Annotated in this window: 55 protein-coding genes, 1 pseudogene and 1 riboswitch (1 of these 57 only partly in view); of the genes and pseudogenes, 25 read left to right on the top strand and 31 right to left on the bottom strand. The window is 66.1% G+C overall.

Annotation, left to right across the window (positions count from 1 at the left end):
• The 4 genes from C8N44_RS18815 to C8N44_RS18800 form a co-directional block, all read right to left on the bottom strand.
• A protein-coding gene (locus tag C8N44_RS18815) for a CocE/NonD family hydrolase (RefSeq protein WP_107978313.1) crosses the window boundary here: on the bottom strand, positions 1 to 1,562 show its 5' portion. Its footprint begins 454 nt before the window's first position; 1,562 of the gene's 2,016 nt are visible here — the first part of the coding sequence; it begins with the start codon at positions 1,560 to 1,562; its stop codon lies beyond the left edge, outside the window.
• A 66-nt stretch (positions 1,563 to 1,628) separates the two neighbouring features.
• Complete coding sequence (locus tag C8N44_RS18810) at positions 1,629 to 2,927, bottom strand: ATP-grasp domain-containing protein (RefSeq protein ID WP_107978312.1); 1,299 nt, start codon at positions 2,925 to 2,927, stop codon at positions 1,629 to 1,631.
• 57 nt (positions 2,928 to 2,984) lie between these two features.
• Entirely contained in the window at positions 2,985 to 5,627 is a 2,643-nt protein-coding gene (gene cphA / locus C8N44_RS18805) for a cyanophycin synthetase (protein WP_107978311.1), read from the bottom strand.
• Positions 5,614 to 6,465 (bottom strand): cyanophycinase, encoded by an 852-nt coding sequence (locus C8N44_RS18800; protein ID WP_245412998.1) that lies wholly within the window; start codon positions 6,463 to 6,465, stop codon positions 5,614 to 5,616. The genes cphA and C8N44_RS18800 overlap by 14 nt, the downstream gene beginning before the upstream one ends.
• A 304-nt stretch (positions 6,466 to 6,769) precedes the next feature.
• Here C8N44_RS18800 and C8N44_RS18795 point away from each other — a divergent pair, with 304 nt between their 5' ends.
• The 3 genes and pseudogenes from C8N44_RS18795 to C8N44_RS23880 all read left to right on the top strand — a co-directional run.
• Complete coding sequence (locus C8N44_RS18795; protein ID WP_107978309.1) at positions 6,770 to 9,223, top strand: heavy metal translocating P-type ATPase; 2,454 nt, start codon at positions 6,770 to 6,772, stop codon at positions 9,221 to 9,223.
• 492 nt (positions 9,224 to 9,715) lie between these two features.
• Positions 9,716 to 10,141 (top strand): c-type cytochrome, encoded by a 426-nt coding sequence (locus tag C8N44_RS18785; protein WP_107978307.1) that lies wholly within the window; start codon positions 9,716 to 9,718, stop codon positions 10,139 to 10,141.
• A 109-nt stretch (positions 10,142 to 10,250) separates the two neighbouring features.
• Positions 10,251 to 10,487 (top strand): annotated as a pseudogene (locus tag C8N44_RS23880) (IS3 family transposase); the annotation flags it as partial.
• A gap of 515 nt (positions 10,488 to 11,002) precedes the next feature.
• Here C8N44_RS23880 and C8N44_RS18780 read toward each other — a convergent pair.
• The 19 genes from C8N44_RS18780 to C8N44_RS23670 form a co-directional block, all read right to left on the bottom strand.
• Positions 11,003 to 11,734 carry an ABC transporter permease gene (locus C8N44_RS18780; protein ID WP_107978306.1) on the bottom strand — a complete coding sequence of 244 codons (732 nt, stop codon included), beginning with the start codon at positions 11,732 to 11,734 and terminating at the stop codon, positions 11,003 to 11,005.
• Positions 11,731 to 12,456, bottom strand: coding sequence for an ABC transporter ATP-binding protein (locus C8N44_RS18775; protein WP_107978305.1), 726 nt, complete (start codon positions 12,454 to 12,456; stop codon positions 11,731 to 11,733). The genes C8N44_RS18780 and C8N44_RS18775 overlap by 4 nt, the downstream gene beginning before the upstream one ends.
• Positions 12,453 to 13,127 (bottom strand): thiaminase II, encoded by a 675-nt coding sequence (gene tenA, locus C8N44_RS18770; RefSeq protein WP_107978304.1) that lies wholly within the window; start codon positions 13,125 to 13,127, stop codon positions 12,453 to 12,455. The genes C8N44_RS18775 and tenA overlap by 4 nt, the downstream gene beginning before the upstream one ends.
• The gene (locus C8N44_RS18765) at positions 13,124 to 14,059 is read right to left on the bottom strand and encodes an ABC transporter substrate-binding protein (protein WP_107978303.1); all 936 of its coding nucleotides are present in this window, start codon (positions 14,057 to 14,059) and stop codon (positions 13,124 to 13,126) included. The genes tenA and C8N44_RS18765 overlap by 4 nt, the downstream gene beginning before the upstream one ends.
• Complete coding sequence (locus tag C8N44_RS18760) at positions 14,059 to 15,039, bottom strand: HesA/MoeB/ThiF family protein (protein ID WP_107978302.1); 981 nt, start codon at positions 15,037 to 15,039, stop codon at positions 14,059 to 14,061. The genes C8N44_RS18765 and C8N44_RS18760 overlap by 1 nt, the downstream gene beginning before the upstream one ends.
• Complete coding sequence (locus tag C8N44_RS18755) at positions 15,036 to 15,632, bottom strand: thiamine phosphate synthase (RefSeq protein WP_107978301.1); 597 nt, start codon at positions 15,630 to 15,632, stop codon at positions 15,036 to 15,038. Before C8N44_RS18755 ends, C8N44_RS18760 begins: the two co-directional genes overlap by 4 nt.
• A complete protein-coding gene (locus C8N44_RS18750) occupies positions 15,629 to 16,399 on the bottom strand; it encodes a thiazole synthase (protein ID WP_107978300.1) in 771 nt (256 codons plus the stop codon). The genes C8N44_RS18755 and C8N44_RS18750 overlap by 4 nt, the downstream gene beginning before the upstream one ends.
• Before the next feature lies 1 nt (position 16,400).
• Entirely contained in the window at positions 16,401 to 16,598 is a 198-nt protein-coding gene (thiS, locus tag C8N44_RS18745) for a sulfur carrier protein ThiS (RefSeq protein ID WP_107978299.1), read from the bottom strand.
• Positions 16,582 to 17,556 (bottom strand): FAD-dependent oxidoreductase, encoded by a 975-nt coding sequence (locus tag C8N44_RS18740; protein WP_107978298.1) that lies wholly within the window; start codon positions 17,554 to 17,556, stop codon positions 16,582 to 16,584. Before C8N44_RS18740 ends, thiS begins: the two co-directional genes overlap by 17 nt.
• Complete coding sequence (locus tag C8N44_RS18735; RefSeq protein WP_107978297.1) at positions 17,553 to 18,248, bottom strand: hydroxymethylpyrimidine/phosphomethylpyrimidine kinase family protein; 696 nt, start codon at positions 18,246 to 18,248, stop codon at positions 17,553 to 17,555. The genes C8N44_RS18740 and C8N44_RS18735 overlap by 4 nt, the downstream gene beginning before the upstream one ends.
• A gap of 59 nt (positions 18,249 to 18,307) precedes the next feature.
• A riboswitch (TPP riboswitch) is annotated at positions 18,308 to 18,408 on the bottom strand.
• A 752-nt stretch (positions 18,409 to 19,160) separates the two neighbouring features.
• Complete coding sequence (locus C8N44_RS23190) at positions 19,161 to 20,426, bottom strand: hypothetical protein (RefSeq protein WP_146178876.1); 1,266 nt, start codon at positions 20,424 to 20,426, stop codon at positions 19,161 to 19,163.
• Between the two features lie 11 nt (positions 20,427 to 20,437).
• Positions 20,438 to 20,656 carry a hypothetical protein gene (locus C8N44_RS18720; protein ID WP_076695428.1) on the bottom strand — a complete coding sequence of 73 codons (219 nt, stop codon included), beginning with the start codon at positions 20,654 to 20,656 and terminating at the stop codon, positions 20,438 to 20,440.
• Positions 20,657 to 20,710: 54 nt separating this feature from the next.
• Positions 20,711 to 21,088: a hypothetical protein gene (locus C8N44_RS18715; protein ID WP_158274092.1), complete on the bottom strand. Its 378-nt coding sequence runs from the start codon at positions 21,086 to 21,088 to the stop codon at positions 20,711 to 20,713.
• Between the two features lie 94 nt (positions 21,089 to 21,182).
• Entirely contained in the window at positions 21,183 to 23,540 is a 2,358-nt protein-coding gene (locus C8N44_RS18710; protein ID WP_188758771.1) for a heavy metal translocating P-type ATPase, read from the bottom strand.
• A gap of 51 nt (positions 23,541 to 23,591) precedes the next feature.
• Complete coding sequence (locus tag C8N44_RS18705; RefSeq protein WP_107978294.1) at positions 23,592 to 24,911, bottom strand: APC family permease; 1,320 nt, start codon at positions 24,909 to 24,911, stop codon at positions 23,592 to 23,594.
• Positions 24,908 to 25,624 (bottom strand): TVP38/TMEM64 family protein, encoded by a 717-nt coding sequence (locus C8N44_RS18700; RefSeq protein ID WP_076695422.1) that lies wholly within the window; start codon positions 25,622 to 25,624, stop codon positions 24,908 to 24,910. Before C8N44_RS18700 ends, C8N44_RS18705 begins: the two co-directional genes overlap by 4 nt.
• Entirely contained in the window at positions 25,621 to 26,055 is a 435-nt protein-coding gene (locus C8N44_RS18695) for an ion channel (RefSeq protein WP_076695420.1), read from the bottom strand. Before C8N44_RS18695 ends, C8N44_RS18700 begins: the two co-directional genes overlap by 4 nt.
• Positions 26,056 to 26,067: 12 nt before the next feature.
• Positions 26,068 to 26,454 carry a DUF302 domain-containing protein gene (locus tag C8N44_RS18690; protein WP_076695418.1) on the bottom strand — a complete coding sequence of 129 codons (387 nt, stop codon included), beginning with the start codon at positions 26,452 to 26,454 and terminating at the stop codon, positions 26,068 to 26,070.
• Between the two features lie 72 nt (positions 26,455 to 26,526).
• On the bottom strand, positions 26,527 to 27,153 hold the full coding sequence (locus C8N44_RS23670) for a penta-EF hand family protein (RefSeq protein WP_188758773.1): 627 nt from the start codon (positions 27,151 to 27,153) through the stop codon (positions 26,527 to 26,529).
• 171 nt (positions 27,154 to 27,324) lie between these two features.
• On the opposite strand from C8N44_RS23670, the gene C8N44_RS18680 reads away from it, so the two are divergent.
• From C8N44_RS18680 to C8N44_RS18635, 10 genes are all read left to right on the top strand, one after another.
• Complete coding sequence (locus C8N44_RS18680; RefSeq protein ID WP_107978293.1) at positions 27,325 to 28,047, top strand: response regulator; 723 nt, start codon at positions 27,325 to 27,327, stop codon at positions 28,045 to 28,047.
• Positions 28,044 to 29,453 carry an ATP-binding protein gene (locus C8N44_RS18675; RefSeq protein WP_107978292.1) on the top strand — a complete coding sequence of 470 codons (1,410 nt, stop codon included), beginning with the start codon at positions 28,044 to 28,046 and terminating at the stop codon, positions 29,451 to 29,453. Before C8N44_RS18680 ends, C8N44_RS18675 begins: the two co-directional genes overlap by 4 nt.
• Positions 29,450 to 29,761 (top strand): SHOCT domain-containing protein, encoded by a 312-nt coding sequence (locus C8N44_RS18670; protein ID WP_235905881.1) that lies wholly within the window; start codon positions 29,450 to 29,452, stop codon positions 29,759 to 29,761. Before C8N44_RS18675 ends, C8N44_RS18670 begins: the two co-directional genes overlap by 4 nt.
• Before the next feature lie 55 nt (positions 29,762 to 29,816).
• Positions 29,817 to 31,817, top strand: a complete 2,001-nt coding sequence (locus C8N44_RS18665) for a heme lyase CcmF/NrfE family subunit (RefSeq protein ID WP_107978291.1) — start codon at positions 29,817 to 29,819, stop codon at positions 31,815 to 31,817.
• Between the two features lie 8 nt (positions 31,818 to 31,825).
• Positions 31,826 to 32,392: a DsbE family thiol:disulfide interchange protein gene (locus C8N44_RS18660; protein WP_107978290.1), complete on the top strand. Its 567-nt coding sequence runs from the start codon at positions 31,826 to 31,828 to the stop codon at positions 32,390 to 32,392.
• Positions 32,389 to 32,862, top strand: a complete 474-nt coding sequence (locus tag C8N44_RS18655; RefSeq protein ID WP_107978289.1) for a cytochrome c-type biogenesis protein — start codon at positions 32,389 to 32,391, stop codon at positions 32,860 to 32,862. Before C8N44_RS18660 ends, C8N44_RS18655 begins: the two co-directional genes overlap by 4 nt.
• A 20-nt stretch (positions 32,863 to 32,882) precedes the next feature.
• Positions 32,883 to 34,016 (top strand): c-type cytochrome biogenesis protein CcmI, encoded by a 1,134-nt coding sequence (gene ccmI / locus C8N44_RS18650; RefSeq protein ID WP_244641123.1) that lies wholly within the window; start codon positions 32,883 to 32,885, stop codon positions 34,014 to 34,016.
• Between the two features lie 115 nt (positions 34,017 to 34,131).
• Entirely contained in the window at positions 34,132 to 35,070 is a 939-nt protein-coding gene (locus C8N44_RS18645) for a cation diffusion facilitator family transporter (RefSeq protein ID WP_107978320.1), read from the top strand.
• Between the two features lie 80 nt (positions 35,071 to 35,150).
• Entirely contained in the window at positions 35,151 to 35,819 is a 669-nt protein-coding gene (locus C8N44_RS18640) for a hypothetical protein (RefSeq protein ID WP_107978287.1), read from the top strand.
• A gap of 12 nt (positions 35,820 to 35,831) precedes the next feature.
• The gene (locus tag C8N44_RS18635; protein ID WP_107978286.1) at positions 35,832 to 36,755 is read left to right on the top strand and encodes an EamA family transporter; all 924 of its coding nucleotides are present in this window, start codon (positions 35,832 to 35,834) and stop codon (positions 36,753 to 36,755) included.
• 9 nt (positions 36,756 to 36,764) lie between these two features.
• Here the strand turns inward: C8N44_RS18635 and C8N44_RS18630 are convergent, their stop codons facing one another.
• Positions 36,765 to 38,885, bottom strand: a complete 2,121-nt coding sequence (locus tag C8N44_RS18630) for a protein-disulfide reductase DsbD family protein (RefSeq protein WP_107978285.1) — start codon at positions 38,883 to 38,885, stop codon at positions 36,765 to 36,767.
• A 338-nt stretch (positions 38,886 to 39,223) separates the two neighbouring features.
• Positions 39,224 to 39,595, bottom strand: coding sequence for a DUF2933 domain-containing protein (locus tag C8N44_RS18625; protein WP_235905882.1), 372 nt, complete (start codon positions 39,593 to 39,595; stop codon positions 39,224 to 39,226).
• A gap of 130 nt (positions 39,596 to 39,725) precedes the next feature.
• Here C8N44_RS18625 and C8N44_RS18620 point away from each other — a divergent pair, with 130 nt between their 5' ends.
• Genes C8N44_RS18620 through C8N44_RS18585 form a run of 8 tightly spaced genes read left to right on the top strand, consistent with a single transcriptional unit; the run spans position 39,726 to position 45,365 of the window.
• Positions 39,726 to 40,292: a L,D-transpeptidase gene (locus C8N44_RS18620; RefSeq protein ID WP_076695400.1), complete on the top strand. Its 567-nt coding sequence runs from the start codon at positions 39,726 to 39,728 to the stop codon at positions 40,290 to 40,292.
• Between the two features lie 29 nt (positions 40,293 to 40,321).
• Positions 40,322 to 40,780, top strand: coding sequence for a c-type cytochrome (locus C8N44_RS18615; RefSeq protein ID WP_076695398.1), 459 nt, complete (start codon positions 40,322 to 40,324; stop codon positions 40,778 to 40,780).
• Positions 40,780 to 41,124 (top strand): hypothetical protein, encoded by a 345-nt coding sequence (locus tag C8N44_RS18610; protein ID WP_107978284.1) that lies wholly within the window; start codon positions 40,780 to 40,782, stop codon positions 41,122 to 41,124. Before C8N44_RS18615 ends, C8N44_RS18610 begins: the two co-directional genes overlap by 1 nt.
• A 43-nt stretch (positions 41,125 to 41,167) precedes the next feature.
• Positions 41,168 to 41,776: a c-type cytochrome gene (locus C8N44_RS18605; RefSeq protein ID WP_107978283.1), complete on the top strand. Its 609-nt coding sequence runs from the start codon at positions 41,168 to 41,170 to the stop codon at positions 41,774 to 41,776.
• A gap of 2 nt (positions 41,777 to 41,778) precedes the next feature.
• Positions 41,779 to 42,732, top strand: a complete 954-nt coding sequence (locus C8N44_RS18600) for a c-type cytochrome (protein WP_107978282.1) — start codon at positions 41,779 to 41,781, stop codon at positions 42,730 to 42,732.
• A 44-nt stretch (positions 42,733 to 42,776) separates the two neighbouring features.
• Positions 42,777 to 44,168 carry a multicopper oxidase family protein gene (locus tag C8N44_RS18595; protein ID WP_107978281.1) on the top strand — a complete coding sequence of 464 codons (1,392 nt, stop codon included), beginning with the start codon at positions 42,777 to 42,779 and terminating at the stop codon, positions 44,166 to 44,168.
• Complete coding sequence (locus C8N44_RS18590) at positions 44,165 to 44,632, top strand: c-type cytochrome (RefSeq protein ID WP_107978319.1); 468 nt, start codon at positions 44,165 to 44,167, stop codon at positions 44,630 to 44,632. The genes C8N44_RS18595 and C8N44_RS18590 overlap by 4 nt, the downstream gene beginning before the upstream one ends.
• 1 nt (position 44,633) lies before the next feature.
• On the top strand, positions 44,634 to 45,365 hold the full coding sequence (locus tag C8N44_RS18585; protein WP_076695387.1) for a DsbA family protein: 732 nt from the start codon (positions 44,634 to 44,636) through the stop codon (positions 45,363 to 45,365).
• 40 nt (positions 45,366 to 45,405) lie between these two features.
• On the opposite strand, the gene C8N44_RS18580 is transcribed toward C8N44_RS18585, so the two are convergent.
• Positions 45,406 to 45,606 (bottom strand): heavy-metal-associated domain-containing protein, encoded by a 201-nt coding sequence (locus C8N44_RS18580; protein ID WP_076695385.1) that lies wholly within the window; start codon positions 45,604 to 45,606, stop codon positions 45,406 to 45,408.
• 162 nt (positions 45,607 to 45,768) lie between these two features.
• Between C8N44_RS18580 and C8N44_RS18575 the strand changes: the two genes are divergently transcribed.
• The 4 genes from C8N44_RS18575 to C8N44_RS18560 all read left to right on the top strand — a co-directional run bounded on the left by C8N44_RS18575 (position 45,769) and on the right by C8N44_RS18560 (position 50,272).
• Positions 45,769 to 48,276, top strand: a complete 2,508-nt coding sequence (locus tag C8N44_RS18575) for a heavy metal translocating P-type ATPase (protein ID WP_107978280.1) — start codon at positions 45,769 to 45,771, stop codon at positions 48,274 to 48,276.
• A 13-nt stretch (positions 48,277 to 48,289) separates the two neighbouring features.
• Entirely contained in the window at positions 48,290 to 48,715 is a 426-nt protein-coding gene (cueR, locus tag C8N44_RS18570; RefSeq protein ID WP_076695383.1) for a Cu(I)-responsive transcriptional regulator, read from the top strand.
• Entirely contained in the window at positions 48,712 to 49,332 is a 621-nt protein-coding gene (locus C8N44_RS18565; protein ID WP_076695381.1) for a class I SAM-dependent methyltransferase, read from the top strand. The genes cueR and C8N44_RS18565 overlap by 4 nt, the downstream gene beginning before the upstream one ends.
• 97 nt (positions 49,333 to 49,429) lie before the next feature.
• A complete protein-coding gene (locus C8N44_RS18560) occupies positions 49,430 to 50,272 on the top strand; it encodes a DUF305 domain-containing protein (RefSeq protein WP_107978279.1) in 843 nt (280 codons plus the stop codon).
• A gap of 52 nt (positions 50,273 to 50,324) precedes the next feature.
• Here the strand turns inward: C8N44_RS18560 and C8N44_RS18555 are convergent, their stop codons facing one another.
• The 5 genes from C8N44_RS18555 to C8N44_RS18535 form a co-directional block, all read right to left on the bottom strand.
• Positions 50,325 to 51,722: a hypothetical protein gene (locus C8N44_RS18555; protein ID WP_107978278.1), complete on the bottom strand. Its 1,398-nt coding sequence runs from the start codon at positions 51,720 to 51,722 to the stop codon at positions 50,325 to 50,327.
• Positions 51,719 to 53,554 (bottom strand): site-specific integrase, encoded by a 1,836-nt coding sequence (locus tag C8N44_RS18550; RefSeq protein ID WP_107978277.1) that lies wholly within the window; start codon positions 53,552 to 53,554, stop codon positions 51,719 to 51,721. Before C8N44_RS18550 ends, C8N44_RS18555 begins: the two co-directional genes overlap by 4 nt.
• A gap of 64 nt (positions 53,555 to 53,618) precedes the next feature.
• The gene (locus C8N44_RS18545) at positions 53,619 to 54,116 is read right to left on the bottom strand and encodes a hypothetical protein (RefSeq protein WP_146178874.1); all 498 of its coding nucleotides are present in this window, start codon (positions 54,114 to 54,116) and stop codon (positions 53,619 to 53,621) included.
• A gap of 79 nt (positions 54,117 to 54,195) precedes the next feature.
• Positions 54,196 to 54,990 (bottom strand): hypothetical protein, encoded by a 795-nt coding sequence (locus C8N44_RS18540; RefSeq protein WP_076695371.1) that lies wholly within the window; start codon positions 54,988 to 54,990, stop codon positions 54,196 to 54,198.
• Between the two features lie 81 nt (positions 54,991 to 55,071).
• Positions 55,072 to 55,419 (bottom strand): hypothetical protein (locus C8N44_RS18535; RefSeq protein ID WP_210204187.1); only part of this gene is annotated, 348 nt, incomplete at its 5' end.

The following is a 55,419-nucleotide window of genomic DNA, read 5'->3' as shown; positions in this document are numbered from 1 at the left end:
CCGGGAATGACGCTCAGCGTCACCGGCTCGGGCGTGGGCCAGGCGATGGGGAAGTAGCTTGTCGAGAGCGACAGCCGCAGCCGGTGCCCCGCGCGCAGCGTCTGGGCCACGTGTTTGAGCGGCACCTCCACCGTGAAGGCCTCGCCAGGCACCAGACCCTTGGGCTCGGCGTGCCCGTCTCTATGGCAGAGGTTGAAAGGTCCGTGGCTGATCCGCGTGCCTGCGCCGTCGGGCGCCACGTCGACAAGCCGGGCGACGACCTGCGCGACAGGTTGATCGACGCGGCAACGCAGCCGAAGGACCGCGTCGCCCACAAGCTGCATGTCGCTTTCCAGTGGCGCCGTCTCGAACACGAGACTTCCGGCGTCGTCGTGCCGCTGGTCGGTCGGCTGGTCACCCGGATGCGCGTAGGAGCACCACTTGCCGCCGTGCAGCCCGACCCAGAGCGGCGAACAGATCGACATCTCCGCGCCCGCGCGGCCCGCGCCGGGGGCAAGCCCGCCATCGGCGCCCAGCCCGTAAGACACGCGCTCGACATTCGGCGAAGGCCAGGACGGCTCGCCGATCCAGTGCCCCTCTCGCTTCTCGTAATGGCTTTGCGGTTCGGCATGATCCTGCAGGAAGAGCCGCAATGCGGGCTCGTCCATGAGCCCGGTGTCCTGACCCTTCAGCCAGTGATCCCACCAGCGGGTTTCCTCGGTCAGCCAGTCGATGGCCGGGCCAGGTGCGCCCAGGTGCGGATAGCGGTGCGACCAGGGACCGACGATCCCCTTTGCAGGCGAGCGCAGGTTCTCGACCAGCCGGAAGACGGAGCGGCAGTAGCCGTCCGCCCAGCCCGAAACGGCATAGACCGGCACCTCGATGTCGTCCCAGTTCTCGCAGACCGAGCCGTGACGCCAGAAATCGTCGCGCGTCTGGTGCCCCAGCCAGGTTTCCAGCCAGAGCCCGGACTCGTCGAGCCGCTGGTGCCACATCTCGCGCCATTTGTCGCCCACGTGCTTGGGGTCGGGCGGCAGGGTGTTGATCCCGAACATGACCGAAGCCCAGGACAACTGATCCCCAAGCGGCACACCGCCCATGTAGTGGATGTCGTCCGCGTAACGGTCGTCCGTCGAACAGATGGTCACCACGGCCTTGAGCGCCGGGGGCCGAAGCGCCGCGAGCTGAAGACCGTTGAAGCCGCCCCAGGAAATACCGACGATGCCGACCCCGCCGTCGCACCAGGCCTGTTCGGCGATCCAGGCGATCACGTCGCAGCCGTCGGCAAGCTCGAGCTCGGTGTACTCGTCCTTCATCAGCCCTTCGGATTCGCCGGTGCCGCGCAGGTCGACGCGGACGTAGGCATAGTCGCGCGAGGCGAGCCAAGGCGCCCGTGCAGCATCGCGCTCCAGCGTCTTGTCGTTCTTGCGGTAGGGAATGTATTCGAGGATGGCCGGCACGGGCGCAGTCTCGGCGCCCTCTGGCATCCAGATCCGGGCCGCGAGTCTCGTGCCGTCAGGCATCGGGATCTCGACGTGTTCGAGTTCAGCGACCGCGCGGGGCAGGTCGGTATCGACTTTCATGTGGGGTGTTCTCCGCAGAGGGGCAGGCGCGGCCCTGCCCCGGGAACAGGGGCAAGACCGGAAGGCTCAATCGAGTATATCGTCGAATTCGTAGTTCAACCGTTTCATGACCTGTTCGTAGTTCCACAGCAGCTTCGACCGGGTCTTCGCGCCCATCCAGATCGACGCCACGGCAAAGCTGTAGGCGTCCTGCTCGGGCAGTTGCGAGAGGGTCATGCCTTTCTGCAGGTAGGAGGAGATGCGGGTGCTCTCGACCTGCTCGGCCGCCACCTCGATCTCGGCCCGCGACGGCACGCGCGAGGCTGTCGCATCGCTGAAGAACACGCGGTAGAAGAACTCCGCGGCCACGTTGTGCGCACCCTCGCGGTGCGGCATGTCCGGCTTGCGGCCAAGGCCAAGGTCAACCGTCACCTGCTGGTGACTGACCCCATCGACCATCTCGAACAGGTCGCAGTGCGACTGCGCGATGCGGGTGTTGATCTCCAGAAGCCAGATCTGGTTGTCGACCTCGTCCCAGAAATACTCGATGTTGAAGCCGGCGTTGTCGTAGCCGATATGCTCCATCACCTTTCGCGAGATCTCCCACATCTGTTCCTGAACCTTCTGGGGCAGGGTAGAAGGGTAGAGGTAGTAGAAGAAGCTCAGAACCTGCGGATAGCGGATCGAATCCACCGTCCCGTAGCAGGTCACCTCGCCGTCGTGGACATAGCCCTCGACCGTGCATTGCCGCCCGCCGATGACCCGCTCGGCCATGCAGTAATGGCCCTCGATGGTGCGGATGTCCTCGGGCAGGTCGGCCTTTTCCAGGATCGCGTTGAACGGCTCCGAGATGCTGCCGATCTCGGCCCGCAGCTTCTCGGTCGCGTAGTCGAAGTCCTCGGGGCTGTCGATACGGAAGCCCAGGCGCGATCCCGACGACTTGATCGGCTTGACGAAGAAGGGGAACCGCAGCCCCGCGTCGCCGATCTTGGACAGCGCTTCCTCATCGAAGGGATCGAAGGCGGTGAAATTGGGCGTGTGCTCGGGCACCACCTCGTTCATCACTTGCCGCGACCAGAACTTGTGCTCGCACTTCAGGAGGCTCTCGAGCGAGGCATTCGGCGTGTCGTACTTGGCGCTCAACAGCGGGAGCATCGTCGAAACCGGGAAATCGATATAGCCGACGATGGCATCGATGGAGCCGTCGAAGGCATCGAGCTGGGCTTCCGCCTCCGCCAGCATTGCCGGAATGTCGAATTCCTGGGTCTCGTAGACCTGGGCCGGTGTCAGGAGCTGGTGAAAGGCGACATCCTCGACACCCCGCAGGCGTTTCAGCCGCTCGGCGTTGTAGTCGTTCAGCCCGACGACAAACACGTTCCGTGTCATGTTGAAATCCTCCCCTGTCGCCCACCGCGACAGATTGCTTTTTGTGTATGTATTGGCTCAGGCGCGCGACAGATCGGACTGGTGAGGGAAGCTACGCCCCTTCAGCCGCTCGGTCGTACCTTCGATGTCGTCGATCAGCAGAAGCAGGAAGTCGCCCCGCTGCGCCTCGTCGATGGCCTGCTCCACGGCGTCGGTCTCTTCCATGACGATCTTGACCTCGCAGGAGGTTCCGGCCGAGGTCGCGCCGTCGTGGATGAGTTTCGCCGTCTCGCCAGTCGCACGACCGCGCGCATCGGTCTCGAATACATAGAGCGTGTCGCACATCTTCGAAAGCTGCGCCCCGAGCGCGGCCAGATCCTCGTCCCGCCGGTTGCCGGGCGCCGAGGCGACACCAATCCGCCGTTGTGTGGCGAGCCCGCGGACAAGTGGCTCGAGCGCCTCTAGTGCCGGCACGTTGTGGCCGTAGTCGATCAGGCACTTCACGCCGTCGGCCTCGAAGTAGTTCGTGCGGCCGGGCATCTGGGTGGGCGTCGGATGGAAGGTGGTCAAGCCGGCACGCACATCGTCGATCTCGATCCCGTGCGCGATGGCGGCCGCCGCCGCGGCCATGGCGTTCTGCACGTTGAAGCGCGCATGCCCCTCGAACGAGATCGGCACGTCGTTCACGTCGCAGATTTCCACAGTGACCTTGCCGCGCAGCATGACGATCTTGCCGTGCTTGACGGTCAGCACCATGCCGAGCTCGCTGAGGTGGTCCTGCAGGGCAGGGTTCTCCGGGTCCATCGTGAAATAGATGATCTCGCCCCGGGCCCAATAGGTGCCTTGGTCCATCACCAGCGGGTCGTCCGCGTTCAGCACGCAGTAACCGCCCTCGCGCTTCACCGCGTCGACGATCACGGTCTTGCAGCGTGCAAGCTCGTCGAGCGTGTGGATGTCGCGTTCGCCGAGGTGGTCTGACGCAATGTTGAGCAGCACGCCCACGTCGCATTCATCGAAGCCCAGGCCCCGGCGCATGATGCCGCCACGGGCCGTCTCGAGAACCGCGTGTTCCACGGTGGGTTCGCGCAGCACCGCATGCGCCGCTGCCGGCCCCGAGTAGTCGCCGCGCAGGATCACGTGGTTGTCGATCTCGACCGTGCCGGTACAGCCCATGCCAACCGAATTGCCGGCCTGTCTCAGAATGTGACTGATGAGCCGGGTCGTGGTGGTCTTGCCGTTGGTGCCCGTGATCGCGGTGATCGGGATTCGCCCGTCATCGGTCGGATCGGGGAAGAGCATGTCGATGATGTGCTCGCCCACGGGACGCGGCGTGCCGTGCGTCGGCGCCATGTGCATCCGGAAGCCGGGCCCGGCGTTCACTTCGACCACACCGGCTGACTGTTCCTCGAGCGGCTTGGACAGTGTCTCGGCCAGCAGGTCGATCCCGATGACGTCAAGCCCGACCAGACGCCCGATCCGCTCCATCGCGAACTTGACCTCGGGGTGCACCTCGTCGGTCAGGTCGGTCGCCGTCCCCCCGGTCGAGATGTTGGCCGTGGACTTCAGGAAGGTCAGTTCGCCCTCGGGCAGCACCGTGTCCAGTGTATGCCCCGCCTGTTCCAGCATGCGGTGCGTCTGTTCATCCACATGGATCTGCGTCAGCAGGTTCTCATGCCCGACACCGCGGCGCGGGTCTTCGTTCTCACGGTCGATCAGCTGTTGGATCGTGCTCCGGCCGTCGCCCGTGACATGGGCCGGACGGCGTCGTGCGGCCGCGACCAGCTTGCCGTCGATGACGAGGATGCGGTGATCTTCGCCGCGGATGTAGCTCTCGACGATCACGCCGTCTCCGGCCTCGCGCAGCCGCTCCACCGCGGCGTCATAGCCCGACCGCAGATCCTCCATCGAGTTGATGTCGGTCGTCACCCCGCGACCGTGGTTGCCGGACAGCGGCTTGGTCACCACGGGCCAGCCGATCCACTCGGCGGCTTCCTGTGCCTCCTCCCAGGAATAGCAGTTCTGTCCGCGCGGCACGGTCACGCCGGCGTCGCCAAGGATCTGTTTGGTCCAGTCCTTGTCGTCCGCGATGGAGTGGCCGATGATCCCCGAGGCATCCGTGACGGTCGCCTGGAAGCGACGTTGCTTCACACCATGTCCGAGCTGCGTGTAGCTCGTGCCCTCGGTGAGATTGTAGTAGGGGATGTTGCGGGCCTTGGCCGCGCCGACGATGGCACCGGTGGAGGGGCCAAGTGCATTGGCGTCCCGCACTTCCTTGAGTTGATCGATGTGGGGCTGAAGGTCGACGTCGTTGCCGTCGTAGAGCGTCTGCACGATCTCGACGGCCGCTTCGCCTGCCGCGATCCCGGTCGCCTCGTCACGATAGCGATAGACGACGTTGTAGACACCTTTATCGTAGCTATCGACGGTCTTGCCGTATCCGACAGAGAAGCCGACCATGTTCTGAAGTTCGATCGCGACATGCTCGACCATGTGGCCGGCGTAGGTGCCGTTACGCACCCGCTGCAGGAAACCTCCTGCCTCACCGACCGAGCATCGGTGCTCGTATATGGCGGGCAGGAGCGCTTCGAGCTTTTCGGCTATTCCCGGCACCTTGTCGCTTGGCCGGTCTTCCAGGTCCTCGATATCGAGCCGCATGTAGATCGCTTGGTAGCGGCTGTAGTAATTGGGTCCGCGCAGTGCACGGTGTTCAAGTATACGCAATTCTCGGCTCCAGGCTTTCTGCCCCGAGCTCTTCAGGCCCGAGGACACGCCGGTCGCTCAGGCTATATCCATACCCATCCACCAGCGCGTGCATCTTGACGTCATGGACGGTGACGGCTTCGCCATCGTCAAGCTCAAAGACATTTGATCGGGTGATCCCCGAACTGTCTACAAGGATGACGTGACCAGGCCCAAAGGCAAGTATTTTATTCTCTTTGAAGAGAACCGCGGCGTCTTCTCCGATTCCAACGCCCAGCAATTCGGGATTCGTGGCGCCGACTTCCATCAGCCGCGAAAAGCGTCCTCGCTCCAGGAAATGGGTGTCGATTATCACCCCGTCCACGAGCCCGAATCCGGCAGCCATCTTCACTGCGCCCTTGCGCAGGCTGTCGTCCGCGCTGCCGCCGTAGATCATGGTCGAGGACTGGCAGGCCGCGCCCGCGCTGGTTCCGGCCACGACCGCACCTTCGGAATGCCGCGCGCGGATCGCCTCCAACACCGGTGAGCCCCCGAGGATGTTGGTCAGCCTCATCTGGTCGCCGCCCGAGATGAAGATCACGTCGGCGCGTCGAAGCATGGCGACGAAATCCTCGTCCGCCGCATCGGATCGCTCACGTATGCGGATGTCGAGAACCTCTGCCGCACCGAGGGTGGAGAACACGGCTTCATAGCCGTCGAACACTTCCTGCGGTATCGCGCTGGCGGTCGTGATCACTGCCACCACCGGCTCTTCGCGCTTTGACAGTCCGAGGACGCGCGAGAGGATTGCTGCTTCCTGCCGGTCCTCTGCGCCGCCGATTGCGACCAAGGGCCCGCGTCGGGGCGCTTTCACTTGCATATTCATCCGTTAACCCATGATCCGGTCATCGTGTCTACTGTGAATATGACTCTAGCGCCAGAGAATGAATTGCCTCCTACTGTCGCGGCCTCCGGCGCGCTTCCTCGGAAATCCTGTCAGTCTCGCAGGCAATTGCCTGTTATTATGGCTGGACGGATAACGCGTTCCCGCAAGCCAGGCCGACACGCCCGACCGACGATGCGCCCGCGTCCCCGGAAGAATTGCCTGCGCAAGCGCCCTTGACCTTCCAGTAACTGGAAGAATTACCTGCACGATACCGGCGCAGACATAGGAAGGACAGACCATGGAAACGGCGCAGCGACATGGGCATGACCACGGATCCGCGAAGATCACACGCGATCCCGTCTGCGGCATGACGGTCGATCCTCAGGCCGGTAAGCCGCAGTTCGAACACGAGGGTCACGTCTACCACTTCTGCTCCGAAGGCTGCCGCGAGAAGTTCCGCGCGAACCCTGCCGCCTATCTTTCCGCAAAGGACCCGGTCTGCGGCATGACCGTCGAGCGCGCGACCGCCGCGCACATGGCCAAGCACGAGGGCGCGCGCTTCTATTTCTGCTCCTCCCGCTGCCAGTCGAAGTTCGAGGCGGAACCTGATACCTACCTGGGTGATCGCCCGGCGCCCGAGCCGATGCCGGAAGGCACGCAGTACACCTGCCCGATGCATCCCGAGATCGTTCAGGACCATCCCGGGGATTGCCCTAAGTGCGGCATGGCTTTGGAGCCGATGACGCCCTCCGCCGACAGCGGTCCCAATCCGGAATACGTGGATTTCAGGCGTAGGCTCTGGATCACCGCGCCGCTGGCGCTCACGGTGTTCGTCCTCGAGATGGGCAGCCATCTGGGCATACCCTTCGGCGATTGGATGGGCCACACGGCTTTCGGCTGGTTGCAGTTCGCACTGGCCACGCCCGTGGTCTGGATCTGCCGGCCCTTCTTCAAACGGGGCTGGGCTTCCATCGTGAACCGCTCGCCCAACATGTGGACGCTTATCGCGCTTGGCACTGGCGCGGCCTACGTCTTTTCGATCGTCTCGCTTCTCGCGCCCGGCCTCTTGCCCGAGCAGATGAGCGAGGGCGGCATGCCCCCTGTCTATTTCGAGGCGACCGCCGTCATCCTCGTACTGGTGCTGATCGGGCAGGTCATGGAACTGGCTGCCCGCGAACGCACGGGCGACGCAATCCGCGCCCTTATGGATCTCGCCCCCAAGACCGCCCGGCGGGTCGAGGGAGACAGCGAATCCGACGTGCCGCTCGACGCGCTGAGAGCCGGTGACATCCTGCGGGTGCGTCCCGGCGAAAGCGTACCGGTCGACGGTGTCGTGACCGCGGGGCGCTCCTCGGTCGATGAAAGCATGATCACCGGCGAGCCGGTGCCGGTCGAGAAGGTCGAGGGCGAAGACGTCACCGGTGGCACCCTCAACAAGGCGGGCAGCTTCCTGATGGAGGCGCGCGGCGTGGGCGCCGACACGACGCTCAGCCGCATCGTCGACATGGTCGCCAAGGCACAGAGATCGCGGGCGCCGATCCAGGCCATGGCGGATCGCGTGGCCGAATACTTCGTGCCGGCGGTGGTCGCCTCCGCGCTGCTGGCCTTCGTCGCCTGGTGGATCTTCGGTCCGCAGCCCGCACTGTCCTACGCCTTCGTCGCGGCGGTCTCGGTGCTGATTATCGCCTGTCCCTGTGCCCTGGGTCTGGCCACCCCGATGTCGGTCATGGTCGCAACCGGCCGCGGTGCCGGCGCAGGCGTCCTCATCCGGGACGCCGAGGCACTGGAACGCTTCGCGAAGGTCGATACGCTGATTGTCGACAAGACAGGCACGCTTACCGAAGGGAAGCCAACGCTCACCGACGTGGAGCCCGAGGAGATGGACGAACGTGCGCTGCTGACGCTCGTCGCGGCGCTTGAGCGCGGCTCCGAGCATCCGTTGGCCGAAGCCATCGTTGCCGGCGCCGAGGAACGTGGCGCGGGACGCGAGGACGGCACCGAATTCGAGGCCGTGACCGGCAAGGGCGTCACCGGCATGGTCTCGGGCCGCCGCGTCGCATTGGGCAATGCCGCGCTGATGTCGGATCTCGGGGTCGAGGGACTGGCCCATGACCGGGCCGAGGCGCTGCAGGCCGAGGGCAAGACCGCGATGTTCGTGGCGCTGGACGGTCGGTCCGCGGGACTGATCGCCGTCGCCGACAAGATCAAGGAAACGACGCCCGAGGCAATCCGGGTCCTTCACGAACTCGGCCTGCGCATCGTCATGGCCACCGGGGATGCCGAGGCCACTGCAAAGGCCGTCGCACGCGAACTCGACATCGACGAGGTGCATGCCGGTATCTCGCCCGAGGACAAGGGGGCGCTTGTGCGTCGCCTCAAGGAGGAGGGCCTCTCGGTGGCGATGGCCGGGGACGGCGTGAACGACGCACCGGCGCTGGCCGAGGCCGACGTGGGCATCGCCATGGGGACGGGCGCCGACGTCGCCGTCGAAAGCGCCGGGCTGACGCTGGTCAAGGGTGATCTCAGGGGCATCGTCCGCGCCCGCAGGCTAGCCGAGGCAACCATGCGCAACATCCGGCAGAACCTGTTCTTCGCCTTCGTCTACAACACCGCGGGCGTGCCGGTGGCTGCGGGCGTGCTCTATCCGTTCCTGGGGGTGCTGCTCTCGCCGATCGTCGCGGCCGCCGCGATGAGCCTCTCGTCGGTTTCGGTGATCGGCAACGCGCTGCGGCTCCGGGCCAGCAGGTTGTGAGCACGACGATGCCTTTTGCCGCGCCGAGCAATTTGTTCATTGACCTCCGACCCGAGGGCAGGGCAATGATCCCGGCGTTTCCTCACAGGAAGATCATGCGCCTCTTCGTTGTCACGCTCCTGGCTTTCCTGCTCGTCGTTTCGTCGGTGCCGCAGTGGGGCATGGCCGGAGCCCCGGCGTCCGGTCACGGTTGTGCGGCCTGCCCGGAGGACATGCCGTCCCATGATATGGAGCAGGAGGGCGGGAACGTGTCCTCCTGTGCGCAAATGGGTCTCTGCGTCCTCGCCTTGCCGCCAGTGGACCAGCCTGCCGCAGGCAACCCGGCTCCCGCCGCATCGCGGACGGGTCGGCCCGGTGATACCACGGGGCGGGCGACGACCCTTCCGTTCGACCTGCCACCTCCGCGATCCTGACGGCATGGGAACGCCGGCGGACCCGCTCCGCCAGAGGAAGACCGCGCGACCGAGCGTCGCCGCGATGCAGGATATCGCAATGAAAAAGATTACCCTTGCCGGGGCCGCGGTCATCGCCGCCGCTGCCTATGTCATCACCTCCGGAACGGCCCCGGAGATCACCACGTCCACCCCGGCCGAGGGCCAGGCCATCGCCTCCGTGGCCGTGCCGGAGTCCCTCTCGTCGGATGCCGTCATGGGGAAGCGCGCCTTCGACGCCGTATGCGCCGCCTGCCACGGCGAAAATGCCGCCGGAAAGCAGGGTTTCGGTCCGCCGCTCGTCCACAGGATCTACGAACCTTCGCACCACGGCGACATGGCCTTCCAGCTTGCCGTCCAACAGGGCGTCCGCGCGCATCACTGGCAGTTCGGAAACATGCCTCCGCAAGACGGGCTGACCCGCGCAGATGTCACCGCCATCGTCGCTTACGTCCGCGAGCTTCAGCGCGCCAACGGGATCAACTGAGATGACGGGATCACGGGCGCTGGTCCACTGGCAGGGAAACGACACCAACCAACCCGCTCAGCAGGTGCAACGAGTAGCTTAAATTACGCCAGATCCTGTCCAGAGACCGGGGGTTATCTCAGACAGCCATGGCAACGCCTTGGCTGAGCCGATCACGGCTTGTTAAAGGTGGAAGGTCATTCACCGCCGTGGCCCTTGACGCCGTTTCGAGGCCGTCGAATACGCGACGCTCGAATTAGTCGACTGGTTCAATACCCGCCGCCTGCTCGAGACAATCGGGAACTGCCCTCCTGCAGAAGCCGAGGTAAACTTCTACGCAGCTCTGGATACCGAATCCGAGGCTGCGCAAATAGCCAAACCCAGCCTCCGGCAAACCCGGGGCGGTTCGCTCCGTTATGAAGCCAGCTCAGATGTCCCTGAGGCGCTGAAGTCGGACACTTCGTTCAAATGATCTAGAGTCACGATAGGCTTCATCCCCACGGCCCAGTCGGGAATTGCGGCACCCGCTGGCTCGGACATGGCTGGGGGATGGATGTTGCTACTTGGTATCAAGCCGTCTTGGAAGACCCACGGAAAGCGTCAAGACGCCGGGGAACCACGAGAGACCTTTTTAGGTCGTCGCCTGCACAGGTAGTAGTTAAGTATAAGAAGATGAACATAAAATATTCGTCACGGCTTGCCGTGGCACCCATGATGGATGCTGCCGCGGGATACTGAGGGAGCTTCGAATATTGGCCGAAACGGTCGTGGACGAAATCTGTTGCACCTTTACCCCAGATCGTCTGGGCAATGCGCAGAGTTCTCGGCAGCCACAGCACTCTCGGACAACCGCATGACACTGCGGTTGGTTCTTGCTGTACCTCAACTCTCCAGCAGCCGCCGGCAGGCGGCGTCGACGGCGGCATGGAGGATGAGCGTCAGCACGGCCAGAACGATCAGCGCGGCGAACATCAGGTCGATCTTCGCGCGGCCGTTCGCCAGCAACATGAGGTAGCCGAGCCCCCGGGAGGCGCCGACCCATTCGCCGATGATCGCGCCGATAGGGGCGTAGACGGCCGCCAGTCGCAGGCCCGAGGCAAATCCGGGCAGGGCGGCCGGCACGCGGATGTGCCACAGGATGCGGGCGGGCCGAGCGTTCATCACGCGGGACAGTTCCAGCCATTCGGGCGGGGTCCGCATCAGCGCGTCGAAGAACGCGGAGGTGACCGGGAAGTAGATGATCAATAACGCCATGGCGATCTTGGACCAAAGCCCGTATCCCAGCCACAGCGTCAGGATCGGTGCCAGGGCGAAGACCGGCACGGCCTGGCTGAAGACCAGCATCGGGCGCAGGACAAACCGCGCCAGCTGCGAGGCGGTCAGCAGGATCGCGGAGGCGAAGCCCAGTATGCCACCCAGGATCAGACCGAGCAGCACCTCGATCGTCGTGAAAAACGCATGTTCGGCCAGCAGCGCCCGGCTGGTCCAGAGCGTTTCGAGGACGAGGCCCGGACCCGGCAGGATGAACCGCGGCAGCGCGAAGGCCGTGACCAGGGCCTGCCACGCCAGAAGGGCCAGAAGGGCGATCCCGCCGACTCGGGCGGCACGTGTCATTGCGTCTCCATAAGCTGTCGGAGCAAGTGTCCCTGGAAGGCCAGCGTCTCGGGCGCGTCGAAGCGCCGAGGCGCGGGCGTTTGCGGCACCTCGATCGCGGTGATCCCGGAACAAGTCATCAGCAGCACGGTTTGCCCCAAACGTGCGGCCTCGGCGGCGTCGTGGGTGACGTGCAGGACGGTACGGCCCGCCAGCACCTCGGCGGACAGGTCCTGCATCAGGGCCCGCGCGCGCGCATCGAGGGCCGAGAAGGGTTCGTCGAGCAGCACGACGGGCCGATCCTCCATAAGTGTCCGGGCCAGCGCCACCCGCTGCCGTTGTCCGCCCGAAAGGGCTTGGGGCCGCTTGCGGACATGGTCCGCAAGCCCGACCCGCTCCAGCAGCGCGCGCGCCCGGGTCCGCTGCGCCGCATCGCCGCGCAATACCGCACCCAGGCAGACATTGGCGGTGGCGTCGAGCCAGGGCATCAGCAGGTCCTGCTGCGCCATCAGCGCGACGCGGCCCGTCAGCGGTCTCCCGTCGCCCGCCGTCGCTGTGCCGTCGAAGGCGAGCGCGCCGCCGAGCCCCGCCAGCAGCCGCAGCACCGTCGACTTGCCCACGCCCGAGGGGCCGAGCAGGCAGGTCCATTCCCCGGCGGGCACATCGAGGTCCAGGGGCCCGAAGATCGGCCCGCCGGCGATCGTCGCCCGTCCGGACAGGTGCAGGGCCGGCGCGGCGCTCATCGGGGCAGGCCCATGCCCCAGAAATCGACCTCGAGCCGCGTCGCCGTCTCGAAACGGGCGCAGAGGCGGTGCCAGCGCGGGCTGGCCTGCGGCACCGGGCCGAGACGGCGGGCCACCGCCGCGTCGATCAGCGCGCCGACCTCGCGGCAGGTGCGCTGGTAATCGTCGTCCGCGTAGGTCGCGATCCAGTCGGCATAGGGTGTCGCGCCCGTAGCCGCCCGCCCCAGGCGCGTCCCGATCTCGCCGTAGCCCAGCACGCAGGGCGCCAGCGCCGCCATCAGGTCGAGGAAATCGCCGGCGTGCCCCGCGTCGAGAACGTAGCGGGTGTAGGCGATGTTCTGCGGCGCCTCGCGGGCCGAGTACAATTCGGACTCGGATATGCCCTCGGCGGCGCAGATCCCGACATGCATCCGCATCTCGTCGTCCAGCAGCGCGTGGACAGTGGCGGCACAGGCGCGCATCTCGTCTAGCGTCTCGGCCTTGGTCACGGCCAGTGCCCAGGCCCGCGAGAAATGGACGAGGAACAGATAATCCTGCACCAGATACCGCAGGAACGCCTCACGCGGGAGCGTGCCGTCGCCCAGCCCCTCGACGAAGGCATGGTGCGTGTAGTCGCGCCACGCCTCGCCGGCGGCCGTGCGCCACAGCGGGAAGATCGCGCCGTAGCTCATTGCGCCCCCAGGTCGATGGCCAGGTCGGACACGCGCCGGGTGCCCTCGATCAGACCGGCTTCGGCAAGGAAGGCCTCGAACCGGGCATAGCGCCCCCGATCGAGCGCCTCGGGGCGCAGCGCGAAGCGGGGGATCGTGTCGGCCCAGGCCCGTTCGTTCAGCTCGTCCTGCAGTTCGGCAGAGGTGCTGGCGAAGATTTCCCAGCTTTCCTGCGGATGGTTCACGATGAACTGAGTCGCCTTCTCGGTCGCGGCCAGGAAACGACGGATCATGTCGCTGTCCATCGTCTCGGGATTGGCGACATAGATCAGTTCGTCATAGGTCGGCACGCCGTGCTCTTCCGGGTAGAAGCAGCGGCCGGCGACGCCCTCGATCTCCATCTGGTTCAGCTCGAAATTGCGGAAGGCGCCGATCACGGCGTCGACCTGGCCCGACATCAGCGCGGGCGAGAGCGACCAGTTGACGTTGACCAGCTCGACATCCGCCGGGCTTATCCCGGCCCCACCCAGCATGGCCGACAACAGCGCTTCTTCGAACCCCGAGACCGAGAAGCCGACCTTGCGGTCCGCCAGATCGGCGATCTCCTTCACGGGCCCGTCCTCCAGCACCAGCAGGCAGTTGAGCGGCGTCGCGACCAGCGTGCCCACGCGGGTCAGCGGCATCCCCTCGGCCACCTGAAGATGCAGCTGCGGCTGATAGGAGATCGCCAGATCGGCGCGTCCGGCGGCGGCCATCTTGGGCGGATCGGCGGGATCTGCGGGGGCGATCACCTCGACCTCGAGCCCCGCGTCGGTGAAGTAGCCCTGTTCCTGTGCAATGACGATGGGCCCGTGGTCGGGATTCACGAACCAGTCGAGCATGACGGTCATCTCGTCCTGCGCGGCGGCGGGCGCAGCCGCGAGGAGGGCGAGGGCGGTGAGGTGGGCTTTCATCAGGTCTCTCCGGTTGGGTCGCCAAGCGCGACGAGGCAAATTTCGCCGTCCCAGGCGGCGGCGAGCCGCTCGGCGGCGGCCCAGGACCGCTGGCCGGACCGGCAGCACAGCACCGCGCGCCGCCGGGCGGCCGGGCGGGGGCCGTCCGGCCCGAAGGCGGTGACGGGCAGGCGTCGAGCGGACGGGTGCACCAGCGGCGCCTCCGTCTCGTCCCGCAGATCGACGAGGAAGTCCGTTTCGGCGATCTCCGAGGGGGCAATGAAACGGGGGCGCGACGCAGGCTCGACCGCGCCGTCGAAGCGGAAGCCGCCGAAGCGGAAGCCCCGCGCGTCGAAGCTGACGAGTTGACCCAGCGGGGAGGGCGGGAGCCCGGCGAGCAGCGCCACAGCCATCTGCGCCTGAAGCGTGCCGACGATGCCCACGACCGGTCCCAGAACGCCGTCTTCGGCGCAGGAGCCCAGCCGCTGCGGCAGGTCCGGAAACACGGCCCTAAGGCTGGGCGCGCCGCCGCAGAAGGCGCCCGCGTAGCCCTCGAGCCCGATTACCGAGGCGCTGACAAGCGGACGGCCCCCGGCCAGGCAGGTGTCCGACAGGAGGTAGCTGGCTGCGAAGCTGTCGGCGCAGTCAAGCACCAGATCGACGCCAACGCACAGCGCATCCGCGTTGGCGGGATCGAGATGTGCGACCACAGGGTCGACGCGGGCGCAGGAATTGAGCGCGGCGACGGCTGCCGCCGCCGCTTCGGCCTTGGGCAGGCCGATGTCGGCCTCGCGGAACAGCGTCTGACGGTGAAGGTTCGTCATCTCCACCCGGTCCGGATCGACCAGCCGGATCCGTCCGACCCCCGCCGCGACGAGATATTGCAGTACCGGCGCCGCAAGGCCGCCCGCGCCCACGACCAGCACCTGCGCGTCTTCCAGCCGGGCCTGTCCCTCCGTCCCGAATTCGGGCACGGCGATCTGGCGGGCGTAGCGGCTCATCGCGTGGCCCCGATCCACTGGCGCACGCGCGCCTCGGGATCGTCGTTCAGCGTGATGTCGGTGACGGCCGAGACGATGTCGGCGCCCGCGGCAAAAGCCTGTGTCGCGCGCTCGGGCGTCATCCCGCCGATTGCGACAAGGGGCAAGTTGCCGATCAGCCCCTTCCATTCCGTCACGCGGTCGAGGCCCTGCCGCTCCCATTTCATCTTCTTCAGGATCGTCGGCCAGACGGGGCCGAGCGCCACGTAGTCGGGCGCCAAGGCCAGCGCCCGGTCCAGTTCCGCGTAGTCGTGGGTGCTGATGCCCAGCCTCAGCCCGGCGCGGCGGATCGCGGGCAGATCGGCGTCGTCCAGATCCTCCTGCCCCAGGTGCACCCAGTCGCATCCTTCGTCGATGGCGATCCGCCAGTGATCGTTCACCACCAGCACCGCGCTGTGCCGCCGGCACAGGGCCTGCGCATGTGCCACCAGCGGCCTCAACTCGGGGCTCGGCATGTCCTTGATCCGCAGCTGCACCAGCTTCGCGCCAAGCGGCAGCGTACGTTCCAGCCAGGCGAGGCTGTCGAAGATCGGATAGAAGCGATCGAGCGTCATTCCAGGAACGCCTTCCCGATGACGGGGGTGGAGGGCGCCGCCATGTCGCGCGGCTCCATCGGGTCGGCCTCATATGCCAGCCGCCCCGCCTCGACCGCGCGGGCGAAGCCCTGGGCCATCGCCGCCGGATCGCCCGCCTTCGCGACGGCCGTGTTCAGCAGAACGGCGTCGAAGCCCATCTCCATTGCCATCGCCGCCTGGCTGGGCAGGCCGAGGCCTGCGTCGACCACCATCGGCACCTCCGGGAACTGCGCACGCAAGGTGCGCAGCCCGTAGATGTTCGTCAGCCCCAGCCCAGTCCCGATCGGCGCGCCCCAGGGCATCAGTATCTCGCAGCCCGCGTCCAGCAGCCGGTCGGCCAGTACCACGTCCTCGGTGGTGTAGGGGAAGACCCGGAAGCCGTCGTCGGACAGGATCTGCGCCGCCTCGACCAGCCCGAACGGGTCGGGCTGAAGCGTGTCGGCATGGCCGATGACTTCCAGCTTGATCCACGGCGTGTCGAAAAGCTCGCGCGCCATCTGCGCCGTCGTCACCGCCTCGCGCACCGAGTGGCACCCGGCGGTGTTGGGCAGCAGGGTCACGCCCAGTTCGCGCACCAGATCCCAGAAGGCGGCCCCCGCGCGCTCCCCGCCTGCCTCGCGCCGGACCGAGACGGTGGCAATGCCGGCGCCCGAGCGTCGGAACGCCTCGGCCAGCACGGCGGGCGACGGATACTGCGCCGTGCCCAACATCAGGCGCGATGTGATCTCTGTGCCGTAAAGCTGCATCTCACCCTCCCTGCCGGGGTGCCACGACCTCGACCCGGTCGCCGGGGGAAAGCGTCGTCTGCCCGCGCGCCGCCGCCGGGACGAAGTTTTCGTTGACGGCGGTGGCGACCTTCGCCTCGCCGTAGCCGAGTTCGTCCAGAACGGCCGCGAGCGTTTCGGCCCGCACCTCGGTCGGGGTGCCGTTAAGCGTGATCTTCATGGCAAAGCTCCGGTGTCGTGCCGTCGAAAGCCGCCTCCGCCGCCATCCGCGCCAGCGCGGGGGCGAGAAGGAAGCCGTGGCGGAAGAGGCCGTTGACGTGAAACGTGTCGCCCCGCCGCGTGACGCGGGGCAGGTTGTCGGGAAAGGCGGGGCGGGCGTCGGCGCCGATCTCCACCAGATCCGCCTCGCCGAAGGCGGGGTGCAATGCATAGGCGGCCGACAGCAGTTCGAGGACCGAACGCACGCTGCGCCGGCGGTCGTCGCTTTCGATCTGGGTCGCGCCCAGCATGAACAGCCCGTCCGCGCGGGGTACGACGTAAAGCGGGATGCGCGGGTGAAGCAGCCGGACGGGGCGCGACAGGCGGATGTCGTCGCTCCGCAGCACGGCCATCTCGCCCTTTACGCCGCGGAGATCCGGCAGCGCTTCCCGCGCCGCCAGTCCGCGGCAGTCAAAGGTCAGCCCCTCGGGCCGGCCCGGTTCGGCGATGAAGGTCACTCCGTCGCGCTCCACCCGGTCCCGCAGGTGCGCGAGCGCCGTACGCGGATCGAGATGCGCTTCCGAGGGGACATGCAGCGCGCGGTCGAAGCGGCCGGAAAGGTCCGGCTCCAGCGCGGCGAGGCCGTCCGCGTCGAGCCACTCGTGTCCCCGGGTGTGGCGTGCGAACCGGTCGAGTTCCCGCCGGTCGCGCCCCAGTGCCATCACGATCGTGCCACGCCGCGCGACCGGCACCCCCTGACGGTCCCACCAATCGGCGGCCTGCCGGCCCAGGCGGACCACCGGCTCCTCCGCCGTCTCGCCTTCGCAGACCGGGGCCAGCATCCCGCCGGCCCACCACGAGCAGCCGTGCGGTCCCGGCCGGGGCGCGGGGTCGAAGACCGTCACCTCGCAGCCCCGGGCGACAAGCTCCGTCGCCACGCAGAGACCGGCAACGCCGGCGCCGAGGACGCGCGCCTTCATTTCCCGACCTCTTGGAAGTGATGCACGGGGCCGTGCCCTCCGCCGATGCCCAGCCCTTCCGCCGCGCGGATCGCGCCGTGCAGCCAGGCCTGCGCGCGCCGGATAGCCGCCTCCACCCCGGCCCCCTTCGCCAGTTCGGCGACGATGGCCGACGACAGGCTGCATCCCGTGCCATGCGTGTTGCGCGTGGCGCGCCGCGGCTGTTCCAGCGCAGCGACGCCGGAGGCCGTCACCAGCCGGTCGATGCAGGGCGCCCCCTCGGCATGGCCGCTCTTCATCACGACCGACCGCGCCCCGAGGTCCAGCAGCGCGCGGTCCTGCGCCGCCGTCTCCTCGGCGGTCGTGGCCGGCGCACGACCCAGCAGGCGGACGGCTTCGGGCAGGTTCGGTGTCAGCACGTCCGCCCGCGGCAGCAGCCTTTCGATCAGCGCCGCCTCGGCCGCTTTGGCCAGCAGGACATCGCCGGATTTCGCGACCATGACCGGGTCGAGCAGGACCCGCCCGTCGTAATCGGTAAGCGCGGCGGCGACCGCCTCGACCGCGAAGACGCCCCGCGTATTCTGCGCGGTGGCGGCCGTGATCGCGCTGGTGCCGTATACCCCGAGCGCTGAGAACGTCTTGAGATCGGCCTGGATGCCCGACCCGCCGCCACTGTCGGAGCCCGCGATGGTCAGTGCAGATGGCGTCGGCATGGTCGCTTCCCCCACCGACAACAGGGGGGAGGACGAAAGGACGGCCCTCAATGGGGCTCGTCAGCTCATGCTCCGTTCCCTACGCCGGTATTGTCCGGATCAGGTTCGATGGGTTGGCTATCGCCTCTCAGCCCCAGACGGGGCACCCCAACGGATTCGCAATATCGATAGCAATGGCCGAGCAGACCTGCAACTGAGTGCTGTCAGCGCCCTGGTGGCCAGTCGTTGCCAAGAAAGGTCGCGATCAGGCCGTTTCTGCTGGCGCGAAGTGTCCGAAGCAGTGACGTCGCCGTTGGCTTCGGCATCGCTCCTGCCGCGGCCCGTGGTGCCCAGCAGCGAGAAGCCCAGCGTGGCCGTGAGGTGCCGCGGTCCGATGATCTTGCACAGAGGATTCGAACCTCGAGTACGGTGATGGATGGCGCTATTGGGGGGCCGAGAGGTGCTGTATTATTGGGCGAAATGCTGTTGGACGAAATCTGTTGCACCTTAACACGCGTCCCCGATTGCGGATCACCGCCGTGTAGCTCGTTGCGCCGTCTTTCTTCCGGCGCTGCATGATGGTATCCATTCGGGTCTCCTTTGGGGATCTTGCTGCCGATGTTCGGGAGATCGAACCGGGCGGCGCGCGCCTCACGTAACCTTGTCCAGGGTTCGATATCTCCTGCCGGCGCACCTGGCGGCGAGCGGTGCAACAATTGGATCCGGTGCAACATTCTGTTGCACCACCCCGAAAAACGGGGGCAAAAGGCCCACAAATCGAGGAAGATCGGTCAGGTGACCATGAGCGCAGAGGCAGTAAAACAAGGGGTTTCGGACGTCCGAAGGGCTGCGCGGCTGAGCGTGGCCCCGATGATGGATTGGAGCAACGCTTCGTAGGTCATTGATCTTAATTGAATAATACGCCTCGCAGAGTCAAGTAGCAGAAAAATAGCAACAACATTTGGCCGTCGTCGGCGATCGTCGTTGATCGAGAAATGCCGACACATCATGTCGCGCGCGGGACCCGACCGAGGGAAAAGGTTCTCGGTCTCGTCGATGCCCGATCTGGCCAAGCTCCATTGCATGGAGCAAGAGGAGCGACATGCGCTCCATATAGGATACCCGCCCGATCGCTTGGGCTGGTCCCAGAGTGCCTTGCGGGCTGCCAACCGCGACCTGCCGCACCTGCGCATTTACGCGCAGGCGCATGTCGGCCCGCCGAACCGCATCGCGTTCGTCGTGGTTCACGGGGTCGACGAGGACCGCGACCGGCGCCGCCGGGTCCGCGCCGAGGCAAGCGATCTCCTGGAGCGCCTCGGCTACGCGGTTGAGCTTGAGCCCGAGCGCGACGTCTACGAGGTGGCGCCGCGCCGGCCCGTCTCCGCCCACGACGAACTGCAGATGCTCTAAGCCATACGGAGGGCCTGCGGCGCTTCCGGGCTGGAACGCTAAACCGCCGGGCCGGGTGCATTTTCTTCTTCGCCAGTCCGGCGGCCGGACAAAATCCCCTCCGAACGGAGCGACAGACGGAGACCCGGACCCCTCATTCAAGACCTTGCGACCCCTTCTTGACGGCCGCAGCGGTAACCCTCGCCGTCGTTTCCGACGCGGCCCTCGGGCGGAATGCCCCGGACACATCGCTACGGAGGTTCGCATGAACTCGATCGTCCTAACCCATGTCGCCGCGCCTGCGCCCGACGTCTCCCACCTCGAAATCGCTCTCGATCGCCTGGGCGCCTGGCTCGATTCGGAGCGCGAGACTGTCCGGGCGATGGCGCGCCGCTGGTTCCGCGTCGCAAGCTCGAGCAGGGAGCCGACGACCGCCGCCTCGACGCTTCGCGCGATCCCGACCTCGCCGATGCCGCTGATCGTGCCGCCGAGGCTCGGGTTGGGGCCAAGCGCGACCTCCCAGAGGTCGGTCGCGGCAAGGCCGAGATCGGCAAAGGCGGCCTGAAGCGCGCGGTTGTTGATCAGGGCGACCTGGACGGCGGTTTCGGGACCGATCGTCTTGCCGTGGATCAGCGCCCTGACGCGCTCCTCGATCTCGGCGCTGCTCTGGGCCCAGGTCGGGCTTGACCCGGTAGCTGCGCGCGCGGTCGTATCCACCATCACGAAGCCCGGACGAGGGCCGGCGGCCTCGGAAACGGTGGCGGTGTCGGCGCAGGCGGCGAGCAGCGCGGGGACCGCAAGAACGGTCATGCCCAGCACCCTCACGCTCCGCCTCCCGGCCCCTGTGCGTCGTTCAGGCTCCTCCAGTCGGCGGGTGCCTCGATCCGTCGGGACTTTTGCGTGACGATGGCGTGGGTCGGCGGCGGGGCGGTTTGCAGCGACACCGCCGGCTCGATGAGAGCGGCGGTCTCGGGAAGGTCCGGCAACGTTGCGCAGTCGGCCAGAACAAGCGGCACCGTGGCCGCAATTCGGAATATCATGGAATGCTTCCTGGGATGAGTGTCGCGCGTGCCGGCGGAGCCGGCATGGGACACTCAGCCCTTGGGCGATTTCCTCGGGCCTTTGGGATCGACGAGGTTCGCGCCGATCTCACTCATCCCGTGATGCCGTGCGATGATGAGGGTGGACTCAGTCCGGTCCACATGCGGCAAAAGGTTCATGGCAAGACCGCACATGCCGATGCAGCATATGCCGGGCGCCGCTTGCGCGTCGGACGTCTCTGTCTGCTCTTCCGCCGCGTGATCGGCGTGGAGCCGGTGCGTCTCGTGCACACCCTGCATGACGGCGACCGTGGGGGCGGTCCTCGCCACGCAGTCCAGCGCCGCGGTCCGTGCCATCACGGGCTCGACCCCAAGCACCAGAAGGGCCAGGACGAGCACGTATTTTGCCATGATTGCGCGGAGACTTGTCATCGTGCGGCGACCATTGCCGCGTACAAAGAAACAGGCAAGAGGTATCTTCACGCCTGGCTTCCGTTGGTGGTCACAGGCCCGTGACAAGGGGGTGTCAAAGCTTCACCCGGCGCAGACGCAGCGCGTTTGTGATGACCGAGACCGAGGACAGGCTCATCGCCGCGGCGGCGATCATGGGCGACAGCAGGAGCCCGATGAAGGGATAGAGGATCCCCGCCGCGACGGGCACGCCGGCGGAGTTGTAGGCGAAGGCGAAGAAGAGGTTCTCCTTGATGTTGCGCAGCGTCGCGGTGGCCAGCTTGCGGGCGCGGACGATGCCGACGAGATCACCGCCGAGCAGGGTGATCCCCGCGCTCTCGACCGCGACGTCGGCGCCGGTGCCCATGGCGATGCCGACATCGGCGGCGGCGAGTGCAGGAGCGTCGTTCACGCCGTCGCCCGCCATGGCGATGTAGGCGCCCTGCGCGCGCAGCTCCTCGACCAGCGCCTTCTTGTCCTGGGGCAGGACGCCGGCGCGCACATCGTCGATGCCGAGATGGCGCGCGACGGCCTCGGCGGTGCGCTGGTTGTCGCCGGTCGCCATGATGACCCGCAGGCCGAGCGCGTGCAGGTCGCGGATGGCGCCCTCGGTCGTTTCCTTGATCGGGTCGGCCACGGCCACGAGGCCGACGAGGGCGCCATCCAACGCCACATACATCGCCGTCTTGCCGTCCGCGCGCAGGGCGTCGGCGTTTTCCTCGGCGGAGGCGGCGTCGATCTTCAGCGCCTCCATGAGCGCGCGGTTGCCGAGCGCCACGTCCCGGCCGGAGACACGGCCGGTCACGCCCTTGCCGGTGACCGCGTCGAAGTCGGTGACGTCGCGCCGTTCGGCGTTGCGCTCCCGCGCGCCCTGCACGATCGCTTCGGCCAGCGGATGTTCCGAGCCGCGCTCGAGGGCCGCGGCGAGGGCGAGCACCTCGGCCTCGTCGGTCTGCCCGAGCGCGAGCACGTCGGTCAGACTGGGCTTGCCCATGGTCAGCGTGCCGGTCTTGTCGACGATCACGGTGTCGACCCGCGCCATGCGCTCGAGCGCCTCGGCGTCCTTGATGAGCACGCCCGCCTGCGCGCCGCGCCCGGCGGCGGTGGTGATCGAGATCGGCGTCGCGAGGCCCAGTGCGCAGGGGCAGGCGATGATGAGAACCGAGACCGCCGAGGCGATGGCGAAGGCGAGGGCCGGGTCCGGACCGAAAGCCAGCCAGGTGAAGAAGGCGAGCACCGCGATGCCGACCACCGTGGGCACGAAGATCGCGGACACGCGGTCGGCGAGGCCCTGGATCGGCGCGCGCGACCGGCGGGCGCCCGCGACCATGTCGACGATCTGTGCCAGCACCGTGTCGGCGCCCACCTGCGTGGCGCGGATCGCCAGCGTGCCGTTCCTGTTGATCGTGCCGCCGGTGACGCGGTCGCCCTCGGTCTTCTCGACCGGGACCGGCTCGCCGGTGATCATGCTTTCGTCGACCGAGGAGCGGCCCTCGACGACCTCGGCATCCACGGGGATGCTGTCGCCGGGGCGAACGCGGAGCATGTCGCCCGCGACCACGTTCTCGAGCGGGGCATCGTATTCGGCTCCGTCCGGCAGGATGCGCCGCGCGGTCTTGGGGGCGAGGTCCAGCAGCGCGCGGATCGCGTCGCCGGTGCGTTCGCGGGCGCGCAGCTCGAGCACCTGGCCCACGAAGATCAGCGCGACGATCACGACGGAGGCCTCGAAATAGGTGCCGACGCCTTCGCCCATCCGGTAATCCTCGGGGAAGACGCCGGGCAGGAAGGTGGCGAAGAGCGAGTAGACATAGGCCGCGCCGACGCCGAGCGAGATCAGCGTCCACATGTCGGGCGACATGTTGCGGAACGAGTCGAGTCCGCGCCTGAAGAAGGGCAGCGCCGCCCAGAGGACGATGGGGGTGGCCAGCAGGAACTCGATGTAGGTGGCGATGCGGTGGCCGAGCCAGTCGCGCACCGGCAGGCCCACCAGCTCGCCCATGGTCAGGATGATGAGCGGTACGGCCGCCGCCGCGCTGATCCACATGCGGCGGGTGAAGTCGGTCAGCTCCTCGGAGGGCTCGTCGGTGGGCACCATGGGCTCCAGCGCCATGCCGCAGATCGGACAGGCGCCGGGCTCGTCGCGCACGATCTCGGGGTGCATCGGGCAGGTCCACTGCGTGCCCGGCTGGACGTGCTGCCCGGCCTTGTCGGCGTTGCCCGAGGCGTAGAACCACGGATCGGCCTTGAACTTCTCCTCGCAGCCTTCCGAGCAGAAATGATAGGTCTCGCCGCCGAACGCCTGCGTCCGGGTGTCGCCGGTCACCTCGACGGTCATGCCGCAGACCGGGTCCGTCGCGGTCTGCGCGCCTTCGGAGATATGCGCGTCATGGTCGTGATGAGAGTGATGGTGGTGGTGTTTCGCGTGTTCGGACATGACCGTCTCCTTCTCACACGACAAGGCATAGGGCTTCCAGTCACTGAAGGGTCAAGGGCCATGTTGATGGTGATGACGCGGCGGCGGGCGCAGCCGCAGGAAGACGTGCTCGAAGACGAAGACCACCGCCATCCCGGCGACGGCGATCAGCACGATCGACGGGTCTGCCTGCCATTTCATCGCCGCGAAAGCAGCAAGCACCACGGCGTCGAGCCCGATGGCCGTCAGCAGGATCCAGCCGCGGGCGCCGACTTCCTCGCGCAGGTTACGGAAAACGCCCCAGTGGATGAGGATGTCCATGACCAGGTAGAAGAACGCCCCGAGCGAGGCGATGCGGCTGAGGTCAAAGAAGACCGTCAGCAGCGAGGCGATCACCACCGTGTAGACCAGCGTGTGGTCGCGGATGACGCCGGGCATCCCGAAATGGCTGTGCGGGATCATCTTCATGTCGGTGAGCATCGCCAGCATCCGCGACACGGCAAAGACGCTCGCAATCAGGCCCGAAGCCGTGGCAACCAGTGCAAGCGCGACTGTGAGGTAGAAGCCGGTGCGCCCGAGCGCGGGTTCGGCGGCCTCGGCCAAGGCATAGTCCTTGGCAGCCACGATCCGGTCGAGCGGCAGACTGCTGCCGACGGCAAAGGCGACCAGCAGGTAGACCAGCGTGCAGACCGCGATGGAGATGACGATGGCGCGGCCGACGTTGCGGTGCGGCTTGGTGATCTCGGCGCCGCTGTTGGTGATGGTGGTGAAGCCCTTGAAGGCGAGGATGGCCAGCGCCATCGAGGCGACAAAGCCGGCTGCACCCGTCGTTTCGCCGCCGCGGCCCGTGGCCTCGAAGCTGAACCCGCCGGCCCAGAGCGCCGCCGCGCCGAAGAGCGTGATGCCCCCGACCTTGAGGGCGGCCATGAGGACCGACAGCCACCCGACCGAACGGTTCCCCGAGATGTTGACCAGCCACGCGAAGAAGATCACGCCGACACTGATCGCGGGCACCAGCCAGGTGTCGCGGGGCATGTCGAGACCGCGCAGCAGGTAGTTGGCGAAGGTCCGCGCCACGAGGCTTTCATTGATCACCATCGAAAGCGCCATCAGCAGCGCGGCGCCGGCGGCGACGGCGGTGGGCCCATAAGCCTTCTGCAGGATCATCCCGATCCCGCCCGCCGAGGGGTAGGCGTTCGACATCTTGATGTAGGTATAGGCGCTGAAGGCGGTCACGACCGCGCCGGCGATGAAGGCGAAGGGAAAGAGCGGGCCGGCCAGGTCGGCGATCTGCCCTGTCAGCGCGAGGATGCCGGCGCCGATCATCACGCCGGTGCCCATGGCGATGGCGTCGAGAAGGGTGATGCTGTTTTCCCGGTAGTCGGAGCTCATCTGATGTGTTCCTTGTCCTGTATCTGTTCGGTCTGCCGTCGGTTCGCGCCCGTTCCGCCGCGCAGGGCGAGCAGCACCAGCGGCACCGCGGTCAGCAGCCCGAGGCCGAGGGCGATCCATTCCGCCGTGCCGAAATCGCCCTGCACGGCCACGCTGCCGAAATGCGCGAGCACGAAGCTGGCCGGCAGGATCCCGGCCAGGGTGGCCAGCGCGAAGCGCCAGAAGTGCAGGCGGCTCAGCCCGGCGGCGTAGCTCATCGCGTCGAAGGACACGAAGGGCAGCAGGCGGCTGACGAAGACGGTCAGCGTCAGCGCGTTCTGCGAGCCGAGCAGGCCGTAGTCGCGCTTGTCGCCGAGCATGCGCTCGACCGCGCCGCGGCCGGCCCCGCGCGCGATGAGAAAGGCCGAGACCGCGCCGAGCTCGGAGCCGAGCGCGACATAGGCCGCACCCGCGTAATGTCCGTAGGCCGCCCCGGCGGCGAGCGCGATCGGCGCACTGGGCAGCGGGCTGGCCACGACCGCCGCCGTCATCAGGCCGATCACGGCAAGCGGCCCCCACGGTCCGGCGCCCGCGACCCAGCGGGCGACGGTCTCACGGTCGAGGCCATCGGGTGGCCAGCCGGCCAGCCAGGCCACGACCAACGCGGCCAGCAGCAGGACCCCGGCGCCCGCCGCGACGATCCTGAGTGTCCGCTTCCCCGTGGCTTCCGTCATTCGTTCTCGGCGCGTCGCCAGCTCCTCTGGCACACGGTGAAGAGGTAGGTGGCCGACCAGGTCAGGATCATGAAGCCGCCCAGGGATTGAAGCATGGTCACGATCCTGATGTCACCGGCGAGCTCGATCTGCGTGTAGCCCAGCGTGGTGAAGTTCACCCCGGTCAGGTAGATGAGGTCGGCCCAGGACAGCGGGGCGGAGGCGGGTCCGCCCAGGCCGTCCCAGCCCAGCAGCCACCGGTTCGCCGCGGCGAGGCCAAGGATCTCGGCGACGTGGAGAAGCAGCAGACCGATGAAGGTCGACTGTATCGCCATCGTCGAGCTGGAATCCGGCCGCGGCGCCGCCCGTCCGAGGGCGTAGAGGGCGTAGTGGTGGACAAGGCCCACGAGGGCGACGAGGCCCACTCCTATGGCAATCGCGGCAAGTGTCATGACCGGACGGGATCAGGCGGCATCGACGGCACCGATCAGCATGTCGCGGACCTGGCCGGCGACGGTGTGCAGGTCGTCGTTGTCGATGGCCGTCATCGAGGCGACGGGGTCGATCGCGCTGATCTCGGTCCCGCCATCGGTCTCGCGCAGGATCACGTTGCAGGGTAGCATCGCGCCGACGCGGGGCTCGATCCCGATCGCCTCGTAGGCCATCTTCGGGTTGCAGGCGCCGAGGATGCGGTAGCCGTCCATTTCGGCGCCGATCTTCTTCTTCATCGTCTCCCGGACGTCGATTTCGGTCAGGACGCCAAAGCCGGCATCCGAGAGCGACGCGCGGAGGCGCGCCTCGGCATCGTCGATGGAGACGCCTTTCAGCAGGCGGTCGTGCGTGTAGCTCATGGAACTGCTCCTTTCCGATTGGTCGGGCCCGGTCCGGCGGACCGGGCCACGGGTCAACGCAGTGCAGCCGATTCAGTTCTGGTCCGGCATGCCCTGCATCATCGGGCGGTCGCCCGTGTCATCGCCCTGCATCATCGGCCGCCTGTCAGGCTCGCCGCCGCGCATCCGGGCCACGCGGCCGGCGAGGGCCTTCATTTCCCCGGAGGTGATCGTGCCATCACCGTCCGCGTCAAGATGCTGGAAGCGGTCGACCATGGTCTCGCGCAGCATCGCGGCGTGCCACTCGGCGAACTCGTCGAGGTTCAGCGCGCCGTCGCCACCCGCGTCGTAGTCCTCGAGGCGCGACTGCATCATCTGGCCGGGCATGTCGTTCATCATGTCCGGTCCCATCATCATCTGCATCATGTCGCGGTCCATCATGGACATTCCGCCCATGCCGGGGCCGCCCATGAACCCCATGCCCGTGCCCGGGCCCATCGCGTCCGAGCCGTGCATCTGCATCATCATGCGCATCATGTGCTCCATCATCTCGTGCCCGTCGCCGCCCATCGGCATGGCGTCGCGGCCCATGCGCGGCTCGTCGGCGCCCATGCGAGGCCCCGAGCCATCGCGATCGTGGTGGCCGCTGTCGGCCAGGGCTGCTCCGGTGGTCAGCACGGTGATCGCGAGAATGCTTGCTGTTCGTGCCAGTGTCGGCATGGAATCCTCCTTTGTTCGGGTCGATAACCCATGACATCGCCATGATTGCGCAAAATTGAATGTAAGTGCATCAGCGGAATTGTAACGGTCTGTCGCAGAGCGGTTGCCTGATACAAACCGCTACAATTCCATTGATGAAACCCGGTCCTGTATTCCGGTAAAATCAGGGGCATGGGCCAGCCTCCGCATATTCTTGTCGTGGACGATCACGCGCAGATCCGCGAGAGCGTGACGCGCTATCTCGCGAAGAACGGGATGCGCGCGACCGCGGCGAAGGACGCCACCGACATGGACGCGAAGCTCGCGGCCGGTCATTTCGATCTCGTCGTTCTGGACGTGATGATGCCCGGCGAAGACGGGCTCTCGGCTTGCCGCAGGCTTGCCGCCGAGGGCGCGGTGCCGGTCATCATGCTGACCGCTCTCGGAGAAGAGCCGGACCGTATCGCAGGGCTCGAGATCGGGGCCGACGACTACCTCGCCAAGCCGTTCAACCCGCGCGAACTGCTGGCCCGGATCAGGTCGGTCCTGCGGCGGAGCAGCCGGGGTGAGCCCCTCGCCGGCAAGCTGGCCGGGCGGAGGGTGCGGTTCGAGCATCTCGTGCTCGACACCGACCGGCAGATCCTCGTCGACGACGAACAGGGCGAGATCCCTCTCACCGACTCCGAGTTCCGGCTGCTGGTCGTCATGCTCGAGCGCGCGCGGATGGTGCTGAGCCGCGACCAGCTGCTCGACCTGACGGCCGGCCGCACGGCGGGACCGCTCGACCGGACGATCGACAACCAGATCAGCCGCCTGCGCCGCAAGATCGAGCCCGATGTCCTGCGTCCGAGGATCATCAGGACGGTGCGCAACGGCGGCTATTGCCTGGCCACGGACGTGGAGGAGCAGGCGTGATCTCGCGACATATCAGTTCACTGCGGGTCCAGTTGATTCTGATCGTCGTCGCGGCACTTGTCGCGGGCCAACTGGTCAGCCTGTTTCTCTTTGCCGATGAACGAAGCCTTGCGATCCGCGCCGCCCTGGGGTTCGAGGCGGCAGGCCGGGCGGCGAACGTGGCGCGGCTGATCGAGGAGGCGCCGCCCGACCTTCACCCTTCGATCGTCAGGGCCGCGAATTCGCCGCTCGTGCGCTTCGATCTGTCCGGAATCGCATCGGTTCAGCATTCGGATCATTCCGACGGCGGTCTTGTCGAGGCCCGGATCCGGACCCTGCTCGACGACAGCTACAGCCGCGATATCCGTGTCGAACTGCACGAGGTCGAAGGCCAACTGATGCCGCTGCCGAACCTGTCGCGCGAAATGACCGACATGCACATGGCGATGATGCGGGGCGAATTGACGGCGGTCGAGATGAACCTCTCTATCGCGATCCGGGGCGGGCAGTGGCTGAACGTCGGAACCCGGTTCGAGCGTCCGCCGATCCAGTGGCCGCTTTACTCGATGCTGACCTTCGCCATGTCGGCGGGGCTTCTGCTCGTCGTGGTGATCTGGTTCGTCATGACGCGCCTGACCGGCCCGTTGCGGCGGCTGGCCCGCGCGGCCGACAGCCTTGGCCGGGGCGAGGACGTGGCCGAGCTTCCCGTGGCGGGACCGACCGAAGTGCGCGACCTGACCGGGGCCTTCAACCGCATGCAGGACCGCCTGACGCGGTTCGTGGGCGACCGGACGCGGATGCTGGCCGCGCTGGGGCACGACCTGCGCTCGCCGCTGACCGCCATGCGCGTGCAGGCCGAGATGGTCGACGACACCGAGACGCGCGACAGCCTCGTCGCCTCGGTCGAGGAAATGCAGGGCATGGTCGATGCGACGCTGACCTTCGCGCGCGGGTTGACCGGGTCCGAGCCGCCCGAGACCGTCGATCTGCACGACTTCCTCCAGGCCCTGTGCGCGGACATGCCCGGCGGGTTCGCCATCGACGCCGGCCCCCGGATCGAAGCGCGCCTGCGGCCGAATGCCATGCGGCGGGCGCTGCGCAACCTGATCGAGAACGCCATCCGCTACGGGGGCGGCGCCACAGTCGGTTGGCATCGCCAGGGCGATACCCTCGTGGTGACGGTCGAGGACGATGGTCCCGGCATTCCCCGGGACAAGCTCGAGAAGGTCTTCGACCCCTTCTACCGGATCGAGGAGTCGCGCTCGCTCGAAACCGGGGGGCACGGCCTGGGCCTGTCGATCGCGCGGACAATCGTCCAGGCGCATGGCGGTGACATCACGCTCGAAAACCGGGAAACCGGCGGGCTGCGCGCGGCGATCTCGATCCCGCTCGCCCCGAAACCACCTGAAGAAAGGAGAGAACGATGACCTTCAAACTCTGGAGCATGACCGCCCTTGCGAGCCTTGCCGCCTCGCCGGCCCTGGCCGATCCCGACGGTTCATGGGACGGGCACATGATGTGGGGCGGCGGCTACGGCGTCTTCGGCGGCCTGATGATGCTGGTCTTCTGGGGCGTGATCATCGCCCTGATCGTGCTGGCGGTTCACTGGCTGCGCGACAACAGCGGCACCGGCGGCAAGTCCTCGGACGCGCTCGAAACCCTGCGTCAGCGGCTGGCGAAAGGTGAAATCGACGAAGAGGAGTTCCGGCGGCGGAAGGCCGCGCTCGAGGAGTGAGGCGCGAGGCGTGACGCATCAGGACCAGTGAAAGACAGACAGAGGGACAGACATCATGATACCTGAAATCGGGCATTTCGCCCTCGCGTTGGCCTTGTCCCTCGCTGTGGTCCAGAGCGTCATGCCAATCCTCGGGGCCTCACGCGGCAACGTGCGGTGGATGCAGTCTGCCCGGTCTTCCGCGATCGGGCAGGTGTTTTTCGTTGGAGTGGCCTTCGCGGCGCTGATGCGGTCATTCGTGGTCAGCGACTTCACCGTCAGGAACGTGGCGGAGAACTCGCATTCCCTGAAGCCACTGCTGTTCAAGATCGCGGGGACCTGGGGCAGTCACGAAGGCTCGTTACTTCTTTGGGTGCTGATCCTGACGGTATTCGGTGCCGGCGTGGCCGTGCTGGGATCGAACATCCCGGCAGCCACGAAGGCGCGCACGCTGTCCGTGCAGGCCTGGATCAGCGTCGGGTTCCTGTCTTTCCTGCTGTTCACCTCCAATCCGTTCGACCGCGTATTCCCGCCTCCCGCGGACGGCAGCGACCTCAATCCCCTGCTGCAGGACGTGGGGCTCGCGATGCATCCGCCCTTGCTCTATTTCGGCTATGTCGGGTTCTCGATCGTGTTTTCCTTCGCCGTCGCGGCCCTGATCGAGGGACGCATCGATGCCGCCTGGGCGCGATGGGTCCGGCCCTGGACCCTGGCCGCATGGATGAGCCTGACCGCGGGGATCGCCCTTGGGTCGTGGTGGGCCTATTACGAGCTGGGATGGGGCGGCTGGTGGTTCTGGGATCCGGTCGAGAACGTCAGCTTTATGCCCTGGTTGCTCGGCACGGCACTCCTGCATTCGGCCATCGTGACCGAGAAACGCGATGCATTCAAAAGCTGGACCATTCTCCTGGCCATCCTGACGTTCTCGCTGTCGCTTCTGGGCACCTTCATCGTGCGCTCGGGGCTGCTAACCTCGGTCCATGCCTTCGCCGTGGATCCGGAGCGGGGGATCTACATCCTCGGGCTCCTGGCCCTTTCCATCGGCGGCTCGCTGACGCTCTACGCTTGGCGCGCGCCGGTCATGGAGGGCGGCGGATTGTTCCGTCCAATCAGCCGCGAGGCCGGGCTTTTGGTCAATAATCTGATCCTGGCGGCCGCAACCGGAACCGTCCTGTTCGGAACCTTGTATCCCTTGCTCCTCGAGGCCCTCACGGGCGACAAGATCTCCGTCGGACCGCCCTTCTTCAACGCGGCGTTCGTGCCCATGATGCTCGTGCTCGGCCTTTTCATGGGTGCCGGCCCCTTCCTGTCATGGAAGCGCGCGGATCTTGCCGGCGTTCTTCAACGGGTCCGGTTCGTCGCCGGGCTGGCGGTTCTTGTCACTCTCGCCGTCTGGTACCTGATCAGCGGCGGTCCTTTCCTGGCCTATGTTTCCATTCTGATCGCGGTATGGCTGCTTCTGGCGACTCTCCGGGAATGGGCGTTGCGGATCAAATTCATGGAAGCTCCTCTGAGCGAGACGCTGCGCCGGGCGCGCAATCTGCCGCGTGCATCGCACGGCATGACGCTGGCGCACGTCGGCCTCGCCGTGGCAATGATCGGCATGATCGGATCAAGCGCTTGGAAGAGCGAAGAGATCGTCTTCGTCACGCCGGGGACCGACGTAACGATCGCCGGATTCGACGTGACCTTTACCGGTGCCGAGCGTCTGCGCGGCCCGAATTACATCGCGGATCGCGGCAGGCTCGAGGTCCGGCGAGACGGCGAGCCGGTGACAACGCTCTACCCGGAGCGGCGGAGCTATCCCGTGGCGCAAAGCACGACCACGGAATCCGCGATCCGGTCGACACTTGCGGGCGACCTTTATGCTTCGATCAGTGAGCCCGCCTCGGAAGAGGCGGCCAGCGGCGAAGCCTGGACGCTGCGCATTCTCTACGAACCGCTGGTCAATTTCATCTGGCTCGGTGCCTTGATGCTGGTGGCAGGCGGCGCGCTCTCGCTATCGGATCGGAGGCTGCGCGTGGGGGTGCCGCGTCGAACCCGCCCCCATGGCGACCTGCGCCTGCCTGCAGAATAGGAGACCCCATGAAACGCCTGTTTGCAGTGGTGCCGTTGGCTGTCGCCGTAGTGCTCGGAGGATTTTTCCTCTGGGGGCTAAACCCCGAACGCGACCCGAGCGAAATTCCGTCGGTCCTGATTTCGCAGCCCGCACCGGAATTCGATCTGCCTTCCGTTCCCGGTGTCGATGTGCCGGGCCTGGGGCGCGCAGACCTGACGGACAACCCGGGCCCCGTGGTCATCAACGTCTTCGCCTCGTGGTGCGTCCCGTGCAAAGCCGAGCATGCCGTGCTGACGCGGTTCGTCGAGCGTTACGGCCTGCGTCTCTTCGGGATCAATTACAAGGACGAACCCAAGGACGCCGCGACCTGGCTCTCGGATCTGGGCAACCCCTACGCGCGGATCGGCTCGGATCGTTCAGGACGCGCGGGCATCGAATGGGGCATATCCGGCGTCCCCGAAACCTTCATCGTCGGCCGCGATGGGACGGTGCTCTACCGCTATGTCGGCCCCATCGTGGGGGAGGAGGCTGTCGCGAAGTTCACCACCGCACTGACCCAGGCCGGGGCCCTTGACCGGGAGTTGGGCTCATGATCCGGGCCCTGTTTCTGATCATCATGCTGGGGTTGCCTGGGCTGGCGAATGCCGTGGAGCCGGACGAGATGCTGGCTGACCCGAACCTCGAAGCGCGGGCCCGCGAGATATCGAGGGAGCTGCGCTGCGTCGTCTGTCAGAACCAGGATATAGACAGTTCGAATGCAGGCGTGGCGCGCGACCTTCGCCTTCTGGTGCGCGAGCGGTTGACGGCGGGCGACAGCGACACGGAGGTCATCGACTTCGTCCGCGCCCGCTATGGCGATTTCGTCCTGTTCAAACCTCCGTTCAAACCGCAGACCTACGCGCTCTGGATCGCGCCGTTCGCTCTGCCCGCTGCCGCATTCGTGATTGGCGGAATACTCCTCTGGAGAGCACGGCGACGCGCTTCGGTCGAGGACCTCAGCGATGAGGAAGAGGCGCTCGTCGCCGAGGTCCTCGCAAGACATGGTAGGAGAGACGAAAAATGATCTGGGTTGCTTTCCTTGTGATGGCTCTTGTCGCGACAGCTTTCGCGCTCTTTCCGATCTTCAGGACGGATACGGCGGCCGTCGTTCGCTCCGACGCGGTCCCGGCGGTGCTCGCCGATCAGCTGGAAGAAGTCCGGCGTGATCTGGACCGTGGTCTTATTTCCGCCGCCGAAGCCAAGGCTGCGGAGCTGGAGATCAAGAAACGCATTCTGTCTGTCGTTCGCAGAACAACGAGTGAAGAACATGGTCCCGGCGCAGGCGGCGGACGGGCCGGCGCGATCCTTGCCGCGCTTTTCGTCCCGCTCATGGCCTTTGGATACTACACCGTGAACGGGGCTCCTGACGTCCCGGCCCTGGCATTCGGGGAGAGGGCCCCCGAGCGCGCGGAGGAGGCCCGGATCGTGGACTTGGCGCAGCAACTCCATGATCGCTTGCAGAACGATCCGAATGGCGGCGCGAGCGAAGGCTGGATGCTTCTCGGTCAGACCTACATGCGGATGCAGCGCTTCGAGGACGCCGTGAGGGCCTTCGAGACGGTCGCGGATCGCTCGGATGCAACCTCGGCGACCTGGTCGATGCTGGCAGAAGCCTTGATCGGGGCCAACGCCGGGACGGTGGTTCCGCGCGCCGAGGCGGCAATCGAACGTGCCCTGGAGATCGACGCAATGAACCCGGCGGCCACATTCTACGCCGCGCTGGCCGAAAGTCAGGGAGGCGACGACGCCAAGGCCTACGATCTGCTCACGACCCGCCTGACGGAAGCAAACGGATATGCGGCCTGGATGGATAGCTACGTGGCCCGGATCAATCGGCTCGCACAGGCGACAGGCAAGCCGCGCGTCGCGGTTTCGGACTACGCGTCCGAAGCTCCGCGCGGTCCCAGTGCCGCAGACGTTGCGGCGGCGCGCGACATGTCCGAGGACGAGAGAGCCGACTTTATCAGGTCTATGGTCGATCGTCTTGCATCCCGGCTGGAAGCGGAACCGGACGACCTGGACGGGTGGATGAGGCTTGGCAATGCCTACAAGGTCCTGAACGAGCGCAAGAACGCCATCGAGGCCTACAGCCGTGCGCAGGAACTGCTGGAAGCCGCGGCTCAAGACGACCCTCGAAGACAGATCGTCGAGAAAGCTCTCCGGGATCTCCAGGGGTGACGTAGTGCCGAAGGGGCCTGAGATGGCCTTTTCAAGGATCTGCCGCGGTCATCTGCCGGACAAGGCGGCCGCCCGCTGGATCGATGGTGAAGGACACGGCAAGGAGGAGAGAGCGATGAGTTCGCATGGCAACCCGCACGCCGGCCACATGCCTTCGGGCGGTCGGGGCATGGCAATTTCGGCCTGGCTGACGGGCGTGTATTTCGTGATCGAGATGGGCATCGGCTTATGGACCGGGTCGATCGCGGTGATCTCGGACGCGTTCCATACCTTTTCGGCTGTCGGCGGCGTGCTGGTCGCAATTGCCGCGGCTCGGCTTGCCAAGCGCCCGGCAGACGAATCCTTCAGTTTCGGCTGGTATCGCTCGGAGATCATCGGTGCGCTGGTCAACGGTGGCTTTCTGCTCGGCATGGCACTGGTCGTCATCTACATGGCTGCGATGCGCCTCGGGTCGCCGATAGACCTGCCGACCGGGCCGATGCTGATCGCGGCTGCGGGCGGGCTCTTCACCGAGGTGATCTCGCTCTGGCTGATCTGGCAGCAGAGCAAGACCGACCTCAACGTGCGTGGCGCTCTCTGGCACATCATCCAGACCTTCGTCGGGAGCCTTCTGATCATCGTAACGGCACTGGTCATCAAGTTTACTGGATTCCTACTGATCGACCCGATCCTCGGCATGGCATTCGGGGTCGTGCTGCTGTGGGCGAGCTGGGGCATCCTGCGCGACGCGGCGCGGCTGCTGATGGAGGGCACGCCCGACGAGGTGGATTTGCGAGGGGTGATCGAGGCGCTGGAGGCAATGGACGGAGTGCAGGATGCCCATCATGTCCACGCCTGGACTCTGACCAGCGGGCGCAACGTGTTTTCCGGACATCTGAGGGTTTCTCAAGACGCCGATACGCAGGCACTGCTGAAAGATGCGAATACGATGTTGAAATCGGATTTCGGTTTCTTCTTCGTCACTCTTCAGATCGAAACCCGGTGCCTGGACGAGAGCGGCGCCAAGAAGATCGACGTGACCCGTGGTGCTGCCGAGACGGGAGGTGAACCATGACCGCAAGGGGCCGAGGATCGGAGCCGTCACCTCGGCTTCGTGTCGCGCGACAGGTCGTCCGTCAGACTGTCAGACGTGCAGTGCGCAGCGGCATTGCCAACCGGCAGTTGACGGACACGCAGGGCCGCCCGATCCGCTGGCTCGGTCCTGAGATCCATTCCTATCTGGCCGCAATGGATGCGGAAGCGGTTGCTCGTCGCCCGCACGCGCGGTTCGACGAACTTGACCGCTTCGGGAACCGCCTGATGGTCGAGATGGCGATCTGGACCGTCGCGGCCGACCGTGCATTGAGGAAATCGGGCATTTCGCCTGAGAGCGCGCGACAGGTGGTGGCCGACCTCGGCTGGGAAATCTACCGCAGGATGCTGAGCCTCACCTCTCTGCCCGTGCGGCTCGTGACGAGGGATCCCGGACGGCGCCTTAGGTGGACCATCCGAATACTGCTGGTCTTTCCCTTCAGCGCCCCCGGAGCGCCCGGATACGAGGTGCAAGCGCGGCGTGAGGGCGATGACATCCTGACCCATTTCACCTGCTGCCCGCCCCAGAGTTTCGTTCGCCGGGTGGCCGAGACGGAGGGCGATCCCGACGCGCTGGAGACCTTCCGCCGCAGCTGGTGCACCTACGATTGGCCGGGCGCCGACCTGATTGCAAGCGATGCTTCGCGGGGCCATTACCGTCGTCCGCACACGCTGTCGCACGGCGACTCCGTCTGCGACATGTGCTGGGCAGCGCGGGCACGGTCTGCTTAGGCTGGAGGTTTCATGCGCACGCTACTGCTGCTGGCCCTGATCACCGTCTCCGAGGCGACGATCGGCATATTCGTCAAGCTCACCGGCGGACTGATTCCCATCCACACCTTGAACTTCTACGCGTTGCTGACGGCGACATTGTTCCTCATGCTGACGATGCCCGTCCTGAATGGTGAGCCTTTGCGGCTGCCTCGGGGAAACATGACCGACACCGTGATCATCGGCGTGCTCATTGCGACGCAGATCAGCGTCTTCAACCTGGCGATGACGCTTGTTCCCATCGCGAACGCCGTGATTTTCTGGAGCGTTGCACCGTTCTTTACCTTCATCTTGTCGGCCATTTTCCTGAAAGAAAGAGCGACCCTCGGGAATGTCCTGACCTTCGGGATCGCGATCGTCGGCATCGTTCTTGCCAAGCCGCTGTCCGGCGGACACATGCTCGGCAATCTCGTGGCGCTGGTTGATGGAGCCGTCTATGCCGCGATGGTCACCTACATGCGGCACGAGGGAAAATCCGAGACCGGAAACGACATTGCCTGGTCGATGCTGGTGGCCGCGCTGATCCTTGCCCCTTCGGTGCTGATCTTTGGGCCCGGACAGGTCTTTTCACCAACGCCAGGCATGGGGGAGGGCGGGGTCCCGGTCGGCATCTGGGCTCTGGCGCTGGGACTCGTCTCAACGGGCTTCGCCTATTTCGGGATCTCCCTGGTCCTCAAGAGGCTGAACGCCAATGTCTATTCGCTGATCGACATTATCGTCTCGCCGGTCGTGGCGACCCTGCTTGGTTTCCTGATCCTGGCGGAAATCCCGGCGGCGAGCACCGTTTATGGTGGTGCGCTCCTGCTGTTCGCCGGGTTCCTGCTCACCTGGCAGACCACGCGGGACACCCCGAATATCGCGGTTCACCCGTGCCAATGCCAGGCAGCGTCCGCGTAGCGTCGGGGGTCACCAGTCCTGATCAAGAAGGCCAGACGTGGTCGCCCGGTCGCCCGAGGCGGAGCGCAGCGCGTTGATCACCGCCTCACCCGACAGGATTTCCGACAGCACGATACCGTCAGGGACGCCCGGGCCGTAGACGGCGTTGAACGGGATGCCGTAGCGATCAAAACTTTCGAGATAGCGAGAAATGGTCTCGTCCGGTCGCGTCCAGTCGGCCTGCATCGGGACGGTGCCCTCGGCGCGCAGCGCGGTCAGCACGGGATCGCGCTCGATGACCAGTGCCTTGTTGGCCTTGCAGGTGAGGCACCAGTCGGCCGTAACATCGACGAAGACGACCTCTCCGCGCGACACGCGCCGCGCGATTTCCGCCCGGTCGAAGGGCATCCAGCCGAGCGAAGAGACCGCGACTTCGGTCGCTTCTGTTTTGGTCAACTGGGGAACTGCGATCAGGGACAGCCCGGCGCATGCGGCGACGATCGGCCAGCGGGCGGCCGAGGGCAGACGTGGGACGGAGAGAGCGACCGCCAGCGCCAGCGCCAGCCCGCCTACGGCGGCTGCCGCGGCTGTCCCAGCCACCCCTGCCATCACCCAGAGAAGCCAGGCCACCGTGGCCATGAGCAGGCCCCCGAGGAGAAACCTCAACGCCACCATCCAGCGCCCGGGCTTCGGCAGGAGCGAAATGGCGCCCGGCACGGCTGCGACCAGGAGGTACGGCACGGCCAGCCCGATCCCGAGGCTGGTGAAGACGATGAAGATATCGATACCTCGCCCGGCCAGTGCGAAGGCGATGGCCGTCCCGAGGAACGGGGCCGAACATGGCGTCGCCATGACAGCGCCGAACATGCCGGTCAGGAAATCCGCGGCATGCCCGTGTCCGCGTCCGGAATTCGCCAGCCGCGTCTGCAGGCCGGAGGGCAGGCTGAACTCGAAACCGCCCAGCATGTTGGCAGAGAAAACCGACAGCAGCAGCACCATCGCCGCAAGGAACAGCGGGTTCTGGAATTGCAGCCCCCAGCCGACCACGACACCGGCCCGCTGCAACAGGAAGAGGATCAGCGCCAGCCCCCACATGAATGTCAGGGCGCCCCCGGCGGCGGCGAGGAAGCCCGCGCGCACCGTGCGCCTATCCTGCTCGCCGTGTTTCATGACCGTCGAGAGCTTTATCGAGAGGACCGGCAGCACGCAGGGCATGACGTTCAGGATCAGTCCCCCGAGGAAAGCGACCAGTGCGATCCAGATCAGGGTTTCGATGCCGGGGGCGGCGGTCGCGATGCTGAAAGGTGGGGCAGGGGCTTCGGCAGCACGGTCCGGCGTGACGGTGAAGGCTCGGTCCGGGCCGTCTGTCACCGTGAGGACCGGATCGTGAAGCGTCGCGTCGTCGGTCGAAAGGACCGGCAGCGTGGCCCACAGTCTGCGCCCGCCGTCGCCAAGCCGGACATCGGGTTTGCCGAGAGCGTTGTCTGCGCCGAGTTCCGGGAAGACGTCCGGGTCCTTGAACGGTGTGGCGCTGCGAAGCGAGATGGTGAGCGCGGTCGTCTGGTTGTCGAGATGGAAAAGCGCCTGATCGACGCCGATGCCGTCCCCCTCAGCTGGAACGCGCGCCAGAAAGCCGGCGATACGGTCGGCGACCGGCTGATCGATTCCGTTACTGGCCGGCAGATCGAGGCTCAGGTGGAAATCCCGCGGCACGCAGACGTCTGAACAGACGAGCAGCGAGACTTGCGCCTCAAGCTTTGCCGGCTCTCCCGGTCGTGCGAGTTCGATCCGGAGCGGGAAGACGACTTCGCCGTGGTAGCCGAAGTTCTCGATACCGAAGGCCGTGAAGCGCTCAGGGGCGGGCCAGAGGAATTCCACCTCCGCGATGTTCTCCGATCCCGCCCAATCCACCGATGGTGAGATGCCGACTTCACCTGGTGACCGCCAGTAGGTCTTCCAACCGTCGCCAAGGTCCAGGTCCAGCCCCCCTGATAGGGTTCGGCCGCTGTCGGGCACTCCGTCCTGGGCAGAGATCAACCGCGCCGTGACGGCGGGGGACTCATATGGCTGCGAGGACGCGGCATGGACGGCTGGGGTAGTGCCGAGCGCCGCGGCCGCAATGACCATGACGAAACGATATGTCGTCAGCATGTTATGGAGCATCTTTCGGGATTCCGTAAGTGGCGGGCAACGATCGGCGATCTCCCAGACAAGCGGACATGCCGTGAAGCTCGTTGCAACGCCACCGGCAGAACAGGACCCGTGGTCGCGTGATCGCTGTCGTCTTCGACAGGGGGGATCATGACCCAAACACGAAGCCCTGGCGGCCGTCATCGCATTCGAGCCTTCGCAAGTCCGTGCCCGTTCTGTCCGTCACGCGACACCCCCGGGGAAGAGCGACACCCTCTTCCCGGGTCGACAGCGCGCCGGTATCGCGAAAGCACTCGGCAAGAGAGGCCGAGCATCCGCCGAGCGCAAGCAGCAATGCGCTAACCTTCAAGACTTGTGGCGTGGACACCCGGGCTCCCCGTCCGACTTTCGTTCCCTGGCCGATCGTCGGCAACCGGTATGGGCTCAGCGATGAGCTTGGGAGCTGTTTCACCGTCCCCATGGCAGGACTTGCCCATCATCCTGTGCATGACAACATGGCCCCCGGCGCACAGGATCAACGGGGCGAAAATCCCGGCATTGGCCCAGAGACCTGAAACGCTACCTCCCGTAACGAAGAATGCGCCGACGGGGATCAGCATGACCGCGCAGCAGGCCATCATGCCGTATCGCATGAGCTTGTTGCCTTGGGGGTTGCCAGGTCGATTTGCGTGTATCATGGTCGCCTCATCCTTCAGAAATTGTTGCTTCATTTGCCGCCCTCCCGGAGTGGAAGGTCAAGGATACAAACCGATACATTTCTCGCAGGCTTGTCAGGTTGTCGCACGCACCTTCTCGGGTATTCATCTTCTTGGAACAGGCAAGGAAGAAGGACACAGGCAGATGAAGGCAGATCGTTCGATCAACTTGAACCGGCGCGGACTGATCGGCGGTGCTCTCGCCCTGATAGCCACGCCGGGTATCGTTCACGCCGCCGCCGATAAGGCGCGGCGCAACATTTCGTCGTTCCGCACGCACGACTGGCGCGATCACTTCGACCGGATCGGAAACGGCATCATCATCGCCGACACCACGTCGAGGATGCTCCAGCACTGGACGGGAGACGGCGAGATGCGCATCTACCCGACCTCCGTCCCGCTGACCGAGGACCTCACCCGCCGCGGCTACACCGAGGTTGTCGAAAAACGCGAGAACCCGGGCTGGGGCCCCACGGCGTCGATGCGGGAGCGCGATCCGACCTTGCCCGCTTACGTCGAAGGCGGCGACCCGCGCAATCCGCTCGGCACGCGCGCGCTTTATCTCTCGTGGCAGTACTACCGGATCCACGGCACGCAGGACACGCGCAAGATCGGGCGCCGCTCCTCGAGCGGTTGTATCGGCCTCTACAACCGGCAGATCGAGGAGGTCTATGAAAGGGCGCCCGTAGGAACCCAGGTCAAGCTCATCTGAGTTTCGGAAAGAGAAAGAAAGACAGGTACATGGACAAGCTGACCGTGATGGTGGCCGTCGTTCTGGCCGGGGGGCTCGGAATTGCGGGCTGGCAGTTCCTGCAGCCCGCGGCCGCGCCGACGGGGCATTCGATGACACCGCCTGACATCAGTGAGGTTGCCGAAGGCGCTCCGATTGCGGAGGTCAGCCTGCCGGAAGAGCTTTCCGGCAACGCCCAACTGGGGAAGAAGATCTTCGAGGCCAAGTGTTCCAGTTGCCACGGTCAGAGCGCAGCCGGACAGAATGGAGTCGCGCCGCCACTGGTTCATAAGATCTACGAGCCGAGCCATCATTCCGACATGGCGTTTGTCGCGGCGGCTCAGAACGGGGTGCGGTCGCATCATTGGGATTTCGGCAACATGCCCCCGGTCGAAGGCGTGACGCCGGGCGACGTCAAGATGGTCGTGGCCTATGTCCGCGAACTGCAGCGGGCAAACGGGATCGAGTGATGATCCTGCGGCGTGCGAACGGATTGCTGAACGCCCTGGTTCTGCTTGCCGTGATGTTCGTGGCGGGCGTGCCCGATACCGCGTCGGCTCACGCGGACGATCACGCGCCGTCCCGCTCGGCGGCCCTGCATGAGGCACATGACTCACCGGTCCACCAGTCGGACGAGGAGGGCGCGGGGCATTGCCATCCCGGGCTCGACTGCTTCACGGCCGCCGTTTTCATCCTGGCGGTGGACATCACGCCGCCTGAATTCGTCACCACGACGGCATACCTCACGCCGTTCCACATGGTTGACGACGTTCGCCCCGACATGGACCTCCCGCCGCCGCGCCGGCATTCCTGAACAACCCATGAACCGGAATTCAGGACGACGGAGTAACGATACGATGAAGAGAACGACCATTCTGGCAGCAATCGCCGTGACTGGAACGGCGGCGGCCGCCCTCGCACACAGCGGCGCGACGGGCATCGTCAAGGAACGCATGGAAGCAATGAAGGCCATGGGCGACGCCGTGAAGACGGTCACCCCGATGATGCAGGGCGAGGCCGAGTATGACGCCGATGTCATGCGCGACGCCGCGCGCACCTTCCAGGAGCATTCGGGCGAGGCCCTGACCGAGCTGTTCCCGGAAGGCTCCGACGGGGCACCCTCCGAAGCCAAGGACGTGATCTGGTCGGACTGGGAGCGGTTCGAGGAGCTTGCGAGGTTGCTCGACGTCTACGGCGAGGGCCTGGAAGGCGCCGCCGGCAACGGCATGGCGGGTGGCGGCAACATGGGCGCAGGATCCATGATGGGCGGCAGCTCCGGCATGGGGTCCGGCTCCATGATGGGAAGCGGGTCCATGATGGGCTCTGGCTCGGGCATGATGGGCGATGACGCGTCCGACATGATGAGCGCGGAGGACATCGCCGAAATGCCGGCCGATGCGGCGTTCAACATGACGACGCAGGTCTGCTCGGCCTGCCATTCGCGGTTCCGGGCGGAAGACGACTGACCATGCGTCGGATAATCTATTGGTCGGTCGGGGCGGCGGCGCTTGGCGGCGCCGCCCTGGCCGCGGTGATCGCATGGCCGGTCGGCAGCGCACCCGCGCCGATCGAGCTGGAGGGTAACGTCGACAGGGGGGCCTACCTGGCGCGCGCCAGCGGCTGCATCGCCTGTCATTCGAATTTCGAGGTAGGAGGCGCTCCCCTGGCGGGCGGCGCTCCGCTCGAGACGGATTTCGGCACCTTCTACCCGTCGAACCTGACCCCGGACCCGGAGCACGGGATCGGAGACTGGACGGCAGAGAGCTTTGCCAAGGCGGTTCGCCAGGGCATAGGCCCGGACGGCGAGCCTTATTTCCCGGCTTTCCCCTATCCGTTCTATGCCGAGTTCTCGGACCAGAACATTGCCGATCTCTGGGCCGCGTTCCAGACCGTCACGCCGGTGGCCGAACCCGCGCCAGAACACGACGTCAGCTTCCCCTTCGATCAGCGGTGGGGGCTGAAGCTCTGGCGCGCCGCGTTCTTCTACGAGCCCAACACGGAACCGCTGCCCGACCGCAGCGACGCCTGGAACCGGGGCCGTGAACTGGTGCGTGGTGCCGCGCATTGCGGGGCCTGCCACACGCCGCGGAACCTGGCGGGTGGCCGTGACCTTGGCGCCGTCTTTGCCGGCAATGCCGAGCTTCCGGGCGGTAGCAAGGCGCCGTCCATCCGGGCCGAAGACCTCGAACAGAACGGATGGACGGTCTCGTCGCTGGCCTATGCGCTGCAATCGGGCGTCACGCCCTCGGGCGACGCATTCGGCGGCAGCATGGCCGAGGTTGTTCGCGAAGGCACGCGGTTCCTGTCTTCACAGGATCGCGAGGCGATGGCGATCTACCTGTTCGACGCGGAGGTAGGCGGGGCCGACGACATCGTGAAGGAAGAAGGGGAGTCCGCAGAGCGGAAGACCCGGATCGACTGAGAGAACGGCGGGGCCATCGGCCCCGCTCTGAAAGGAATGAACCGATGATAGCCACAAGGCGTGATGCCCTGAAACTGGCCGGACTTGCTGGGCTTGGCGCGGGCCTTCCGCGGGGGCTCTTCGCCGCCGAGGAGAAGCCCGAACTCGCGGCGCAGGTCGCTCGGCTTCAATTGCTGCCCGAAAGTTACCCGCAGACCGAGGTCTGGGGCTATGGCGGCACCATCCCGGGACGCGAGATCCGGGTGGGGCAGGGCCAGCGCCTGCGCCGGCGCTTTGTCAACGACCTGCCGCAGGCCAGTTCGATCCACTGGCACGGGATCCGCATCGACAATGCGATGGACGGGGTGTCAGGCCTGACGCAGGACGCCGTCGCGCCAGGCGGCACCTTCGACTACGATTTCGTGACGCCGGATGCCGGGACCTACTGGTATCACGCGCACAACAGGTCCTGGGAACAGGTGGCACGCGGACTGCATGGCCCGCTGATCGTCGACGAAGCCGAGGCGCCGGATGTCGATCGCGAAGAGGTGCTCGTTCTCGACGACTGGTTGCTGAATCCCGAGACCGGCCAGATCGACGACAGTTTCGGTCATCCGATGATGATGAGCCACGGCGGACGCACAGGGAATTACGTCACCACCAACGGGCGCTACAACCTGTCGCTGCCCGTGCGACGGCACGAGCGGCTGCGTCTTCGGCTGATCAACGCATCGAACGCCCGGATTTTCCCGCTGAAGCTGTCGGGGCTGGAGGGCTGGATCGTGGCCCTGGACGGGATGCCGCTCGCCACGCCAGCCCCGGTGGAGCATGTCCTTGTCCTTGGCCCGGCACAGCGGACGGACCTGATCGTCGACGTTTTGGCAGAAGAAGGGGAAACGGCAGACCTGGTCCATGTCGGCGATGCCGAGAATTTTTCGCAGGTCGTTTTCACTGTGTCGGGCACGGCCAGCCAGACGCGGCGCGCGGCGCCCGTGGCCCTGCCGCCGAACCCGAAGATGGATCTGCCGGACCTGGCCGGGGCGACTCCGCTGCGGCTCGTCATGTCGGGCGGCGCGATGGGGCGCATGGACTCCGCCATCCTGAACGGCGAACGCATGGCTTTCCGCGAATTGGCGGCCGCGGGTCGGTTCTGGGCATTCAACGGCGTGGCAGAGATGACAGATACGCCGCTGGCCGACTTGGGGCTGGGCGAGACCGTGCTGCTGGAGATCGTCAACGACACCGTTTTTCCCCACGCCATGCACCTGCACGGCATGCATTTCCGAGAGGTGTCCGAGGACGGCGCGTTGGGACCGCTTCGGGACACGATCCTTGTTGGCGGCAGGGAGACGCGCGAGATCGCCTTCACCGTCGACAATCCCGGCGACTGGCTGTTCCACTGCCACATGCTCGGTCACGCGGCCTCGGGCATGACGACATGGGTGCGGGTCACATGAGGGGCGTTGTCATCGGGACAGTCTTCGCGGTTCTTGCGGCTGCGGGCTTCTGGTTCGTCCTCGGGCAGGGGACGACCGAGAATGCCTCTGCGGCGCCGGTGGACATCGCCGAAGGCAAGGCGCTCTACGCCGAGAACTGCGCCTCCTGCCACGGAGCCGAGCTTGAGGGCCAGCCCGACTGGCGCTCACCCGGCCCCGATGGGCGTCTGCCGGCGCCGCCGCATAACGAGACGGGTCATACCTGGCATCACCCGGACAGCGTCCTGTTCGACTATACCAAGCTGGGCGGAGAGGCCCTGATGGCGCAACGTGGCATGGAATTCGGCAGTGGCATGCCGGGTTTCGGTGACAGCCTGACGGATCAACAGATCCGAAACATTCTGGGTTACATCCGCTCGACCTGGCCCGAAGACGTGAAACAAGCCCAGGCAGAACGAACGAAAGCGGACAATGGAGCGAACTGAAATGACGCTGAAGAAACCGATCCTTGCGCTGGCGATGGCAGCCCTGCTGCCGATGCCTGCGCTCTCCCAGGAGCTTGACGAGGCGCGGGTCAAGGAACTGGTCCTCGAGGCGATACGCGAGAACCCCGAGATCATCATGGAGGCGGTCGCGCTGCTCGAACAGCGGCAGGCGGATGCCCAGGCCCAGAACCAGTCGGACGTGCTGCGCAACCAGCGTGACCTGATCGAGCATGATCCGAACGCGCCCGTGCTCGGCAACCCGGACGGCGATGTGACCGTGGTGGAGTTCTTCGACTACAACTGCCCCTATTGCCGCCGCGCAAAACCGGAGATCCGGGCCCTGATCGAGGAAGACCCGAACGTCCGGCTCGTCTACCGCGAATGGCCCATCCTCGGCGAAGGATCCGTCTTTGCCGCCAAGGCGGCGCTCGCGGCCCGTGCGCAAGGCAAATACGAAGACTTTCACTGGGCGATGATGGCGATTGATGGCCGCGCGAACGAAGCCTCAGTCATGCGTGTCGCCGAAGACGTCGGGCTGGACCTGGATCAACTGAGACAGGACATGGAGGCCCAGGAAGTTGCCGAGCACATTGAAACCTCGATGCGCCTGACGCAGGCGCTCGGGTTCAATGGGACGCCGTCCTTCGTCATCGGCGACGCGCTCGTGCCCGGCTTCGTCGAGAAAGAGCGTCTCTCCGATCTGGTGAGCGAGGCACGCGATTCTTCGCAGTGACGGTAAGCTCTGCGCCAGCGATGACCGGCGCGGGCCATGGTCAGGCGCTGACCTGCTGTGCGTCGTAGCCCGCGTCCTTGATCGCCGCGCTCACCTGCTCCGGCGCGAGGACGCTGTTGATGCTGACCCGGTGCGTGTCCAGGTCGCAGGCGACATCGGCGCCGGGGTCGGCGGCCTTGACCGATTTCTCGATGGCAGCCGTGCAGTGGCCGCAGCTCATGTCGGGCACATTGAATTGCATTGCGACGTCTCCTTGCGTTTGCTTCGCCGCAGATATGAGGATTCCAGCGGGTGGAAGGTCAAGAGGGCCGGTCACCGCGAAGAAAATTCATCCGCACGCTTGACCTTCCAGTGACTGGAGGCCCCACATGAGGGGCAGCCAAGAGGAATCAAGGAGGCCGTCATGCCCGAACCAAAGCCCGTCACTCTCTCCGTCGAGGGCATGTCCTGCGCCTCCTGCGTGGGGCGCGTGGATCGCGGTCTGGCGGCGCTGGAGGGGGTCCATGACGTCTCGGTCAACCTCGCCTCGGAAACCGCCCGCATGACCGTCGACGATCCCGCGCGTGTCGGCGCGGCGGTCGAGGCGCTCGACGACTTGGGCTACCCGGCGCGCCGGGCGACGGTGACGCTGAACATCGAGTCGATGTCCTGCGCATCCTGCGTGGGTCGCGTCGACAAGGCGCTCGAGGCCGTGCCGGGCGTGCTCGAGGTGAACGTGAACCTCGCCTCGGAAACCGCGAAGGTCACCTACGCCGAGGGCGCGGTCACGCCCTCTGACCTGACCGCCGCCAGCGCCGAGATGGGCTACCCCGCCACGGTGGCCGAGGCCTCCGGCGGCGAGGATCGTGGTGCCCGCAAGGAAGAGGAGGCGCGCGGCCTGCTGCGCCAGACGGCGCTGGCCGCCGCGCTCGCGCTCCCGGTCTTCCTGGTCGAGATGGGCGGCCACGTCTTTCCCGCCGTGCACCACTGGATCGACGCCACCATCGGCCAGCAGACCAGCTGGGTGCTGCAGTTCGTGCTGACCACGCTGGTGCTCGCCGGCCCCGGGCGCATGTTCTACCGCAAGGGCATCCCCGCGCTGCTCAAGGGCGCGCCCGACATGAACAGCCTCGTCGCCGTGGGCACCGGGGCGGCCTACTTCTACTCGGTCGTGGCGACATTCCTTCCGGCGCTGCTCCCCGAGGCGGTGCGCGCCGTCTATTTCGAGGCGGCCGCCGTCATCGTCGTGCTGATCCTGCTCGGCCGCTTCCTCGAGGCGCGCGCCAAGGGCCGCACCGGCGCGGCGATCCGCAAGCTGCTGGGCCTGCAGGTCCGCACCGCCCGCGTCATGCGCGACGGCGAAAGCGTCGAGGTCTCGGTCGACGATCTTTCCGCCGGCGACATGGTCCTCGTGCGGCCGGGCGAGCGTATTGCCGTGGACGGCGAGGTCACCGAGGGCTCCAGCCACGTCGACGAAAGCATGCTCACCGGCGAGCCGGTCCCGGCCGAGAAGGGCCCTGGCGACGCCATCACCGGCGGCACCGTGAACGGCGCGGGCAGCCTGACCTTCCGCGCCACCCGCGTCGGCGCCGACACTACGCTGTCGCAGATCATCCGCATGGTCGAGGAGGCGCAGGGCGCCAAGCTGCCAATCCAGGGGCTGGTCGACCGCATCACCCTGTGGTTCGTGCCCGCCGTCATGTCGGCGGCGCTGCTGACCGTGCTGGTCTGGCTGGTCTTCGGCCCGTCGCCCGCGGTGACGCTGGCGCTGGTGGCCGGGGTCTCGGTCCTCATCATCGCATGCCCCTGCGCCATGGGCCTCGCGACGCCGACCTCGATCATGGTCGGCACCGGCCGCGCCGCCGAGATGGGCGTCCTCTTCCGCAAGGGCGACGCGCTGCAGCAGCTCGCCTCCGTGGGCGTCGTGGCGCTCGACAAGACCGGCACCGTGACCGAGGGGCGGCCCGAGATGACCGACCTCGTGCTGGCCGAGGGGGGCGAGCGCGCCGACGTCCTGTCCAAGATCGCGGCGGTCGAGTCGCGCTCCGAGCACCCCATCGCCGAGGCCGTCGTCCGCGCCGCCCGGGCAGAGGGCGCCCCGCGCGCCGAGGCCACGGATTTCACCTCCGTCACCGGCCACGGCGTCCGCGCCACGGTGGACGGCGCCGAGGTCCTGGTCGGCGCCGACCGCCTGATGGCCCGCGAGGGCATCGAGACCGGCGCGCTCGCGGCGCGCGAGACCGAGCTTGCCAGCCGCGGCCGCACCGCTCTCTTTGCCGCCATCGACGGCCGCATCGCCGCGGTCATCGGCGTGGCCGACCCCGTGAAGCCTGCCAGCCGCGAGGCCATCGCCGCGCTGCACGACAAGGGCCTGACCGTCGCGATGATCACCGGCGACAAGCGCGAGACGGCAGAGGCCATCGCGCGCGAGACCGGCATCGACCATGTCATCGCGGGCGTCCTGCCCGACGGCAAGGTCGCCGCGCTGGACGAGCTGCGCGAGGGGCACCGCCAGGTCGCCTTCGTCGGCGACGGCATCAATGACGCGCCCGCGCTGGCCCATGCCGACGTCGGCATCGCCATCGGCACCGGCACGGACGTCGCCATCGAGTCCGCCGACGTGGTGCTCATGTCCGGCGACCTGCGCGGTGTGGTCAACGCCTTCGAGGTCTCGACCCGCACCATGCGCAACATCCGCGAGAACCTGTTCTGGGCCTTCGGCTACAACACCGCGCTGATCCCGGTCGCGGCGGGCGTGCTCTACCCGGCCTTCGGCCTGCTGCTCTCGCCAATGCTGGCCGCCGGGGCCATGGCGCTCTCGTCGGTCTTCGTGCTGACCAACGCGCTGCGCCTGCGCCGCATCGCGCCCGCCATGGACGAGGGCGCCGCCGCGCGCCCGGCCGCCCACGCGGCGCACGCGCCCGCAGAGTGAAAGGAGGACTGCCATGAACATCGGAGACGTCGCCCAACGCTCGGGCCTGCCCGCCAAGACGATCCGCTACTACGAGGAGATCGGCCTGATCCGCCCGCAGCGCGGCGAGAACGGCTATCGCCGGTTCCGCGAACAGGACCTGCACAAGCTGGCCTTCCTCGGCCGCGCCCGCGCGCTGGGCTTCACCATCGAGGACTGCCGCACCCTGATCGCCCTCTACGAGGACGAGAGCCGCGAGAGCGGGCAGGTCAAGCGCGTCGCCGAAGAGCACCTGCACCAGATCGACGACAAGATCGCGCAGCTTCAGTCGATGCGCGCGACGCTGGCCGAACTGGTGAGCTGCTGCGCCGGGGACGACCGCCCCGACTGCCCGATCCTGGAGGACCTGGCGCAGGATGTTCCGGAAGAGGCGGTCGGCGCATCAGAGGGAGTCCGATGACGGGAACCGGGGACAGAGCGCACTGGGATGAGGTCTACGAGTCGCGCGACGAAGGGGCCGTCTCCTGGTTCCAGTCGGAGCCGCAGCCAAGCCTTGAGCTGATAGAGCGCCACGGCGGCGGCAAGGCGGCATCGGTTATCGACATCGGCGGCGGGGCTTCGCGCCTTGCGGAAGCGCTCCTGGCCTCGGGTTATCGCGACCTGTCGATCCTGGATATCTCCGAAGCGGCGCTCGCGCGGACGAGAAAGCGCCTCGCCTCCTTGGCGGATCGGGTCGGTTTCATCGTGGCCGATGTCACCACTTGGAAGCCGGCCCGTCACTGGGATGTCTGGCATGATCGGGCGGTGATGCACTTCCTCGTGTCGGAGTCCGGCCAGGCGGCCTATCGCCGGGCGATGCTGGCGGCCACCGTGCCCGGGTCCGTGGCGATCATCGGCACCTTCGCGCCAGACGGCCCCGAGCGGTGCAGCGGCCTGCCGGTGAGGCGCTGGTCCGCGGACGATCTGTTGGACTTCTTCGCACCTGAGTTCTCGCTCCTGGACACGCGAAGGCACAGGCACGAGACGCCGGGAGGGGGAACCCAGAGCTTCGAGTTCGCTGTGCTCCGACGGGTTTGAGCCGTCGGCCCCAGACCCGGCCCGAGGTTGGCCAAGGGGAACCCTCCAGCGCGGGAGTGTTGTTTCACACTCAATTTACGGCAATTGAGGAGGCGACATGTCCTATATTCGGTTCGGTCTGATGATCGCGACTTCGACGATCATCATGTTCATCCTGATGTATCTGAACACCTACGCGTGGGAGCATCTCTTCTTCTCCGAGACGCGCGCCTACATGGCCATCCTGATGGGGGCAACGATGGCCATCGTGATGCTGTCCTTCATGGTGGCCATGTATTCGAGCAAAGCGCTGAACATCGCCATTTTTCTTGGCGCGGCGGTCGTCTTCGCCGGATCTCTCTGGCTGGTTCGCAGCCAGGTCACCGTCAGCGGGCCCAGCTACATGCGCGCGATGATCCCGCACCATTCCATCGCGGTCATGACGTCGGAGCGGGCCGGGATCGAGGACGCGCGCGTGCGCAAGCTCGCCGACGAGATCATCGCCGCGCAGCGCAAGGAGATCGCGCAGATGAGCCATCTGATCGCGGATGTCTCCGGCGGCAACGTGGTCAACGACATCTACGAAGACCCCGCCGCCGAACCGGGCAGCGTAGAGGACGCCCTGAACAACACCCTGATTTCCAAGCTCGACCTTTCGCCGCTCCCCGAGGAGGAGGCGAACCGGGTCGTCGACGCGCCGGGCGCATGCCGCTTCAACCGCAGTCCCGAGGCCGACCCGATCCTTTGGACCGGACCGGACGGTGAAGCCGTGACCAAGCTCAACGGTGTTCTTGTCGGTCTGCAATCTTCCGGTGGCGAGCCCAGCTTCACCTCGGATGGCATGGAGGTCAGCGTTCGACCGCTCGGAGATGAGGCGGACTGGCGGGGTGATGCGGAACTGACCTTCGCCCTCGATGCGGGGCTGACTGCAGGCTACCGGGGTTTCTGGTCGTGCGGCTGACGTCGAGCGCGACGGCACCCAGACTGCCTCGTCTAAAATCTGCGCTGCGGTATCACGCGGAGGCTCCACGTGATCCATTGTACTCGTCGAAGATGTCGTCGATCTCTTTCCCGGCTGCCGCGAGCGCGGCCAGTTTTGCCCTGTCACCAGTATATTTCTTTCGGGCCTGCTGCGAGGTGTGGTCATTCATCAACATGCCGGCCAGCGTCGCATCCTCGCTGATCGCGAACACGACATCGTAGACGATGGATCGACAGATATGAGCACCGGTCCCAAACTCGGTTGACCAGACCTGCGACACGTAGTTCTCGGCAACGCGCGTGCTGTCAGGATGGACAAAAAGAGGCCATTCTTCTTCCTTGGCCGCGTCGCGCAGGGCGTCGAGATATTTCGGGTCATCATCCTGAAGCAGGCGGGCATCGACGAAATGCTGCACATTCGGATGAACCGAACCGGGGTAGTCCTCCCGACCGGGACGATGCCGTGTCTTGCGCAACTTGTAGTCCCGCAGGCGGTAACGGCCCTCGGTCCAGACGAGGTCGCGGCCGAACCTGAGATCATGCCATTCTCGTCGAAGGGGAGTTAGCGGGGGCACCGCGATCGCCATGGCCCGATTGCGCTTGATGACCCGCGTTGCCGGGTTGGTTTGCTTGGCCACGTCTGCGAGGATGGATTCGGCGCGCGGATGAATGGTCGTGATGTCGATCGCGGCAAGGGCGGCAAATTTCTGCGCCGTCTCGACGCTGGCCCGGTCCCGCAGCTTCTGGAGAAGCTTGTCGATTTGCTTGACCAGGGGCTTCGGGTAGGCCTTCGAGAAGCGGAGGAAATCCCTGAGATCGGCGAATGTCGCGATGATGGTTGAGGTGCTCAGTGGCGCGCCCCGGGCGGAAATTCTGGTCGTCTCAAAAGTATAGTATTTCCGGAGGGAGGTTATTTCGAAGTCCAGCGCCAGCTGGCTTTCCCGGAGATACCAGCCGTATTGACACAGTTTCCGGGTCATGCGGTCGTAGAGATCCGGTGCCAGCTTGATCTCGCCACCTTCCCTCCGGTCCCGGATGCCCGCAAGGTGTTGTTGCCACTCCATGGGAAGCTCTTCGAGATAAAGCGAGATATTGCGCTTGTAGTCGCGGCGCGGCTCACGCGAGATGCCGGCAAAGCGCGCGCAGGCGGTCAGAGACTGTTCTGCAGCACGCAGAGACGCGAGCGGCGGGGCCTCGGGACCGTCGGTCTTGATCATTGCCGCGACAGCATTGCCGATGGCGGCGGCGCCGTCATTGAGGCGAGCCCAGACCCGGCAGTCGGACGGCGTGAGTTCCGCGCAGCCATGTTCGATCATGAACTCGACCAGGCTGTCGAGTGCCTGCAACTCCGCGAGCGGCATGCCCAGCAGGATGGGGGAAGCCGCGTTGGGTTGCCAGTGCGGTTTTGCGAGGATGACATGACGGGTCATTTTCCGGCCAAAGCCTCCGCCAGGAGATCCTGCACTTCCTCGAGCTTCTGCCGCTTGTCGATCCACCCGTAATAGGTGTCGAGCACGCCGACCGAGCAGCCGAGATACGCGGCTGCCCGCCCTCGGTTGCTCCAGGACCGCGCGAGCAGCAGCGTTGCGAAGCCATGCCGGAAATTGTGCGGGAACATCGGCAAGCCGATCTCTGCGCTACTGCGGGTCAGCCACTTGTAGAGCATCTTCCCTCCGAGAGGGTTTGCCGATCGCTCGGAGACGAACAGGTGTGTGGCCAGGGCGCACTTCTTCTCTTCGCAGTAGTCCGGGTTGGCGAAGTCGAAAAGCGGCCGCCCAGTCGTCAGGTACCAGTCGAGCACATCGTAGCCGCAATACTTGTCATCCCGGATGTGGATAGGGGGCAGCTCAACATACTCGCCTTTCATGTCTTTCTGCGCGACCCGTAGCTCGAAGAACTTCCTTTCACCTGTCGTCTTGCGGAACAGATTCTGCCCGGTGCCGCTACACTCTGCAGCCAGCGCACTGCCTTTCCGTAGGCCGGCGCCACGGATTGCCAGCGCGGAGAAGGCGGCGCAGGTCGATAGACGCCGCGCGGCACGCAGCTGCGATGTGGTGAGAGCCTTGTCTGTCGCGAGAACGTCCTTCGCACGCTCCTGGTAAAGCACGTGTTGCCTGAGAAACGTTCGAACGTCTGCGGGATTGTGAATGAGGTTCTCGCAGAAGGTCCGGTTCTTGGCGGACATCTTTTCACCCGCCGCGTGGCCTTCCTGAAGGTGCGGGTTCTTCTTCAAATTCTTCAGCCACTTCTTGGTCTTGAGACCGTTGGCCTTGCCGATCTGGGCGACGATGCGGACGTAATCCGCGGCGGTCCGAAGACTGAACCCGGCATCCGTTTGAGACTGTTCGATCCAGTGACGGATGGCGGCGATGCGAACCGGTGTCTCGAACAGCGAGTCGAGACAGTTCAACGACGCCACGTCCGCAGCGCCGGTTTCCTGTGCGGCCCGGGCCAGCGCGACCAAAGCTGCGCGGTAGGTCTCGGCCGTTTGCGCCTTGTAATTCTCTGTGCAACTCTCGGAGACATCATCGTAGGTGCTTTGGTCGTAGCGTGCCGTCTCGACCATGTCGGCGATCATCTTGCGCACGGAGTCGGGCAGGGGGATGCGGGCCGTCGGAACGAGATAGGTTGGGTCGAAGTCTGGTGGCAGATGTGCTGCGATCTGCGGGAAGACGCGATGGCGGGCAAGTGCCCTGAGGGCTGTCGCCGACGCGTCTCGCTCGTGGACGGGCATTTGATCCAGGAAGGGCGGAACGAGGTCGGGGGTCAGGTCCATCGGATCGATACCGGCCGCTCTTGCGCGGTCCGAGAAGGTTCGGATCGCGCCGAGTGTCCCCGAATGCACCGGACCGTGGTCTTTTGATAGGTCCGCCAGGACGGCCAGGAACGGGGTCCAGCCGTCGATGCGCTCCCGCAATGCTTTCTTCGCGGCGACAAGACCAAGGGTGGTCCGGATCCTGCGGCGGACGACCTCGCGCCACTTTGCATAGCTGGTCTTGGACTGCCAGAAACTCCGACCTGAGCCGGGCAGCGGACCGGCGCCGATCTGCTTGAGTGCCGGGAAATTTGTGTCAAACCACGCGAGGAGGTCGACCTCGCCCCCATCGAGAGTAGAGAGCGGTGCGTTGAAATACTCGGCCAACCGAGCAATGCGGGTGCGTTCGGTTTCGTTGACGGTCTCGTCGCATACTGTCTGCATGGTTTTCGAGGCTGGCACGACGTCGGACATGGCCGCCTGAGAGGCATTGGCGAAAAAACCCATTCGGTATTCCTTGTCGGGTTGTAGGGAGGCGGTCGACGTTCCGGACGGCCGCGCGATTTCGGAGTCAATCGGACTTAGGGTCCGATGCGGCCTCACGGAAATTTGCGTAATGGGCCCTGGTGCGCTTGACACCAGTGTGCCCGAGAAGCTGGGCTGCCGGGATCGGGGAGTGGGGGGGCGCATTCGTCCGGGAGAGGAGGCTCGCCTGGACGTGACGGATCCGCATGACGGACGTGCCGAGCGCGAAGACGTACCGCCGGATGGCGCGGCGGACGGCGTGGCGCCAAGCTTGGTAGGCTTGGGCACTGGTCCAGGGCGCCTTGGCATTGTCGAAGCCGCCGCTCGGAAAGTGCGCATCGAACCAGTCGATGTCCGCGGGAATCTTCTCGGGGGGCCTGTCGAGGAGGGTCTCGAGCCGGCGCAGGGCGGACTGTAGGCGCCGATCGGGTTCGTGCTCGAGCACCTCCCGAAGCGTGAATGGCGCCTGGGCGAGCGGGTTCGCAACGATGCGGCTTTGGTATTTCGTTTTGGGACCCATGGAATTTCCTTTCATCTGGTTCATTGAGGAGATTGGTCGCTTGGCGTGCAGACGAAGCGAAAATGTGCACTCGAGTCGGAATATCCGGGAACTAAGCGACGCCTTATGTTCCCGACAGTTTCGCCTCTTCCGGCGCCCCGTGCAGGCCATCGCCTCGGCGTGCATTTGCGCCGGATCCTGTGCAGGAGAGCTGCGTTTCAGACTGGGCGGCCGCACGTGCCGTGGTGTCTGCGAACAGGCCGCGAGACGTGCCGCCCGTGGAGGAGGGCGCGGCCTTCGGGGTGGCGATATTTGTCTCTTCGGCCCGGAGAGCGTCCTCCGAAGCGGGTTTCTCTTCTGAGGATGCGAGCCTGTGCACCACGTCCGAAACGATGTAGCGGATGCGCCCATGGCTGATGATCCGGGCCGGCAGGTCGCCCTCGTCCGCGAGGATCGCGTCGATCCGGGCTTGCGGGACCTTGAGATGCCGCGCCAGGCGCGTCGCGGGCAGGGCATGCCCGGGGATCGGCGCCAAGTCATGAAAGGTGTTTCTGGGGCTCGCCAGCAGCTGCTCGACCTGAGCCTTCAGCATGCGGTTCCGCTTCGGTCCAAACGCGTAGAGTGGCGGGTAGGGGTTGTCGGGCGCGCGCAGCTGGTTAAGGAGATTCTCCCCGGAGACACCGAACCACTCCGCGACGTCCGCGACACGTACCAGGCCGCTGCCGAGCATGTCGTTTTCGAGGGGGCCCGATGGCGATAGGCCGAGCAGGTGCTCATAAACTCTCGGCATCGGGTACTTGCGACCAAGCGGTTCAATTTCGAACCGGGCAAGAAAACGGCGAACTTCGTTGCGCGACAGCTTCGACCAGACACTCAAATCGATGAGTGTCGCGGCGTGAAGTCTTGCGAAGGGCGGCATGGGCATCTCCTGTTTTGCAGGAGATGGTTCCAGGCACAGAGTGACGGAAAGAATTTCTTCGCCGACGTGGTTGACGCTGATCTAAACCAGGCCTGGGCGGCTTTCGCGCCAATCGCGGATCCGCGCGACGTGGAGGCGGGCCGACGCGGGCGTCATAAAGGGTTGCTCGCGCATGATCCGCTCGAGGTTCTCCTCCGACACCAACTCGCCGGTCAAAGGATCGTCCCCGCACGAATGGACCCCGAACTTTCGCAAGCAGCGCCAGACGAAATGCGCGGCCTCGAGAACCTGCACGGTCTCGCCCTCGAGCGCGGTCTCGAACCTGCGCGGAAGGGTAACCGACCGGTTGATACCGTCGCCTGATCCTACGACTTCCAGTTCCACGGGAGCAGTTCGTCGAGGCGGTTGATCTTGTGATCGTGGATACGG

This window comes from Allosediminivita pacifica, from assembly GCF_003054175.1.
Lineage (GTDB): Bacteria > Pseudomonadota > Alphaproteobacteria > Rhodobacterales > Rhodobacteraceae > Allosediminivita > Allosediminivita pacifica.
This window is presented reverse-complemented; position numbering and strand designations above follow the sequence as displayed.

Bases quoted from the DNA above. Each gene is read 5' to 3' on its own strand.
- C8N44_RS18755 (WP_107978301.1), bottom strand. From the start codon at position 15,632: ATGACGCTCGATCGCTTCTATCCGATCTTCGACAGCCTCGCCTGGCTG.
- C8N44_RS18610 (WP_107978284.1), top strand. From the start codon at position 40,780: ATGATCCTGCGGCGTGCGAACGGATTGCTGAACGCCCTGGTTCTGCTT.
- C8N44_RS18740 (WP_107978298.1), bottom strand. From the start codon at position 17,556: ATGAAGGCGCGCGTCCTCGGCGCCGGCGTTGCCGGTCTCTGCGTGGCG.
- C8N44_RS18810 (WP_107978312.1), bottom strand. From the start codon at position 2,927: ATGACACGGAACGTGTTTGTCGTCGGGCTGAACGACTACAACGCCGAG.
- C8N44_RS18695 (WP_076695420.1), bottom strand. From the start codon at position 26,055: ATGACACTTGCCGCGATTGCCATAGGAGTGGGCCTCGTCGCCCTCGTG.
- C8N44_RS18595 (WP_107978281.1), top strand. From the start codon at position 42,777: ATGATAGCCACAAGGCGTGATGCCCTGAAACTGGCCGGACTTGCTGGG.
- C8N44_RS18680 (WP_107978293.1), top strand. From the start codon at position 27,325: ATGGGCCAGCCTCCGCATATTCTTGTCGTGGACGATCACGCGCAGATC.
- C8N44_RS18705 (WP_107978294.1), bottom strand. From the start codon at position 24,911: ATGAGCTCCGACTACCGGGAAAACAGCATCACCCTTCTCGACGCCATC.
- C8N44_RS18735 (WP_107978297.1), bottom strand. From the start codon at position 18,248: ATGCCGACGCCATCTGCACTGACCATCGCGGGCTCCGACAGTGGCGGC.
- cueR (WP_076695383.1), top strand. From the start codon at position 48,290: ATGAACATCGGAGACGTCGCCCAACGCTCGGGCCTGCCCGCCAAGACG.
- C8N44_RS18655 (WP_107978289.1), top strand. From the start codon at position 32,389: ATGATCCGGGCCCTGTTTCTGATCATCATGCTGGGGTTGCCTGGGCTG.
- thiS (WP_107978299.1), bottom strand. From the start codon at position 16,598: ATGAAGATCACGCTTAACGGCACCCCGACCGAGGTGCGGGCCGAAACG.
- C8N44_RS18715 (WP_158274092.1), bottom strand. From the start codon at position 21,088: ATGACAAGTCTCCGCGCAATCATGGCAAAATACGTGCTCGTCCTGGCC.
- C8N44_RS18545 (WP_146178874.1), bottom strand. From the start codon at position 54,116: ATGAACCAGATGAAAGGAAATTCCATGGGTCCCAAAACGAAATACCAA.
- C8N44_RS18750 (WP_107978300.1), bottom strand. From the start codon at position 16,399: ATGCAGCTTTACGGCACAGAGATCACATCGCGCCTGATGTTGGGCACG.
- C8N44_RS18635 (WP_107978286.1), top strand. From the start codon at position 35,832: ATGCGCACGCTACTGCTGCTGGCCCTGATCACCGTCTCCGAGGCGACG.
- C8N44_RS18630 (WP_107978285.1), bottom strand. From the start codon at position 38,885: ATGCTGACGACATATCGTTTCGTCATGGTCATTGCGGCCGCGGCGCTC.
- C8N44_RS18665 (WP_107978291.1), top strand. From the start codon at position 29,817: ATGATACCTGAAATCGGGCATTTCGCCCTCGCGTTGGCCTTGTCCCTC.
- C8N44_RS18605 (WP_107978283.1), top strand. From the start codon at position 41,168: ATGAAGAGAACGACCATTCTGGCAGCAATCGCCGTGACTGGAACGGCG.
- C8N44_RS18710 (WP_188758771.1), bottom strand. From the start codon at position 23,540: ATGTCCGAACACGCGAAACACCACCACCATCACTCTCATCACGACCAT.
- C8N44_RS18645 (WP_107978320.1), top strand. From the start codon at position 34,132: ATGAGTTCGCATGGCAACCCGCACGCCGGCCACATGCCTTCGGGCGGT.
- C8N44_RS18600 (WP_107978282.1), top strand. From the start codon at position 41,779: ATGCGTCGGATAATCTATTGGTCGGTCGGGGCGGCGGCGCTTGGCGGC.
- C8N44_RS18720 (WP_076695428.1), bottom strand. From the start codon at position 20,656: ATGATATTCCGAATTGCGGCCACGGTGCCGCTTGTTCTGGCCGACTGC.
- C8N44_RS18700 (WP_076695422.1), bottom strand. From the start codon at position 25,624: ATGACGGAAGCCACGGGGAAGCGGACACTCAGGATCGTCGCGGCGGGC.
- C8N44_RS18765 (WP_107978303.1), bottom strand. From the start codon at position 14,059: ATGAAAGCCCACCTCACCGCCCTCGCCCTCCTCGCGGCTGCGCCCGCC.
- C8N44_RS18670 (WP_235905881.1), top strand. From the start codon at position 29,450: ATGACCTTCAAACTCTGGAGCATGACCGCCCTTGCGAGCCTTGCCGCC.
- C8N44_RS18625 (WP_235905882.1), bottom strand. From the start codon at position 39,595: ATGAAGCAACAATTTCTGAAGGATGAGGCGACCATGATACACGCAAAT.
- C8N44_RS18800 (WP_245412998.1), bottom strand. From the start codon at position 6,465: ATGCAAGTGAAAGCGCCCCGACGCGGGCCCTTGGTCGCAATCGGCGGC.
- C8N44_RS18690 (WP_076695418.1), bottom strand. From the start codon at position 26,454: ATGAGCTACACGCACGACCGCCTGCTGAAAGGCGTCTCCATCGACGAT.
- C8N44_RS18620 (WP_076695400.1), top strand. From the start codon at position 39,726: ATGAAGGCAGATCGTTCGATCAACTTGAACCGGCGCGGACTGATCGGC.
- C8N44_RS18540 (WP_076695371.1), bottom strand. From the start codon at position 54,990: ATGCCGCCCTTCGCAAGACTTCACGCCGCGACACTCATCGATTTGAGT.
- ccmI (WP_244641123.1), top strand. From the start codon at position 32,883: ATGGCTCTTGTCGCGACAGCTTTCGCGCTCTTTCCGATCTTCAGGACG.
- C8N44_RS18580 (WP_076695385.1), bottom strand. From the start codon at position 45,606: ATGCAATTCAATGTGCCCGACATGAGCTGCGGCCACTGCACGGCTGCC.
- C8N44_RS18550 (WP_107978277.1), bottom strand. From the start codon at position 53,554: ATGGGTTTTTTCGCCAATGCCTCTCAGGCGGCCATGTCCGACGTCGTG.
- C8N44_RS18555 (WP_107978278.1), bottom strand. From the start codon at position 51,722: ATGACCCGTCATGTCATCCTCGCAAAACCGCACTGGCAACCCAACGCG.
- C8N44_RS18590 (WP_107978319.1), top strand. From the start codon at position 44,165: ATGAGGGGCGTTGTCATCGGGACAGTCTTCGCGGTTCTTGCGGCTGCG.
- C8N44_RS23670 (WP_188758773.1), bottom strand. From the start codon at position 27,153: ATGCCGACACTGGCACGAACAGCAAGCATTCTCGCGATCACCGTGCTG.
- tenA (WP_107978304.1), bottom strand. From the start codon at position 13,127: ATGAGCTACGGCGCGATCTTCCCGCTGTGGCGCACGGCCGCCGGCGAG.
- C8N44_RS18775 (WP_107978305.1), bottom strand. From the start codon at position 12,456: ATGAGCGCCGCGCCGGCCCTGCACCTGTCCGGACGGGCGACGATCGCC.
- C8N44_RS18565 (WP_076695381.1), top strand. From the start codon at position 48,712: ATGACGGGAACCGGGGACAGAGCGCACTGGGATGAGGTCTACGAGTCG.
- C8N44_RS18785 (WP_107978307.1), top strand. From the start codon at position 9,716: ATGAAAAAGATTACCCTTGCCGGGGCCGCGGTCATCGCCGCCGCTGCC.
- C8N44_RS18560 (WP_107978279.1), top strand. From the start codon at position 49,430: ATGTCCTATATTCGGTTCGGTCTGATGATCGCGACTTCGACGATCATC.
- C8N44_RS18795 (WP_107978309.1), top strand. From the start codon at position 6,770: ATGGAAACGGCGCAGCGACATGGGCATGACCACGGATCCGCGAAGATC.
- C8N44_RS18585 (WP_076695387.1), top strand. From the start codon at position 44,634: ATGACGCTGAAGAAACCGATCCTTGCGCTGGCGATGGCAGCCCTGCTG.
- C8N44_RS18575 (WP_107978280.1), top strand. From the start codon at position 45,769: ATGCCCGAACCAAAGCCCGTCACTCTCTCCGTCGAGGGCATGTCCTGC.
- C8N44_RS23190 (WP_146178876.1), bottom strand. From the start codon at position 20,426: ATGACCGTTCTTGCGGTCCCCGCGCTGCTCGCCGCCTGCGCCGACACC.
- C8N44_RS18760 (WP_107978302.1), bottom strand. From the start codon at position 15,039: ATGAGCCGCTACGCCCGCCAGATCGCCGTGCCCGAATTCGGGACGGAG.
- C8N44_RS18780 (WP_107978306.1), bottom strand. From the start codon at position 11,734: ATGACACGTGCCGCCCGAGTCGGCGGGATCGCCCTTCTGGCCCTTCTG.
- C8N44_RS18615 (WP_076695398.1), top strand. From the start codon at position 40,322: ATGGACAAGCTGACCGTGATGGTGGCCGTCGTTCTGGCCGGGGGGCTC.
- C8N44_RS18660 (WP_107978290.1), top strand. From the start codon at position 31,826: ATGAAACGCCTGTTTGCAGTGGTGCCGTTGGCTGTCGCCGTAGTGCTC.